General features: G+C 62.9%; 45 protein-coding genes (2 of these 45 running past the window's edge). 20 read left to right on the plus strand and 25 right to left on the minus strand.

Going from position 1 to position 57,671, the window contains the following annotated elements:
* The 8 genes from HX851_RS13500 to HX851_RS13535 form a co-directional block, all read right to left on the minus strand.
* On the minus strand, positions 1–419 hold the 5' end (the start) of the coding sequence (locus tag HX851_RS13500; protein ID WP_177065666.1) for a TonB-dependent receptor plug domain-containing protein. 2,047 nt of this gene lie to the left of the window's left edge; only the first 419 of its 2,466 coding nucleotides appear in the window; it begins with the start codon at positions 417–419; its stop codon lies beyond the left edge, outside the window.
* A 149-nt stretch (positions 420–568) separates the two neighbouring features.
* A complete protein-coding gene (locus HX851_RS13505; protein WP_177065668.1) occupies positions 569–2,833 on the minus strand; it encodes a TonB-dependent receptor in 2,265 nt (754 codons plus the stop codon).
* Between the two features lie 349 nt (positions 2,834–3,182).
* On the minus strand, positions 3,183–4,241 hold the full coding sequence (locus HX851_RS13510; protein ID WP_017128104.1) for an ABC transporter substrate-binding protein: 1,059 nt from the start codon (positions 4,239–4,241) through the stop codon (positions 3,183–3,185).
* Positions 4,242–4,276: 35 nt separating this feature from the next.
* On the minus strand, positions 4,277–5,326 hold the full coding sequence (locus tag HX851_RS13515; RefSeq protein WP_017128105.1) for an ABC transporter substrate-binding protein: 1,050 nt from the start codon (positions 5,324–5,326) through the stop codon (positions 4,277–4,279).
* A 19-nt stretch (positions 5,327–5,345) separates the two neighbouring features.
* The gene (locus HX851_RS13520) at positions 5,346–6,497 is read right to left on the minus strand and encodes an LLM class flavin-dependent oxidoreductase (protein WP_177059962.1); all 1,152 of its coding nucleotides are present in this window, start codon (positions 6,495–6,497) and stop codon (positions 5,346–5,348) included.
* 198 nt (positions 6,498–6,695) lie between these two features.
* The gene (locus tag HX851_RS13525) at positions 6,696–8,540 is read right to left on the minus strand and encodes an ABC transporter ATP-binding protein (RefSeq protein ID WP_177059960.1); all 1,845 of its coding nucleotides are present in this window, start codon (positions 8,538–8,540) and stop codon (positions 6,696–6,698) included.
* Positions 8,533–10,299, minus strand: coding sequence for an ABC transporter ATP-binding protein (locus HX851_RS13530; protein WP_177065670.1), 1,767 nt, complete (start codon positions 10,297–10,299; stop codon positions 8,533–8,535). Before HX851_RS13530 ends, HX851_RS13525 begins: the two co-directional genes overlap by 8 nt.
* A 52-nt stretch (positions 10,300–10,351) precedes the next feature.
* Complete coding sequence (locus tag HX851_RS13535) at positions 10,352–11,584, minus strand: acyl-CoA dehydrogenase family protein (protein WP_177065671.1); 1,233 nt, start codon at positions 11,582–11,584, stop codon at positions 10,352–10,354.
* A 277-nt stretch (positions 11,585–11,861) separates the two neighbouring features.
* On the opposite strand from HX851_RS13535, the gene HX851_RS13540 reads away from it, so the two are divergent.
* The 7 genes from HX851_RS13540 to HX851_RS13570 all read left to right on the plus strand — a co-directional run bounded on the left by HX851_RS13540 (position 11,862) and on the right by HX851_RS13570 (position 20,116).
* Complete coding sequence (locus tag HX851_RS13540) at positions 11,862–12,905, plus strand: ABC transporter substrate-binding protein (RefSeq protein ID WP_177059954.1); 1,044 nt, start codon at positions 11,862–11,864, stop codon at positions 12,903–12,905.
* 15 nt (positions 12,906–12,920) lie between these two features.
* A complete protein-coding gene (locus tag HX851_RS13545) occupies positions 12,921–13,652 on the plus strand; it encodes a class II aldolase/adducin family protein (protein ID WP_017128111.1) in 732 nt (243 codons plus the stop codon).
* A gap of 66 nt (positions 13,653–13,718) precedes the next feature.
* Positions 13,719–14,906, plus strand: coding sequence for an LLM class flavin-dependent oxidoreductase (locus HX851_RS13550; protein ID WP_177059952.1), 1,188 nt, complete (start codon positions 13,719–13,721; stop codon positions 14,904–14,906).
* Positions 14,907–14,909: 3 nt separating this feature from the next.
* On the plus strand, positions 14,910–16,466 hold the full coding sequence (locus HX851_RS13555; RefSeq protein WP_177065673.1) for an ABC transporter substrate-binding protein: 1,557 nt from the start codon (positions 14,910–14,912) through the stop codon (positions 16,464–16,466).
* Positions 16,459–17,517 carry an ABC transporter permease gene (locus HX851_RS13560; RefSeq protein WP_177065674.1) on the plus strand — a complete coding sequence of 353 codons (1,059 nt, stop codon included), beginning with the start codon at positions 16,459–16,461 and terminating at the stop codon, positions 17,515–17,517. The genes HX851_RS13555 and HX851_RS13560 overlap by 8 nt, the downstream gene beginning before the upstream one ends.
* A complete protein-coding gene (locus HX851_RS13565) occupies positions 17,514–18,341 on the plus strand; it encodes an ABC transporter permease (protein WP_177065675.1) in 828 nt (275 codons plus the stop codon). The genes HX851_RS13560 and HX851_RS13565 overlap by 4 nt, the downstream gene beginning before the upstream one ends.
* Positions 18,338–20,116, plus strand: a complete 1,779-nt coding sequence (locus HX851_RS13570) for a dipeptide ABC transporter ATP-binding protein (RefSeq protein WP_177065676.1) — start codon at positions 18,338–18,340, stop codon at positions 20,114–20,116. The genes HX851_RS13565 and HX851_RS13570 overlap by 4 nt, the downstream gene beginning before the upstream one ends.
* Positions 20,117–20,239: 123 nt before the next feature.
* On the opposite strand, the gene HX851_RS13575 is transcribed toward HX851_RS13570, so the two are convergent.
* Genes HX851_RS13575 through HX851_RS13600 form a run of 6 tightly spaced genes read right to left on the minus strand, consistent with a single transcriptional unit; the run spans position 20,240 to position 29,049 of the window.
* Positions 20,240–21,325 (minus strand): LLM class flavin-dependent oxidoreductase, encoded by a 1,086-nt coding sequence (locus tag HX851_RS13575; RefSeq protein WP_177065677.1) that lies wholly within the window; start codon positions 21,323–21,325, stop codon positions 20,240–20,242.
* Positions 21,326–21,344: 19 nt separating this feature from the next.
* Positions 21,345–23,906: a TonB-dependent receptor plug domain-containing protein gene (locus HX851_RS13580; protein WP_177065678.1), complete on the minus strand. Its 2,562-nt coding sequence runs from the start codon at positions 23,904–23,906 to the stop codon at positions 21,345–21,347.
* 45 nt (positions 23,907–23,951) lie between these two features.
* On the minus strand, positions 23,952–25,508 hold the full coding sequence (locus HX851_RS13585) for an ABC transporter substrate-binding protein (RefSeq protein ID WP_177065679.1): 1,557 nt from the start codon (positions 25,506–25,508) through the stop codon (positions 23,952–23,954).
* Positions 25,509–25,512: 4 nt separating this feature from the next.
* Entirely contained in the window at positions 25,513–26,718 is a 1,206-nt protein-coding gene (locus tag HX851_RS13590; RefSeq protein WP_177059943.1) for an LLM class flavin-dependent oxidoreductase, read from the minus strand.
* A 13-nt stretch (positions 26,719–26,731) separates the two neighbouring features.
* A complete protein-coding gene (locus tag HX851_RS13595; RefSeq protein ID WP_177059942.1) occupies positions 26,732–27,958 on the minus strand; it encodes an alpha/beta hydrolase in 1,227 nt (408 codons plus the stop codon).
* A gap of 14 nt (positions 27,959–27,972) precedes the next feature.
* Positions 27,973–29,049, minus strand: coding sequence for an ABC transporter substrate-binding protein (locus HX851_RS13600; RefSeq protein ID WP_177065681.1), 1,077 nt, complete (start codon positions 29,047–29,049; stop codon positions 27,973–27,975).
* Between the two features lie 302 nt (positions 29,050–29,351).
* Here HX851_RS13600 and HX851_RS13605 point away from each other — a divergent pair, with 302 nt between their 5' ends.
* Positions 29,352–30,425 carry a sigma-54 interaction domain-containing protein gene (locus HX851_RS13605; RefSeq protein ID WP_017128122.1) on the plus strand — a complete coding sequence of 358 codons (1,074 nt, stop codon included), beginning with the start codon at positions 29,352–29,354 and terminating at the stop codon, positions 30,423–30,425.
* 144 nt (positions 30,426–30,569) lie between these two features.
* Here HX851_RS13605 and HX851_RS13610 read toward each other — a convergent pair whose 3' ends face one another.
* From HX851_RS13610 to HX851_RS13635, 6 genes are all read right to left on the minus strand, one after another.
* On the minus strand, positions 30,570–31,931 hold the full coding sequence (locus HX851_RS13610) for a DUF1329 domain-containing protein (RefSeq protein WP_017128123.1): 1,362 nt from the start codon (positions 31,929–31,931) through the stop codon (positions 30,570–30,572).
* 15 nt (positions 31,932–31,946) lie between these two features.
* A complete protein-coding gene (locus tag HX851_RS13615) occupies positions 31,947–33,809 on the minus strand; it encodes a DUF1302 domain-containing protein (RefSeq protein WP_177065683.1) in 1,863 nt (620 codons plus the stop codon).
* A gap of 190 nt (positions 33,810–33,999) precedes the next feature.
* On the minus strand, positions 34,000–35,901 hold the full coding sequence (locus HX851_RS13620) for an acyl-CoA synthetase (protein ID WP_177065684.1): 1,902 nt from the start codon (positions 35,899–35,901) through the stop codon (positions 34,000–34,002).
* On the minus strand, positions 35,901–36,854 hold the full coding sequence (locus HX851_RS13625) for a fumarylacetoacetate hydrolase family protein (protein WP_177065685.1): 954 nt from the start codon (positions 36,852–36,854) through the stop codon (positions 35,901–35,903). The genes HX851_RS13620 and HX851_RS13625 overlap by 1 nt, the downstream gene beginning before the upstream one ends.
* An 86-nt stretch (positions 36,855–36,940) precedes the next feature.
* Complete coding sequence (locus HX851_RS13630) at positions 36,941–38,029, minus strand: VOC family protein (protein WP_177065686.1); 1,089 nt, start codon at positions 38,027–38,029, stop codon at positions 36,941–36,943.
* Positions 38,030–38,116: 87 nt separating this feature from the next.
* Positions 38,117–38,731 (minus strand): TetR/AcrR family transcriptional regulator, encoded by a 615-nt coding sequence (locus tag HX851_RS13635; RefSeq protein WP_017128128.1) that lies wholly within the window; start codon positions 38,729–38,731, stop codon positions 38,117–38,119.
* Positions 38,732–39,005: 274 nt separating this feature from the next.
* On the opposite strand from HX851_RS13635, the gene HX851_RS13640 reads away from it, so the two are divergent.
* Positions 39,006–40,079, plus strand: a complete 1,074-nt coding sequence (locus HX851_RS13640) for an amidohydrolase family protein (RefSeq protein WP_177065687.1) — start codon at positions 39,006–39,008, stop codon at positions 40,077–40,079.
* Between the two features lie 61 nt (positions 40,080–40,140).
* Here HX851_RS13640 and HX851_RS13645 read toward each other — a convergent pair whose 3' ends face one another.
* From HX851_RS13645 to HX851_RS13660, 4 genes are all read right to left on the minus strand, one after another.
* A complete protein-coding gene (locus HX851_RS13645; RefSeq protein WP_177065688.1) occupies positions 40,141–40,800 on the minus strand; it encodes a TetR/AcrR family transcriptional regulator in 660 nt (219 codons plus the stop codon).
* A gap of 81 nt (positions 40,801–40,881) precedes the next feature.
* Positions 40,882–42,477: a bifunctional 3-(3-hydroxy-phenyl)propionate/3-hydroxycinnamic acid hydroxylase MhpA gene (mhpA, locus tag HX851_RS13650; protein ID WP_177065689.1), complete on the minus strand. Its 1,596-nt coding sequence runs from the start codon at positions 42,475–42,477 to the stop codon at positions 40,882–40,884.
* A gap of 306 nt (positions 42,478–42,783) precedes the next feature.
* Positions 42,784–44,235: an NADP-dependent succinate-semialdehyde dehydrogenase gene (gene gabD / locus HX851_RS13655; RefSeq protein ID WP_177065691.1), complete on the minus strand. Its 1,452-nt coding sequence runs from the start codon at positions 44,233–44,235 to the stop codon at positions 42,784–42,786.
* 33 nt (positions 44,236–44,268) lie between these two features.
* A complete protein-coding gene (locus HX851_RS13660) occupies positions 44,269–45,006 on the minus strand; it encodes an SDR family NAD(P)-dependent oxidoreductase (protein WP_177065693.1) in 738 nt (245 codons plus the stop codon).
* A gap of 293 nt (positions 45,007–45,299) precedes the next feature.
* Here HX851_RS13660 and HX851_RS13665 point away from each other — a divergent pair, with 293 nt between their 5' ends.
* Genes HX851_RS13665 through HX851_RS13680 form a run of 4 tightly spaced genes read left to right on the plus strand, consistent with a single transcriptional unit; the run spans position 45,300 to position 49,630 of the window.
* Entirely contained in the window at positions 45,300–46,391 is a 1,092-nt protein-coding gene (locus tag HX851_RS13665) for an ABC transporter ATP-binding protein (RefSeq protein ID WP_177059937.1), read from the plus strand.
* 54 nt (positions 46,392–46,445) lie between these two features.
* Positions 46,446–47,474, plus strand: coding sequence for an ABC transporter substrate-binding protein (locus tag HX851_RS13670; RefSeq protein WP_017128135.1), 1,029 nt, complete (start codon positions 46,446–46,448; stop codon positions 47,472–47,474).
* 60 nt (positions 47,475–47,534) lie between these two features.
* The gene (locus HX851_RS13675) at positions 47,535–48,797 is read left to right on the plus strand and encodes an ABC transporter permease (protein ID WP_177065695.1); all 1,263 of its coding nucleotides are present in this window, start codon (positions 47,535–47,537) and stop codon (positions 48,795–48,797) included.
* Positions 48,798–48,802: 5 nt separating this feature from the next.
* Positions 48,803–49,630, plus strand: coding sequence for an ABC transporter permease (locus tag HX851_RS13680; RefSeq protein ID WP_256262475.1), 828 nt, complete (start codon positions 48,803–48,805; stop codon positions 49,628–49,630).
* 75 nt (positions 49,631–49,705) lie between these two features.
* On the opposite strand, the gene HX851_RS13685 is transcribed toward HX851_RS13680, so the two are convergent.
* Positions 49,706–51,076, minus strand: coding sequence for an aspartate aminotransferase family protein (locus HX851_RS13685; protein ID WP_177065697.1), 1,371 nt, complete (start codon positions 51,074–51,076; stop codon positions 49,706–49,708).
* Positions 51,077–51,235: 159 nt separating this feature from the next.
* Between HX851_RS13685 and HX851_RS13690 the strand changes: the two genes are divergently transcribed.
* The 7 genes from HX851_RS13690 to pxpB form a co-directional block, all read left to right on the plus strand.
* Complete coding sequence (locus tag HX851_RS13690; protein ID WP_177065699.1) at positions 51,236–51,901, plus strand: GntR family transcriptional regulator; 666 nt, start codon at positions 51,236–51,238, stop codon at positions 51,899–51,901.
* 354 nt (positions 51,902–52,255) lie between these two features.
* Positions 52,256–53,110: an ABC transporter substrate-binding protein gene (locus HX851_RS13695; RefSeq protein WP_177059930.1), complete on the plus strand. Its 855-nt coding sequence runs from the start codon at positions 52,256–52,258 to the stop codon at positions 53,108–53,110.
* Positions 53,111–53,193: 83 nt separating this feature from the next.
* Positions 53,194–54,702, plus strand: coding sequence for an amino acid ABC transporter permease/ATP-binding protein (locus HX851_RS45295; RefSeq protein ID WP_177059929.1), 1,509 nt, complete (start codon positions 53,194–53,196; stop codon positions 54,700–54,702).
* Positions 54,703–54,719: 17 nt separating this feature from the next.
* Positions 54,720–55,385, plus strand: coding sequence for a GntR family transcriptional regulator (locus tag HX851_RS13705; RefSeq protein WP_017128142.1), 666 nt, complete (start codon positions 54,720–54,722; stop codon positions 55,383–55,385).
* 14 nt (positions 55,386–55,399) lie between these two features.
* A complete protein-coding gene (locus HX851_RS13710; RefSeq protein WP_177065700.1) occupies positions 55,400–56,251 on the plus strand; it encodes an urea carboxylase-associated family protein in 852 nt (283 codons plus the stop codon).
* A gap of 79 nt (positions 56,252–56,330) precedes the next feature.
* Positions 56,331–57,083 (plus strand): 5-oxoprolinase subunit PxpA, encoded by a 753-nt coding sequence (locus HX851_RS13715; RefSeq protein WP_177065702.1) that lies wholly within the window; start codon positions 56,331–56,333, stop codon positions 57,081–57,083.
* A protein-coding gene (gene pxpB, locus HX851_RS13720; protein WP_177059926.1) for a 5-oxoprolinase subunit PxpB crosses the window boundary here: on the plus strand, positions 57,080–57,671 show its 5' portion. It continues 113 nt past the right edge of the window; only the first 592 of its 705 coding nucleotides appear in the window; its start codon is at positions 57,080–57,082; its stop codon lies beyond the right edge, outside the window. The genes HX851_RS13715 and pxpB overlap by 4 nt, the downstream gene beginning before the upstream one ends.

Raw genomic sequence — 57,671 nt, forward strand, 5'->3', positions numbered from 1 at the left:
GCGCCACGACCATTGACCAGGCTCTGGCGGGTGATGTTGGCGCTGCTGTGGCGGCGCTTGCCGTTGACCAGCACCAGCACCTGGTCCGAGGCCAGGCCGCGCAGCGATGCCCCCTGGGCGATGGAGCCGGCAAACGCACCTTGCGGCGACTGCGGGAAGTTGAACGATGGCGACAAGGCGGTCAGGGCGCCGGACAGGTCGGTGGCACCGGTCTGCTGCAACTGCTCGCCGGACAGTACATCCACCGGTGCCGCGCTTTGCAGGGCGGTCAGGTCGCTGCGCCGTGTGCCGAGCACCACCACGGTATCCAGGTGATCGTTTTTCGCGGTGGGCTGGTTGTCATCTGCGGCAAATACAGGCACGGCAAGGCTGCCCATGACCAGCGCGATGGCGCCGGCCAACGGAGTACGTCGGAACATAAAAGAGGTCCTTTCAGGAAATTACCCACCTTGTAGGAGCCCGGCTTGTGTGGGAGCGGGCTTGCCCGCGAAGCTTTTAGCGGCCTCAAGGGCCCTGTCGCCGGCAAGTCGGGCTCCTGCAAGGTGAGGTGGCGTTGTTTGTGGTGGGGTCAGAAGCGACTGGTCACGCTCAGGCCCACGGTGCGCGGGTCGCCATAGGTGATCACGTATTGGCCCAGGCCACCGTTCGGCCTGCCATGGACCTGGTAGCGGCGGTCGGTGAGGTTGTTGACGAAGCCGGTGACGCTGAGTTTTTCGTCGGTGCTGTACCAGGTCAGGCGGCTGTTGGCCAAGGTGTAGTGAGGCTGGCTCAGGTCCTTGTCGGCACTGCTCTGGCGGTCGGCGAGGAAGTACTCCTTGTCGCGAAAGCTCACGTCGGCCCCGGCCACCAGCTTGCCGCCGATTTCCAGCGGGATGGTGTAGTCGCCGCCGAGGGACACCACGTTGCGCGGCGAACGCACGAAGCTGTTGCCGCTGTAGTCACCGGTGACCGCACCGGTGTTGGGGTTGGTGTTCTTGAAATCGGTGTATTCGGTGTCGAGGAAGGAAACCGCCGCGCGCAGGTGCAGGTAGTCGGTGGGCTGGCCTTCCAGCTCCAGCTCGGCGCCCTTGACCTTGCCCTTGGCGCCGTTGGTCAGCGCGGTGGTCAGCACGCCGTTGTTGACCGTGAGCAGGTTCACCTGAATATCCGAATAGTCGTAGTAGAAGATGTTCGCGTTGGCCGTGAGGCGACGGTTGAACCACTCGGACTTCACGCCGAACTCGTAGGCGTCGAGTTGTTCCGGGTCCACCGTGGTCAACTGCGACAGGCTGGTCGACAGCCCGGTGTTGAAGCCGCCGGAACGGAAGCCATGGGCGTAGCGCAAGAACACTCGCACATTGTCGTTGATGCGGTATTCCGGGGTCAGGTCGTAGGTCCAGGCTTCCCAGGTCTTGTCTTCCTGGCGAGTGCCGTTGGTGCCGACACCGGCCAGGGGAATCAGCGGGCCGTTGGCGGTGGCACGGGTCAGCTGGGTAAGGCTGAGGTCGATATCTTTCTTTTCCTGGGTCCAGCGCAGGCCGCCGGTGACGCTGAAATTGTCGGTGAAGTCGTAGGTCAGGTTGCCGAACAGCGCATAGCTGTCGGTCTTGTGGTCGTAGCTCAGGTCACGAAAATCGGTGGCGCCGTTGACCTGGTTGGAGCCGGTGCCGTTGGGTGTCGGCCCGGGGGCGATGAACCGTCCGGCGCTGCTGTCCAGATCCTCGTGGAAATAGTGCGCACCAGCCAGCCAGCGCAGGGTTTCCTGCTGGGGCGAGGCCAGGCGGATTTCCTGGGAGTACTGGGTGTATTTGTTGTCGGCGGTGGCGGTGCCGTTGACCTCGTATGGCGTGTAGTCGGCGTCGCTGCTGGACTGGCCGCGAATGTAGTCATAGGCGCTGATGGACGTCAGGGTGTAGTCGCCCAGGTGCCAGTTGAGGGTCAGTGAGGTGCCGTCGTGGTTGAGCTTGGAATCGTCATCGACGTTCAGGGCGATATTGCGTCCGGCCGGCCGCTGGTAACCCACGTTGTAATAGCGGCCCAGGGTCAACGCGCCGTTGGCGCCGTCGCCCTTGAACTCGCGGCTGTGGATCTTCCACAGCGCATCCAGGTCATCGTTGAGCTGGGCGAAGAATTGCAGGCGCACGGCCTTTTTGTTGACGTCGCCGTAGGTGTGATCGTCTACCAGGTTTTTCTGGAAGCCATCGCGTTCTTCGGAATACAGCGAGATCCGTGCCGCGAGTTTTTCATCCACCAGGGTGCCGCCGAGGGCACCGCTGAGTATGCGTTCGTTCTTGCTGCCAAAGCCGATGGTGCCGAAACCGTCGGTGTCGAAGGTCGGTTTCTTCGAGATGATATTCACCGCGCCTGCCGTGGTGTTCTTGCCGTACAGCGTGCCCTGCGGCCCGCGCAGGATTTCTATGCGCTCCAGGTCCCACAGCGGCCCGCCACCGGCAATCGGTGCATTCAGGTACACGTCATCGGCATAGATACCCACCGGGTACACCGTGGCCGCGCCGGTGTCGCCGGTCCCCAGTCCGCGGATATACCAGCGCGGCCGGCCGTCGCCGTCGGGGTTCTTGGCCGATGCGTTGGGAATGAAGGTCGTGATATCGCCCATCGAGCGCACGCCGTCCTCCACGATATGGGTGCCCTGGACCGCCGATACCGCCACCGGAACCTCTTGAAGGGTTTGCTCGCGGTGCTGTGCGGTGACGGTCACGGTCTTGAGCGATGGCTCGGTTTTGCTGGTGTCGTTTTCAGCGGCGTCGGCGGCCAGCAACTGCTCGCTGGCGGCCCCCCCGGCGAGCAGTAAAGCGAGCCACAGGCCGCTGGTGATCGGATTGATTTTATGCATTGCATTCTCCCCCGGAAAAGTGTCCTTGAAGGGGGTAGAGCAGAGATCGTGCCAAGAGAATTTCAAGACGGATACATGGATGTAAGTGTATGAAAATAAATAGATAATTTATTTATTTTGGGCGCGTCTCACCGAGAAAACCACGGCGCCCGCAGGCTGTGAAAATCACCTGTCGAAGATTCAGCAGAAGTTGCTTGGAGGGTGCTGCTGGAGCAGCAAGGGGAGTGTTGACCTGGCAACACTTCAGGGGCTGATATACCCGGCCCTTGCAGGAGCCCGGCTTGCCGGTGATGGCGTTCTTGAAGACGCTATCGTCGGCAAGCCGGGCTCCTGCAGGTCGTGGGCAGGGTTAAACGGCGACGCGGGAAGTGGAACCGATGACTTTTTCCAGCACACTGAAATCGATCCAGTCGCGCACGTCAAAGCGCCGGGGAATGAAGTCCCAGCGATGCAGGAAGTCGGTGAAATCCTGCAGGGCTTCAATCGAACGCGAATCGAGGGTGGTGCGCAGGCGGCGGTGCGCATCTTCGCCGTAGGCCGCCGTCACCCAGTACTCGCTGGTATTGAGTTCCTTGGCGAGAAAGCGCCGGGTCTCGTCCGGGTTGGCCCAGGCCCATTGCTCGGTGCGCAGCACGGTATCGACGATCTTCACGCTGGCGTCGAAATGTTCCCGCAGCAGGTTGATGTCCACGGTGAGGGTACGCGGCGTGCCGTTGTTGGAACGGATCAGCGGGTCCGGGTGCGAGCCGGTGTCCACCACCACATGCAGGCCGAACTCGTTGGCCAGGTGGACAGCGTGCGCGCCCTTGAGAAAGATCGCGTCGATATCGCCACGCAACAGGCCGATCAGTTCGTTGTTGCGCCGGCTGAAACGGCTGACGCCCAGGCTGACTTCGGGGCCGTAGACATAGGAGGTCTGGTTGTCGCTGTAGGTGCCACCGTAGGGGTAGTCCACCAGTTCCACATCGGCCACGTTCAAGCCTTCCAGCCTGAGTGCGTTTTCCAGGCCGCGCAGGGCCTGGGCGCGGGTGAAGTCGATCTGCACGTTGGCCCATTTCGGCAGGCCGAAGCGCCGGTTCTTCAGGTCGCGCACGCTCTTCACACCGCTTTCGGCGGTGGTCAGGATCAGTTGCACTTCATCGCTCCACGACAGCCCCAGCACGCGGGTTTCGACGCCGCTGGAATAGGCCCAGATCGCCGGGATATTGCCGCCGTGGCGCACCGAGTTCTGCAGGTGATGATCATAGTGGGCTTCGCGAACTTCCCGCTCCGTGGATTCGCGCAACGATTGGATATTGGTGCCATAGGGCAGGAAGGCTTCGGCGAGTCGCCCGGACTGCACCGCAATGCCGAGCCCGGTGGGGACCGGGCTGTGGGTGTACCAGAGAGTATCGAGTGGTTTGCTCATAAGGGTCTTCGTTCGGATCCATGAAGCCTGGCGGGTCAGCCTGCCAGCGCGGTTTTGCCGTTGAGCAGCGCGTTCAACGGTCGTGCATCAATCCATTCACGCACATCGAAGCTTTGCGGGATAAAGCGCCAGCGGTGCAGGAAATGGGTGAAATCCTGCAGGGCGGCAATCGCCTGTTCGTCCAGTTCGGTACGCAGGCGCAGGTGTGCATCGTCGCCATAGGCCGCGGTTACCCAATACTCGCTGCTGTTGGTTTCCCGGGCCAGGTAGCGCCGGGTGTCTTCCGGGTGGGTGTGGGCCCACTGCTCGGCACGCAGTACCGAGTCGAGGATGCCGGTGGCCACGTCGAAATGGTTTTCCAGCAGGTTCAGGTCCACCGCGAGGGTACGCGGAGTGCCGTTGTTGCTGCGGATCAGCGGGTCGGGATGGGAGCCGGTGTCGATCACCGTGTGCAAGCCGAAATCATGGGCGTGCTGCGCCGCGCTGGCGCCCTTGAGGAAGATCGCATCGACCTCGCCGCGCAACAGGCCGATCAGTTCCAGGTTGCGTTCACTCGTGCGTGCATTGACCGGCGTGCCGGCCACGTTGCGCACGGCGTTGTCGCTGAAGGTGCCGCCATACCGGAAGTTCCCGAGCTTCACATCGCCGACCTTCAGGCCTTCCAGCGACAGCGCGTTTTCCAGCCCGCGCAAAGCCTGGGCGCGGGTGAAATCGATCTGCGCGCCGGCCCAGTCCGGCAGGCCGAAGGTGCGACCCTTGAGGTCCTTGACGGTCTTGATGCCGCTGTCCTGGCGGGTCAGGATCAGTTGCACTTCGTCCGCCCAGGACAGGCCGATCACCCGGGTTTCGCGACCCTGGGCGCGGGCCCAGATCGCCGGGATATTGCCGCCATGGCGGACCGAATTCTGCAGGGTATGATCGAAGTGCGACTCGCGCACCGCCTTGTCATTCGATTCGCGCAGCGACTGCACTTCGGTGCCCAGGGCGCCGACGGTGTCCTGCAGCCAGCCTTTCTGCACGGCGATACCCAGGCCGGTGGGCACGGGACAGCGGGTGTACCAGAGGGTGTCGAGAGGTTGTGTCATCGAGGATTCTCCCCAGCGTTCAGGCGCTGGCTTTCAACGGTTGGATGGCCGGGCGTCGGTGCACCAGCGGCAGGACTTCCTGGCCGATGCGCAGGGCTTCTTCGAGGTGCGGGTTGCCGGCGAGGATGAAGGTCGAGAAACCGGCGTCGCGGTATTCCACCAGGCGCTCGGCGATGTTTTCGTGGCTGCCCACCAGGCCGACGGTCGGGCCCGGCTTGGCCTTGGCAAAGCCGGCCCAGAGATTGGGGCCGATGATCAGGTCGTCGAAGCGGTCGACGTTCTGGTGGTAGGCGGTTTGCCGCGCGGCGCCCACCGAATCGGAGCCGCTGGTGAAGCCCTTGGCGACGACGCTGGTCCGGCCTTCAAGCTTGTCGAACTGGCGGCGCAGGTCTTTCCAGGCCAGCTCCTCGGTCTCGCGGGCGAACAGGTCGACCCGCAGGCCGAACCGCACGCTGCGTCCCTGTTTGTCGGCAAGCTCGCGTACGCGATCGATATGCGGCTTGAGCTTGTCGATGGGCTCGGCCCAGTTCAGGTAGACATCGGCGTGCCTGGCGGCGACGCCCAGTGCGGCATCGGAGAACCCGGAGAAATACACCCCCGGTTTGCGCTCGTGCTGCAGGCCGGCGGGCAGGCCGCCTTTTTCCAGCTGGTAGATATCGCCGGCATAGGAGAATTTTTCGTTCTCCCACAGACCCTGGATGATGTCGAGGAACTCGCCGGTGCGCTTGTAGCGCAGGTCATGTTCGAGGAAGTCGCCGTTGGCGCGCTGGCTGGCGGGGTTGCCGCCGGTGATGATGTTCCACTCCAGGCGGCCACGGCTGAGGTTCTGCAGGATCGCCGCTTGCTGCGCGGCGTAGGCGGGCAGGGTCCAGGTGGCCTGGAAGGCGATCAGGAACTTGATGCGCCGGGTTTCCCGGGCCAGCGCGGCGGCGGCAATCCATGGCTCGGGGCCGGTGGGCAGCAGGGCGCCTTCAAAACCGGCGAGCTCGGCGGCCTTGGCCACCTGGGCGATGTAGTCGATGTAGGTGAAGTCGTCGGGTTCGCCGTTGGGCAAGCGTCCCGGAGCGATATGGCCGGGGCGGTAGTCGGGGTTGCCACGGTTGTGTTTGTCGGTGGTCAGCTGCGGGCCGTCGGTGCCCAGCGGCAGGCGCCAGAAAAATTCAGTGCTCATGGATGCTCCTGATTCAGTCGTGCAAGGTGCGTGGACCTGATGGCAGGGGTGGTTGCAACGCCCATGCCATGGGGCGGGGCCCAATGGCTACGGGGGCTTGCGCATGCGGGAAGGAGATGGGTGCTGCTGTAGCAGCACCCGCCCAGCAGTCGATGCTGAGCGTGCAGCAGGCCCTTGCAGGCGCCGGCGAACCGGCTCCTACAGGGATAGGGCGCTCGGCTCGTGGCTGCGCGCGCTGCGCAGGTAGGTCTGGTACAGCGCGGCATACGGTCCGTCCTGGCCCATCAACTGCTGATGCGCGCCAAGCTCCACCACTTGCCCATGGCGTACCACCGCAATCCGGTCGGCATCGCGGATCGTCGCCAGTCGATGCGCGATGATGATCGCCGTACGTCCCTCGCACAGCCGGCGCAACGCCCGCTGGATGCGTCGTTCGGTATGAATGTCCACCGCCGAAGTCGCCTCGTCCAGCACCAGCACCGCCGGGTCCGCCAGGTACGCGCGCACCAGGCATACCAACTGCCGCTGGCCGTGGCTCAGATGCGCGCCCAGCGGGCCAACCTCCGTGTGGTACTGGTGAGGCAGGCGCTCCAGCACTTCATCGGCGCCCAGTTCGCGGGCGGCGGCGATCAGGGTGGCATCGTCGGCTTCGGGGGCGGCGAGGCGCAGGTTGTCGAGAATGCTGCCGCTGAACAGCACGTTGTCCTGCAACACCACGCCGACATGGCGACGCAGGGTATGTTGCGCCAGCTCGCGTACGTCGATGCCGTCGAGACGGACTGCACCGGTCTGCACTTCGTAGAAGCGCGTCAGCAATTGCACCAGGGTGCTCTTGCCATGGCCGGACGGGCCCACGATCGCCAGCACTTCACCCGCCGGGATATGCAGGTTCAGGCCGTTGATGACCGGGGCCTGCCCGTAGCTGAACAGCACCTGGTCAAAATGCACTTCGCCACGCGCCCGTTCCAGGGGCCGGGGGCCGGTGCTGTCGACGATCTGCGGCGAGGTATCGAGCAGCAGGAAAATCCGCTGCGCCGACGCCGAGCCCGTGGCGTAACGCTCAAACAGGTCCGACAGCTCCTGCAACGGTCCCAGGAACAAAAACACATAGAACAGGCTTTCCGCGACCTGGCCGACACTGACCTCGCCCGCCGCCAGGCCATACGCGCCCACCAGCAGCAACAGCGCGATTCCCGCCGAACTGAGCAGCGCGGTAAACGGTGCGAACCACGATGAGCGCAAGCTGCCGCGAATCAGTGCCTGGTTGAAATCCTCCAGCAACTGGCGATAGCGCCGCAGGTTCGGTGCCTCGTGGGCACACTGTTGCAGCAGGCGCGCACCACTGACGCTTTCCACCAGGTGCGCGGTAAAGCGGCTGCGGTTTTCCGCGACCCTGGCCCAGTTGCGCTGGGAGATGCGCTTGAAACTCCAGGTGGCGAGCACCAGCAAAGGCACCGTGGCCGCCAGGCTGAGGAAGAACCGCGGGTCGATGCGCCACAGCATCACCGAGGCCAGGCCACAGCGCAGCAGGGCGCCCAGCAGTTCCGGCGGGCCCTGGATCACCAGCGGTTCGAGGGCGTCGACATCGCGGTCGACCCGGGAAATGATGCGCCCGGCGCGGGTCTGGTCGAAGTAACTGACGCTCAGGCCCTGGACATGGGCGAATACCTGCACCCGCAACGCGTTCAGCACACGGATCGCCGCGCCGCCGGCGACAAATTGCGAGACCCCGGCCAGCAGGAAACGCATCAGCCAGCTGGCCGCCAGGCCGAGTCCCAGCCACAGCACCAGGCGCTCGTCCAGCAGCCAGTGATCGGCCTGTTGGATCAATCCACGGTCGAGCAGTTCACGCACAAACCACGGCCGCAGAAAGACGCTGATCACCAGCAGTATCTCGATGCCGATCACCGCGACAATCTGCCGGCGGATCGGCCTGAGCAGTGGCAGCAAGCGCTTGAACATGCTGCGATCCAACGCCTTCTTCGCCAGCATTTCTTCGATTTCGATATCGCTCAAGGCTTTGCCTGGCAGCGGGTTAGCCATGATCGATCCCCAGCAGGTCGCGGTATTGCGCATGGGTTGATTGCAGGTCGGCGTGACGGCCCTGCGCGGTGATCCTGCCGTCGGCCAGCATCAGCACGCGGTCGGCCAGCAGAATGGTCGAGAGCTTGCTGGAGATCACCAGCACCGTGGTGCCGCGCAGTTGCCGCAGGTTGTGCAGTACCTGGCGTTCGCTGATGGCGTCGAGGGCGCTGGTGGCGTCGTCCAGGCACAGGATGTCCGGCTTGCCCAGCAACGCGCGGGCCAGGCACAGGCGTTGGCGCTGGCCTCCGGACAAGGTCACGCCGCGATCGCCAAGGGGCGTTTCCAGGCCTTGGGGCAGGCGCTGCAGGACGTCTTCGGCGGCGGCGAGGTGCAGGGCCTCGCGCAGTTGTTCGTCGCTGGCCTCCGGGGCGGCAAGGCGCAGATTGGCCGCCAGGCTACCGGCGAACAGGAAACTTTCCTGCGGCGCGACATGCACGCGCTGGCGCAGTGGACCGAGTTGCAGGTCACGGATGTCCTGCCAGCCGCTGCTGTCCGAGCCGAGCAACAGGCGCCCGGCCGTTACATCGCTCAGGCGTGGCAACAGGCTGGCCAGCAAGCTCTTGCCGGTGCCGGTGGCGCCGACCAGCGCGACGATCTCTCCAGGCTGCAAGGTCAGCGAACAGTCATGCAGGATGTCGCGGCCCCCACCGGGGGCGGTGACGCTGACCTGTTCCAGCTTGAGCCCCAGCGGGCTGGCGGGCAGGCTGGCGGCACCGCCGCGGATCGCCACCGGTGCATCCAGCAACTGCCAGATGCGCTCGGCGCTGGCGCGGGCATCGGCGAAGGTCTGCATCACCCGGCCGATGCCTTCGATACGGAATACCAGGGTGGTGGCGATCAGCAGCGAGGTCACCAGTTCGCCGATCCCGAGTTGACCGGCGGCCACCAGGTGGGCGCCGTACACCAGAATCCACACATGCCCCAGCGCCACCACGGCCTGGGGCAGTGGAATGCGCGAGCTGGAATAGGCCAGGGCCTGGCGCGCCAATGCGGCGAACACCGCGACCTGATCGGCGAAGCTCTGGATACGCCGTTGCTCCAGGCCGAACGACTTGATCACCCGCACGCCGCCAATCCCTTCGCTCAGGTCCTGGTTGACCCGGTCATAGGCGCTGCCGACCGCCCGGTCCAGGCTCACCAGGCGCCCGGTCTGGCGCACGAAGATCCACAGCCCGGTGACTGTGAGCAACAGCGGCACCAGGCCCAGCAGCGGGTCGTACCAGCCCAGCAGGCCGACGGTGGCCAGCACCACCAGCGGCGTTTCCACCAGCTGACGCCAGAAGGTGATCAGCGCATCGCGCACCTTGTCGGCATCGCGGGTGGTGCGAGTGATCATCTCGCCCATGCCGTGTTGCCAGTGATAACCCAGGTGCAGGCTCTGCACCTGGGCCAGGATGCGTTCGCGCAGGCGCGTCAGCAGTTCCTGGCTGATCACCAGCGACAACACGCTGGCGAGGTATTGCAGCAGGCCGCGGCCGAACGCCACGGCGAACATCAGCCCGAGCCAGTACCAACCGAGGCTGGCGTCCAGGCTGCCGTCAGGATGGTGGACGACGGCGCGTCCGGCGCTGACGTCGTTCACCGCATGGCCGATCAGCCATTGTTGACAGACCAGCCCCAGGTTGATGGCCACGTACAGCGCCGCCACCAGGGTGAATCGCCAGGGCATTTCCCGGTAGATCGCCAGGCTGCGTAGAAGGGGGTGTTGTTCGATCATGAAAAGCTCGTCAGCCATACACGGGGAATGGGCCGCGCACGGCCCGTATTGCTTATTTGCGGGTGGCACCCTGGGTTTCCCGGGCGTTGAGAATCGCGGTGTACTCGCCCGGGTCCACGCCGTTGAGGTAGTAGTTGCCCACGTGGTGCAGGCGCCAGCGGATCGGATCGTGGGTGGTATGCACCCGGGCATTGCGCCAGAAGCGATCCAGGTTCCACTTGCTCAACGATGAACTGGCCCCCAGCAGCGAGAAAATATCGCTGGAGATCTTCAGCGAGGCGCTGTCGGAATGCGCACGGGCGGTCGCCACCGAGAGGATCAACTCGTCCTGCAGTTCCTTGTTGTCGGGGTCTTGCTTATGGGCATCGAACACCCGCGCCGCGTCGCGCAACAGCGATTCGGCGGCGCGCAGGCTCACGGCGTATTCGCCGATCTGCTTGATGATGTGCGGCTCTTCATTGGCGTGGTCGACCCCGCTTTCCACCCATGGCCGCGCGTTGTGCTTGAGGTAATCCACCGCGGCCGACAACGCGCCGGCGGCGATACCGGTATCGATGGCCGCGTGAAGAATCTGCGGGAAGGTTAGTCCGGTGCGTTTCATCGGGCCTTTGCGCCATGAAACGAAGTCTTCATCCAGGACGACATTGTCGAAAATCACTGTGCCGCTGACCGAGTTTTTCTGGCCGAAGGCTTCCCAGTCATCCACCAGCGTCAGGCCCGGTGTATTGCGATTGAGCAGCACGCCCGCGCCGCCGTCGTCCGAGGCGGCCGTGAGCGAGATCCATTCGGCGAGGTAGGAACCGGTGGAGTAGAACTTGCTGCCATTGAGTACCAGGGCGCCGTCTTCACGACGTTCGACGCGGGTCTTCAGCGCGAACTTGTTCTTGCCCCCGACCTCGGCCAGGGCGTTGCCGAAACGCTTGCCGGCCAGTACGTCGCTGACCAGTCGATCACGCACCGCGTCCGGGTAACCGTTGAAAATCCCCCGCAGCATCACGTTATGAATCTGCAGCAACTGTCCGACGCCGCCATCGGCCTCCGAGATCAGGCGTACGGTTTCGACGATGGTCTGCACCGACGCGCCGAGCCCGCCGAAGGCCTTGGGCACGCCGATGGCGGTCAGGCCGCTTTCCGATAACAGCTGAGCCTGGCGCCAGGGCAACTGGCCGTTCTGCTGGCTGTCGGCGGCGATGCTGGCGATCTCCACGGCGATTTCCCTGGCGGCGGCGATGGCCTCGGCCTCGCTCGGTAGATGGCGTACGGGCGCCTGTTCGAATGTAGTCATGGTTCAGTCCTTGGTTTGCGTAAGGCAGTGAAAAGGGCCTTGAGCAAGTTCTGCGCCAACGCCAAAACCCCCGCTGCACAGGGCTCTCGGTGAGCGGGGTGCTGCTGGGGAAGCAGTGCTCGCCGGGGACTGCTGAAGGAGCAGCAGTGCTGCTGGCAGGCCAGCAGCCGTGTTCCGGGTGTTGACTCGAAACCCTTGTAAACCGGGGCTTCTGGCGATTGGCACGGCCTCTGCAATACCCCCATGGACTGCCTTGCCCAATTCAATGGAGCTGACCATGACCCTTTCCGCTGTCCTGCCCACGCCTGAGCTTGAGCAGATCTGGTTTACCCGGTGCCCGGTGCCGACCGCCTCCGGCATCGCCTACAAGCTGGGGTGGTTGACCGATGAGTTCGCCCCCGACGGCCTGCCGGTATCCACCCTCCAGGAGGCCCGCCAGCTCGGTCGTCATCATTACGATCACGACCTGCCGGGGCTGTTTCGCGAGGGCGGTAATGTGCCGGCCCTGGCCGCCCGCGCCGCCGGTGCGCCGAGCCGCCTGATCGGTCTGACCTGGATCGAGGAATGGCAGACCATTCTGGTCCGGCCGGACTCCGGCATCACCCGTCCCGAAGACTTGCGAGGCAAGCGCCTGGCCTTGCCGGCCTGGGGCGACAACCGTCCCGGCAGCATCGCCCGGGCCATGAGCCTGCACGGCTACAAGGGCGCGCTGAGCCTGGCCGGCCTGGGCTTTGATGATGTGGAACTGGTGGAAGTGGCGTTGCAGGACCAGGAACTGGCGGCCGATCCGCGCCAGGGCTTGCAGCGCCTGTGGTCCGGCCTGGATTACCTGGTGCGTGGCGAGGTCGACGCGGTGTACGTCAAGGGCGCCTCGGCAGCCGACGCGGCACGGCGCCTGGGGCTGGTGGTGGGCATTGACCTGGACCTGATCGCCGAGCCGCGCTACCGCATCAACAACGGCACGCCGCGGCCGATCACCGTCCACCAGAGCCTGCTGGATAACCACTTCGACCTGGTGGTGCGCTTTCTCGCGCAGACCCTCAACGCCGCCGACTGGGCGGCGAACAATCGCGACGGCCTGAACGCGATTCTCGAAGAAGAAACCCGTGCCGGCAGTACCGGCGTGGCCGAGGCCTATCGCGGCGATTTTCACACCACCCTGGCGCCGGACCTGTCGGCCCAGCGCCTGGACTTCCTTGGTGTGCAGAAGGATTTCCTCTACCTGCACGGCTTCCTGGAACGTGATTTTGCCATCGCCGACTGGGTCGATCCGCGTCCCCTGCAAGCTGCCCATGAACTGCTGGCCAAGCGCCGCGCCTGAACCTGGAGAACCCCCATGACTGCCATTGTCCACGCCCAACCGATCAGCCAAGAACTGCAGGCCTTTGTCGACAAGGTGCTGCTGGAAGCCGAAGAGGCCTTCACCGTATTCCGCGAAACCAACACCATCACCGCCAATGGCACCGTCGGCTTTATCGAGCGGGTGCCGGGTCAGGAACTACTGGTATCGGTCAACTACGGCGGCCCGTGGAATTACCGCAAGCCGCTGCAAGCCACTGTCACCGACTTTGCCGGCAATGTCATTCTCGGCAAGGGCAAGGGCGGCCTGGGACGCTACACCAAGCTGTTCCAGCAGCACGCGGATGTGACCACCGTGTCCCACGTGCATTCGCCATACCTTGGCGCCTGGGCCCAGACCCACCGCACCTTGCCATTCCACTACGTACCGGTGCAACGCTACCAGCTGGCCCGGGAACTGCCGGTGTACATCGACCGCCGCCAGCAGGAGGTGGATTTCATCCTCGACAAGATCGCCGAAAACCCCTTCAACCTGGCGATCCTCGAAGCCAACGGCGGCTCCACCGTGTGGGGCAAGCAAGGGCTGCGGGCCACCGCGGAATTCATCCTGTTGCTGGAGGAGGGCGCACAGTTGCAATTGCTCGCGGATGCCCTCGGTGGTTCCCGCCCTTATGGTCCGGGCGTGTTGACCCAGCAGTGGAAAATGAGCGGCCTGTTCGAGCAAGCCACGGAGTTGGGCCTGGTGCCGGCTATCGACCGGCGCAACTAGTTCCGCCTGCGGGGGTCGGTCAACCGGCTCCCACGGGGGTATCGGCTTACTTCAAGGACGTTTCTCATGGCTGTGAAAATTCTCTGGTACCTCACTACGCCCGACGGCCCCTATCCATGGGAACCGGAAGGACGCTGGAAAACCGATTTCCAGCATCTCAAGCAGCTTGCTGTCGCCAGCGATCGCCTGGGTTACTACGGTTCGCTGCTCGGCTCCAGCCCCAATGAGAGCCTGGCGGTGGCGGCTTCGCTGATCGACGCGACCCAGCGCCTGCGCTTTCTCGTGGCCCAGCACCCGGGCGAGCTGTCGCCGGCGGTCCTGGCCAAATGGGCACTGACCTTTGACCAGTTCTCCAACGGTCGCCTGCTGTTCAATGTGGTCAACGGCAACGATGCCGGCCTGGCGACGCTGGGCGTGCACTATCCCCATGACGAGCGTTATGCGTTCAGCCTGGAATACTGGCGGGCGTTCCAGGGGTTCTATGCCGGCGACACCCGCGGTTATGACGGCCAGTACGTCAAGCTCGCGCCACGTGCGCCGGGCGCGGCCGGCCATCCCCTGGGAGGGTGGCATCCGCCTTGCCAGAAACCCGGCATCCCACTGTGGGGCGCCGGTACGTCGGGGCCGGGCGTGGAACATTCGGTGCAATTGCTCGACGTGTACCTGAGTTTCGCCAATACGCCACCGAAGCTGGGGGACAAGTTCCGCAAGGTCGCCGCCGAAGCGGCGAAGATCGGTCGTGAACTGACCTTCGGTACCCGCCTGCAAATCATCGTGCGCGAGACCGAGGAAGAGGCCTGGGCCCACGCCGAAAAACTGCTGCAACGCACTTCGCTGCAAACCGCGCGCAATGCCATCGAGCGCCAGTTGCCACCCGGCGTGAGCTTCGACGACTTCCACAGCGACGACCCGCAGACCCAGCGCAACGTCGAGACCATCCGCGCCGGGCGCCTGCCGACCGCGCGTGAGCTGGAGATCTACCCCAACGTCTGGCTCGGCCCCAGCCTGTTCGGTTTCAACATCCTCGGCCCCGCCGCCGGCACCTACCTGGTGGGCAGCGCCGAACAGGTCGCCGAACGCATTCGCGAGTATGAGGCCCAGGGCACCTCGGCATTTATCCTGTCCGGTTTCCCGCTGATCGATGAAGCCCACCGCGTGGCCGATCTGTTGTTCCCGTTGCTGGAACTGGACCATGGCTTCGATGTGCCGCGTCTGGGCGTGACGCAGAAGACCACGCAGCGCGAAGAGGCATGAATGATGAGTGACGGATTTTCCCGCCGGGCGTTTCTCGGCCACGGCCTGGCCATCGGCGGCGGTCTGCTGCTCGGTGGCTGCGATAGCGGCGCGGCCACCCAGGGCGCTTCGGTGCTGGCCGGCAAGCCCGTCAGTGGCGGGCGCCTGCGCGTCGGCATTATCGATGGCGACCAATCCGGCAACCTTGATGCCCATAAACCGGTAGGCGGCGGGATCATTCGTGGCTGGGCCCTGTACAGCAAGTTCTGGGAATGGAACACCGACGTCAGCACGCGCCTGGCCCTGGCCGAGTTCGCCGAGCCGAATGCCGACGCCAGCGCCTGGACCATTCGCCTCAAGCCGGGCCTGGAATTCCATCATGGCAAGAGCATCGGCGCCGATGACATGCTGTTTTCGTTGTTGCGCCTGACCGATCCCAAGCTGGCCTCACCCTTTGCCGGCCTGGTCGGCGCCATCGACCGCAATGCCTTGCGCAAGCTGGACGAGCGCACCATCGAAATCCGTTTCCAGCAGGGCCAGAGCTTTTTTCCGCTGGATGAAACCCTGATCAGCTTTGGTGGCATCGTCCCCACCGACTACGATCCGGTCAGCAATCCGGTGGGCGCCGGCCCTTACAGGCTCAAGCGCTTCGTACCCGGCCAGCGCTCGCTGTACACGCGTTTCGAGAATTACTACAAGCCCGGCCAACCCTATGCCGATGAACTGGAAATCATCGAGTTCAAGGACCAGGTGTCCCGCGTGGCCGCGTTGCGCGCCGGGCAGATCGATGTTGCCAGCGGCGTGCAGGCCGAGCACAGCGCCTTGCTCAAGGCCGATTCGCGCCTGTCGCTGTGTGTGTCGCCGAGCACCTCGTTTACCGGTTTCAACCTGAACCTGGCCAAGCCGCCGTTCGACGATGTGCGGGTGCGCCAGGCGTTTCGCCTGCTGGCGGATCGGCAGGAACTGGTGGACCGTGGCCTCAACGGCTTCGGGCGCATCGCCAACGACCTGTATTCGCCCCACGATCCGACCTACAACCACGCGATTGTGCAACGTCCCCATGACCCGGAGCAGGCGCGTTCGCTGCTGCGCCAGGCCGGGCAGACGGATTTGCGGGTGGAGCTGACCACCACGCCCGGGCCCGGGGTCAACGCCGCGCTGGTGTTTGCCCAGCAGGCGAAAAAGGCCGGGGTCGAGGTGCGTGTCCGCCAAGTCGATGGCGCCGTATTCAATGGTCCGCAACGCGAGCAATGGCAAGTGTCGCCAGGCTCGACACCGGCACGGGGCTTTCTCGCTTCGGCGCTGCACAACGACGCGCCGCTGGCGATCTACAACCGCAGCAATTTCCATGATCCACGCTTTGCCAGCTTGTACCGCCAGGCGCTGGCCCAACCCGACCTGGAACTGCGCAAAGGCCTGGTTCATGAGGCCCAGCAGATCCAGCACGAGCGCGGTGGTCTGCTGATCTGGGGATTCAACGATGTGCTCGACGCGGCCTCGGTGAAGGTGGGGGGCCTCGGGCCCGAGCAGACCACCTTCGCGTCCTGGCGTTTTGACGAGTTGTGGTTGAACCATGTCTGAGCCCTCGTGCAACTCCCCACGCACCCCGGCATGGCTGGCGTGGTTTATCGGACGCCTGGGCTATGGCCTGCTCACGGCCTGGGTCATCAGCCTGGTGGTGTTTATCGCCACCCAGGCGCTGCCCTCGGACCCGGCGCGGGTGATCCTCGGCCCGGATGCGCCGTTGGCAAGCATCCTGACCCTGCAACGCCAACTGGGGCTGGACCAGCCGATCCTGTGGCAATACCTGCGCTGGCTCGGCGCCGCGTTGAGCGGCGACCTTGGCGTGTCACTGGATTCCGGCGCTCCGGTCGGCCGCATCCTGTGGGGGCGTTTTGGCTATACCCTGGCCCTGTTGGCCGGAGTGATCGCCGTAGTGGTGCCGGCGGCGCTGGCACTCGGTGTGGCGCTGGCGCTGCGCCGGGACAGTCGGCTGGATCGCTGGAGCCTGTCGTTGCTGATCTTTCTCAAGGCCACCCCGGGATTCCTGTTGGCGATTGGCCTGGTGTTGCTGTTTTCCATGCCGCACATGGATTTCTTGCCCGCGGTGTCGATCCTCGATCCCGACCAGGCGCTGCTGCGTCAGCTCAAGTTTCTGATACTGCCGGTATCGGCCCTGAGCCTCGGCGCATTGCCTTACCTCACGCGTATGGTGCGCGCGGCGATGATCGAGGCCCTGGAGTCCGATTATGTGATTGCCGCGCGGCTGCGCGGCATTCCCCATCGACGCATCGTGTGGGGCCACACCTTGCCCAACGCGCTGGTACCGGCAATCCAGGGCGTGGCGCTGACCTTGCGCACGCTGATCGGCGGCGCGGTACTGGCCGAAGTGATCTTCAGCTACCCCGGTATCGGCACGGCCCTTCACGCGGCGATCCAGATGCGCGACCTGCCGATGATCCAGGCGATCGTGCTGGTGATCACCCTGGCGGTGGTGCTGATCAACCTGCTGGCCGACCTGTTCACCGTGCTGCTCACACCCAAATTGCGTACCGCGCGCCGGGTCACGATGATTCAACGCAACCGGCGGGGTATCACCCCGTGGTGGCGCCGCTCCCGAGGTGATGCATGAGTGCCCGTCGATGGTTGGCTGAACCGCAAACCCGCAAGGGCGGCTGGATTACCTTACTGGTGATTGCCTTTGCCCTGCTGGGGCCGTGGCTGGCGCCCCATGGCTCGACGGACATGGTCGGCCCGGTCTATGGCGCCCCCGCGGACGGCGCGTGGCTGGGTCATGATTTCCTGGGGCATGACGTGCTGTCACGGCTGCTCAGCGGCGGCTTGTCGGTGCTGTGGATGTCGGTGGCGGCGGCCAGCATCGCCCTGGCCGTGGGCAGCACGCTGGGCTTGCTGGCGGGGTTGTCGCGGCGCCGGCTGGACCAGCTGATCACCTGGTCGGCGGATGTGTCGCTGGCGTTTCCCGACCTGATCCTGGTGCTGCTGATCGTCTCCATGCTGGGGCGCGCGCCGTGGCTGATCGTGTTGACCGTCTCCATCGCGTTCATCCCCGGCGTGATCCGTCTGGCGCGGGCCAGTGCGGTAGCGGTGGCGGGGCAGGAGTTCGTCGAGGCGGCGCAGATGATGGGGTATTCGCGGCGACGCATTCTGTTCAAGGAGATCCTGCCGAACATCCTCACGCCGCTGCTGGTGCACTTCGGCAACATGCTGACCTGGGGTGTCGGAATGCTCTCCGGCCTGAGTTTTCTCGGCTACGGCGTGGCGCCGCCCACGGCGGACTGGGGCCTGATGATCAATGAAAACCAGGCCGGCCTGCTGGTGCAGCCGTGGGCCGTATTGGCGCCGGCGGTACTGATCGGCGTGTTTGCCTACGGCACCAATATCCTCGCCGAAGGCATCGGCCGCAGCAGTGCACGGATGGGAGAAAAACAGCCATGAACGCCATCACTGAAATCGATACCGGAGTGCTGGAGGTCCGTGACCTGCGCGTGGAGTTGGCGGGGCAGGTGGATGTGCTATCCGGTATCTCGTTCAACCTGCGGGCCGGGGAAATCCTTGGCCTGGTCGGAGAGTCGGGCTCGGGCAAGACCACCCTCGCGACGGCGCTGCTGGCCCACGCCCGGCGCGGTGCACGGATTGTCGGTGGTCAGGTGCGGGTGGGGGGCGAGGCGCTGTTGAGCCTCGAAGGTGAAGCCTTGCGCCGCGCCCGTGGCAGCCTGATCGGCTATGTCGCCCAGGATCCGGCCACGGCGTTGAACCCTGCGCTGCGCATCGGCATCCTGTTGCGTGAAACCCTGGCGGTGCACTCGTTGCGAGGCGGGTATGCGGCGCAACAGCAGCGGATCGATGACACCTTGCGCGATGTCGGTTTGCCCCATGACCGCGAGTTCCTGCGACGCTTTCCCCATCAGCTGTCCGGCGGGCAGCAGCAGCGGGTGATGCTGGCGCTGGCCTTTGTGCTGCGTCCGCGCCTGATCGTGCTGGACGAGCCGACCACCGCCCTCGACGTGAGCACCCAGGCGCATATCCTCGCCACCCTGCGTCGCCTGTGCAAAAGCCAGGGGGTGGCGGCGGTGTACGTGTCCCATGACCTGGCGGTGATCAAGGACCTGGTGGACCGGGTGATGGTGATGTATGCCGGGCGTATCGTTGAAACCGCGACACGGGATGCCCTGTTCAGCCGACCCTCCCATCCCTATACCCGCGGGCTGCTGGCGGCGATTCCCGACGTCGCGGGGCGACGGGAACTGAAGGCGATTGCGGGGCATGCGCCAGCGCCGGGGCAGCGACCGCGGGGGTGTGGTTTCGGGCCGCGCTGTGAGCGGTTCGCCTCGGGTTGCTCAGCTGTCGAACCGCCATTGCATGCAATCGCCACGGGCCATGAAGTGGCGTGTTTCGCGCCCCACGACCAGCCACTACAGGCCATTGCCCTGACGCCGATTGCGCCCCTGGTCACGCAGACCGAGCCACCCCTGCTGTCCATCGATGGCTTGAACGTCGCCTACGATCGACAGGTGTTGTTCGACATCGCGTTGCAGGTACGCCCGGGCGAGTGCCTGGCGCTGGTGGGCGAGTCCGGGTCGGGCAAGACCAGCCTGGCACGCGCCGTCGCCGGTCTTGGGGAAAATGCCGAAGGCGAGTTGAGCTACGCCGGACGCCCTTTGCCGCTGCGGGCCCGCCAGCGTGATGCGAGTGCGCGCCACCAGATCCAGTACATCTTCCAGAACCCCTATCGGGCGTTGAACCCACGGCAAACGGTGTACCAGACGCTGAGTGCACCGCTGGAGCACTTCTTCGCGGTGAAAGGCGCGGCAGCGCGGGAGCGGGTCGAGGCCGTGCTCGCGCGCGTGGCGCTGCCGGCGTCGCTGGCCGATCTGTATCCCCACAGCCTGTCGGGTGGCGAACGCCAGCGCGTGGCCATCGCCCGTGCGCTGTTGTGCGAGCCGGGCTTGTTGATCTGCGATGAAATCACCTCGGCCCTGGATGTGTCGGTACAGGCGTCGATCCTGGATCTGTTGCGCCAGTTGCAACGCGAAGGATTGACGTTGTTGTTCGTCACCCACGACCTGGGCGTGGTCCGGGCAATTGCCGACCGGGTGCTGGTGCTGAAGGCGGGCAGGGTAGTGGAGCAGGGGGCGGTGGACAGGGTGCTCGATCAGCCTCAGGCCGCGTACACGCGCACGCTGTTGGAGCATTCGCCATCGTTGGCGTGAGTCGCAGCGTTGCGCGGTGAGCGCCGGCAAGCCGGCTCCTGCAGAGGTAGCGTCATGCAAATGAATTGCGGTTCACGCATGCCACTGTAGGAGTCGGCTTGCCGGCGATGGCGTCAGATGATGCTAGGCAACTCGCGCCTGGCGCCGCCGCGCCTCCTCCCGCACCGCCGGAATGATCCAGCGTCCGTAATCCACGGTGTCATACAGTGGGTCATACCCCCGGTTCAAGAACGTCGTTACGCCCAGGTCCACATAATCCAGCAGCGCCTGGGCCACGGTGTCCGGGGTGCCGACCAGGGCCGTGGTGTCGCCGTAGGCGCCCACGGCGGTGGCGGTGGGCATCCACAGCGCACGGTCATGCCGATCGCCCAGGGCCGCGGCAGCCAGCAGACGTTCCGAACCGGTGCCCTTGATCCGCTTCTGCCACGGACTGCCCGCCGCAAACTGCGGGTTGGCCTTGATCTGTTGCAGAATCTGCTCGGCGCGCTGCCAGGCCAGCTCCTCGGTGGCTCCGAGAATCAAGCGCACCGACAGGCTCACCCGTGGCGCTTGCACACCCGCCGCGGCGGCGGCCGCCTTGAGCTTGGCAATCTGCTCGGCCACGCCACTCAACGGCTCGCCCCACAATGCATACAGATCCGCATGCCTGACCGCGATCTGATAGGCGATATCCGAGGAACCGCCAAACGAGATCGGGATATGCGGTTGCTGCAAAGGCTTGACCGGCGAAAACGCGCCCTTGATCTGGAAGTACTTGCCCTCGAAATCGAACGGTTCTTCGGCCGTCCAGGTGCGTCGCACGATTTCCAGGTATTCATCGGTGCGCCGGTAGCGCTCGGTCTTGTCCAGCAGGAAGTCGCCTTCCTGGGGCTCGGCGGTGATGCCGGTGATCGCGTGCAGGCGGATGCGTCCGCCACCGGTGGTGTGATCCAGCGTGGCGAAAGAGCGCGCAGCCACCGTCGGTGGAGTAAGGCCCGGGCGATGGGCGATCATGAAGCCCAACCGCTCGGTGTGGGCTGCCGCATAAGCGGCGATCTGCAGGCTGTCGGCGCTGCCGGGGCCACTGGCGATCAGCACGCGGTCGAAGCCGGCGTGCTCGTGGGCGCGGGCGTGGTGGCGGATAAAGTCGAGGTCGAAATCCGGGCTGCGAACGCCACGGGTTTCCGACCACTGGCGAGGGAAAATCATGCCGACAAATTCAATGGACATGGAGCGCTCCTGCTGCGGATCAGAATTGATAATCGACCTGGGCCAGCAAGGTGCGGCCAGGCATGGGTTGCAAAAAGGTGTTGGTGGAGCCGGCCAGGCCGCTGACGAAGTTCAGCTCGTTGGTCAGGTTCAGGACCCGCAGCGTGGTGCTCCACTGCGGCTGGCGGTAGTACAGGGCGAGGTCGAGGTTGTATTCATTGGGGATCTTTACCGTCTTGCTCAGGTTCAGGTACCAGTTGCTGGTCCACCAGCCTGAAAGCTCGGCGCCAAAGCCGGAATCGAAGCGGTAGTCGACATAGCCGCTGGCGGTGTACTCGGGAATCTGCACCGCGTCGTAGCGCCCGGACGGTCGCTGGTTGAGGCTGTTGTTATCGCCAAATACCGTGCCGTTGTCGGGGATGAATCCCGCCGAGGCAAACCCGGCCTGGGAAGTGAATTCGTTGTAGGCACTGAGCTTGGACAGGTTGAGGCCGCTGCGCAGGTGGTCATCGGGTTGATAACGCACGGTGGCTTCCACGCCCTTGATCAGCAGGCGCGCAATGTTGTTATTGCTGTCGGGTGCCTGGTCGCGGGCCTGCTTGAATGCCGCCAGGGTCATGAACAGCTGGTTGGGCACGGCCTCGACCTTGACCCCCACTTCATGCAGCACGCTGAGGCTCTGGAATGCCAGCGGGTTGAGCTGGTTGGCGCCACTGCCGCTGCCCCAGCCCAGGCCGTTGGAAAAGAACCCGGTATTGACCGCCAGCGAGCGGTCGAAGGTGTAATACAGGGTGGTGTTTTCGCTGGGTTTCACATAGGGGCTGACCTGGAAGGCGAACAGCCGGTAGTTGTCACTGTCCTTGCGTGGATTGCCGCCGGCGAGCACGAACGGATTGTCGATCTCGGCCTCGATCCAGCTGCGGCTGGCGCCGATGTTCAGGCCGAAATAGTCGCCGTACTTGAGGTTGTGCTGGCTGAACAGGGTCTTGGTGGTCCAGGTGCTTTCAGCGGTGTAGGGCGCCACCGACTCGGCATACAGGCCATGCCCGGCGGCATACATCGGCGGCAGGTTGAGCCAGCCGTAGTAATTGGAGTATTGCGGCACGCCCGGTTGGCCGATCCACGCCCCATTGCCGCCGGCGGGGTTGGACCCGTCCAGGCCCAGCAGGTCGCCGGGGTTCTTGCCCGAGGGATTCTGGGTCAGGTCATAGGCGTTGATGGTCGAGCCGAAACTGTTGTTGGCGGCAATCGACTGATTGAACTCGCGGCGGTAGATCAGGCCGGTGTTGCTGTCGTCCCGCAGGGTCCAGCCTCCCAATTGGGCCTGGTTGCGTGAGTGGAACTCGAAACGGTTGTCGAAGATGTTGTCTTTCGATTGCACCTGGAACGCGCCCACGGCATCGGTGATGTCCCTGGAGCGCTGGTAGAACGTGCTGTTGGCCAGCGTGATGGTCGGCGACAGGTCGACTTCGACGTGCAATTGCGTGGTAAAGCGCCGCGAACTGCTTTCATCTTCCTTGCGCTGTCCGGTCTGCGACGACAGCGACTGTTCGCCGTTGCCCGCCAGCGTCGGGTCATACACCCAGCCGCGCAGGCTGCCGGGGCTGGCCTGGGTGTTGGGCGAGGCGGTCTGGAAGCTGCCGTCGACCACCGTGTATTGGCCCTGGGCATTGCGCTGGCGTTGCACCCAGCCGAGGGTCGGCGCATCGGCGGCGCCCGAGGCCAGCACTGGCGACCACAGAGTGTTGCCGTTCTGGATGATCGGCGTGGCCCGTCCGGCGTAGTACTTGCCGTGGTCCACCAGGTCCTGGGTGGCGCGGTTCCAGCCGTGGGTGATGTTGTAGTCGTAGTAGTCGTCGTAGCTGGCGTTCCAGTCGACCCGCACATTGTCGTTGCGCCAGGCCAGGGCGCCGTAGAACGCGTCGAAATTGTTGTCGACGTTGTCGTAGAAGTCCTGCTGGCGCTGCTTGGTGATGCTCAGCCGGTAGGCCAGGTTGTCAGTCAGCGGGCCCGTGTTGTCGATGCTGAACTTGTTGGAACTGCGCGAGGTGCCGTCCGGGACCCACGAGCCCAGTTCGCCACTGAGCCTGGTCTTGAACTCGTTGAAATTGGGCTTTTTGCTCAGGTAGTTGACGTAGCCGCCGCTGCCGGACACCGAGCCGTAGGTCACCGAGGACGGGCCGGCAACGATATCGGCACCCTCGTAGGCGTTGAAGTTCGCCGGGTGGCGCACGCCATAGGCGCGTTGGCCATCCTGGAATATCTCGGAGCCCTGGGCGCGAAACTGTGGCGCGATGCCGGCGTTCTGGCCGCCACCGCGGGTGATGCCCGGTGCGTACTTGACCAGATCGTCGGCGCTGTGGATCGAGCCGTTGGCCAGTTGTTCGGCGTTGACCTGCACCACCGACCGCGGAGTGTCGAGCACCTTGACCTCGGTGCCGCCGTACACCGAAGTCGGCGGGCGCGTGGGCAGGGCGTCGTCATCCGACTCGCCGCTGCTTGCTTGCACCGTCACGGTTTGCAGTTGGGTATCGGCGGCAAAGGCCTGCAACGGCAGGCTGGCGGCCAGCAGCAGGGGTAAACGCAAGGCGATAGCGCGCATGGCAGAAGCGACTCCTGTCAGGAAAGTGGAGATAAAACGGTGGGATCAGGCCGGGTCTTTGAGCCAGAGCTTCTCGAAGCGCCAGGTGCTGAACAGCGACTCTTCGGCCTGGGCTCCACCCACGCGGGTGGAAACGCCGTCGAGCAAGTTGGCGTAGCCCCAGATCAGCATGCCGCCGCGTTCGTACTGGATCTGCTGGACCTGGTGCACCAGGGCCTTGCGTTTTTCCAGGTCGGGCTGGGCCATGGCGGCGAGGAACAGTTCGCTGAATTGCGGGTCGTTGAAATGGGTCTTGTTCGAGACCGCGAACGGTGCGTCGGTGTGAATGGCGCTGGCCAGGAACGGTGCGCCAATGCTGCCGCCGGTGCTCAGGGGCCAGTCGTTTTTCAGCGGGCCCTGGAACGTGGCCAGGTCCACCTGCCTGACCTTGAGGGTCACGCCAATGCGCCTGGCCTGTTCCGCCAACACCAGCGCTGAACTCAAGCCCGGGCCCGGGGTGGTGATCAGCTCCACCTCGAGATTCTCCTGGCCGGCGTCCTTGAGCAGTTGCGCGGCACGCACCGGGTCATGGGGACGCGGGCCGAGATCGTGGTTGAAGGTCGGGTCGCCGGGGGCATACAAGTCATTGGCCACGCGGCCCTGGCCGTTGAGGGCGCGGCGCACCAGCTCGTCGCGGTCGGCCATCAGGCGGAACGCCTCGCGCACCCGTGGGTCATTGAACGGTGGCTTGTCCAGGTTCATGTCGAACGACAGCCAGTTGCCGGTGACCGATGTGATCACCTGGAGCCGTGGGTCCTTCTGCAGGATCGGCAACTGCTCGGTGGGCAGCACATTGGCCATGTCGATCTGTCCGGAGCGCAATGCGGCGAGGCGCGAGACCTGGTCCTTGAAGTCGATGATTTCCAGCTCATCGGCGTAGGGCTTGCCCTCCTTGTAGTAGTTCTCGAAGCGGGTGAACAGCGAGCGCTGGCCCGGGGTGAAACTCTTCAACTTGTAGGGACCGGCACCCACCGGGTTGCTGACCGGATGGTAGTCCACCGGCACGATGCCGCCGAAATTGACCCAGGTTTCCGCCAGCGGCATATAGCTGCGGCCGTCGCGAAAGCTCAGGCGCACGGTACGGTTGTCGAGCTTGACCAGGTTGTCGCGGTCCACCCAGTGCAACAGGGCCGCGTAGGGCGAGGCCAGTTGCGGATCGGTGAGGCGGCGGATCGAGAAGATCAGGTCATCGGCGTCGATGGTCTTGCCGTTGTGGAACTCCAGGCCCGGGCGCAGGCGCAGGGTCCAGGCACTCGCGTCGGCATTCGGCTCGGCCAGCTCGGCCAGGGCCAGGCGCGGCTGCATCTGCTCGTCCCATTCCCACAACTTGCTGTACAACGCAAAGCCGCGAACGATGCCGCTGCCCACCGGTTTATGCGCATCCAGGTTGCCGCTCTGGTTGCCGTCGAGGATGCCCAGGCGCAGGCGGCCGCCATAACGCGGTTGGTCGCTGGTGGCGGTTCCCGCCGGGGTATCGTTCGGGCCGCAACCGGTCAGCAACAGGCCGCCGCCGACGGTCACGCCGTAGCCGAGAAAGTCCCGGCGGCTCAGCAGTATAGTCATGGCATCAGGCTCCGCCGTTGGCCGAGTGCAGCTCCCGCACGGGCTCGTGGGGGCGGCTCAGGTCGGCCCGTTCGCTGCGAAAGTGCGGCAGGATGTGCTCGCCCAGGCGATAGGCTTCTTCCAGGTGCGGGTAGCCGGCGAGGAAAAACAGGTCGATGCCGATGCTGTTGTACTCGCGAATCCGCGCCACCACGTTTTCGTAGCTGCCCACCAGCGCGCAGCCCGGCGGGATGCCGATATAGCCGAAACCGGTCCATACATTCGGGTGGATAAAGAAATCGTCGAAGCCCTGGTCTTCGCTCTTCTGCGCAAACCCGTGCTCGTAGCTCAGCTTGCGCGCGGTGCGCAGCCCGGCGTGGGCCGCCACGGCCTTGACCGCGCCACGGGCGATGCCTTCATCGAAGAAACGCTTGGCTTCGGCGCGCGCCAGCTCTTCGGTCTCGCGGGTGATCACGTCAATCGACAGGCCGAAGCGAATATCGGTACGCCCCCATTTCAACGCGCGTTGGCGCAGGTCGGCGATCAGCGCGGCGATCTCGTCGGGGTGTTCGGCACGCATCAGGTAGAAGTCGGCGTGCTTGGCGGCAAACTCCCGCGCGGCAATCGACGAACCCGCGGTGCAGATCAACGGCAACCGGGCTTTTTTCAATGGCCCGCGCAGGCCACCACCGTCGGTCTGGTAGAATTTGCCTGCGTAATGGAAGGTCTCGTTGTGCCAATAGCCCTTGACCACGTCCATGAACTCGGTGGCGCGCTCGTAGCGTTCATCGTGGTCGCTGTAGTCGCCGACCTGGCGTTGAATCGCATCCGAGCCGCCGTTGATGATGTTCCACACCAGGCGGTTGCCGGTGGCACGCTGGTAGGTGGCCGCCTGCTGCACCGCCACCCACGGGGTGTAGTGGTAGGGCTGGAACGCCGTGACGAACTGCAGGGTGCGGGTCTCGCGGGCCAGCAGCGAGCAGACGGTCCAGGGCTCTTCGCCGGTGGGCGCGTTGACCATCAGCGCGCCGCCGAAGTGGTTGATCTCGGCCGCCTTGGCGATCTGGCCCAGGTAGTCGATGTAGGTGAAGTGGTCGCCCACGCTGAACCCGGAAACCGCGCCGGTGCTGTTGGCGCCGCCGCGATGCCAGTCGCCACGATTGCGGGGATCGCCCGGCAGGAACTGGGTTTCGCCATGCAATGGCAGACGGGTGAAGAATTCGATGCTCATGCAAGCCTCCTGCTTATTGCGCGGTCGGGGCGCAGATCGGGGTGATCGGTTGGTCGTTGATGACCTTGTGGGCAAACGGGATCGAGTCCTTGAGCGAAGCGTTGACCGTGGCGCTGTGGCCAAGACCCTTGTACAGGTGGCCTTCGACGATGGAGCCGGCGTTGCAGGCGTCCTGCATCAGCTTGACCTGGGTCGCGGCGGCGGGCGTGGTGTCTTCGGCGCCGGTGCCGATGAAGATCGGCCTGGAAGTTTTCAAGGTCGGGTATGACACTTGTGCGAGCCACGGCGCCAGTTGCTTGCCCTTGTAGTCTTTCTTGGTGTTGGCGATGCTCAGGCCGAGGCCTTCCACGTCGCCTTCCAGGGCGAACAGGCAACTGGTACGGGCCTGCTCGAATATCGGCAGGGCCTTGTCGGTGTAGAAGTCGGCGGGGTTGATGCTCGGATCATATTGCTGGGCGGCGAGCAGGGTGTAGAAACCGTAGGCCAGGGTCGGGTCGACTTTGTTGCGCACCTCCTCGCTGGGGTTCTTCGCGTAGTCGAGGGTGTAGATCACCCCGGTACCGATACTGCCCCTGACGCCCAGGTCGGGGGCGTAGGTCGCGGCATAGGCCGCGGCGGCAAAGGCGCCGGCTCCCCCCTGGGACTGGCCGACGATCAAGACCTTGTCGGCCAGTCCGGGTACCCCGGCGACCACCGCCCTGGCGGCGTCGAGAATGCCGTAGGCTGCCATGCGACTGTTGAGCAAAGGATGGCCGCCGGGCACGCCCAACCCTTGATAGTCGGTGGCGACCACGGCAAAACCTTCCGCCAGCCAACGATTGAGGTAGGCCACGTCGCGGTACGAGCGACCTTGCCAGGACGGCGCGCACACGTCCGCCACGCCGACGGTGCCGTGGCCCCAGCTCACTACGGGCCAGCCGCCGGCAGGTGGCGTGCCCCTGGGCAGGAACAGCGCACCGGACACCGCAATCGGGGTCTTGTCATCGATGCCATCGGTGGAGGTGTAGAGAATCCGTTGGGCGCTGGCGGCGTTCGCCAGGCTCAGGGTCTTGTCCAGCGGCTCGCTGCGCAGCAGTTTGCCGGGGACGGCCGGAATCGCCTTTTCCCAGGTGTAGAACGCCGAGACGCGGCCGTCGCCTTGCAGCGGATCGGGCTTGGGCGCGTAGGCGTCGGCGGCGAAGGCGCTCATGGACAGGGCCAGGACACTGAGGCCGAAGACGAAGGAGTGCGGCAGTTTCATTGGCAATTTCCCTATCAAGGATTGGTGCTGACCTGGCCGCGCAGGGCCGGCCAGTAGTCGGTGAGTTTCAGGTCGATCAGGGCCTGGTTGGTAAAGCCGGTGGCCAGCGAGGGGCCGATGTCATAGGTGTCGCGAATCAGATGGTTGGCCAGGGCGTAGGCGGTGAGGGCCTGGTAGTGGGCCTTGAGTTGCGCATCGCTTTTGGGGGCCCAGCGGTCTTTCCAGGCCACCGGGTCGTTCTGGTCATCGCGGCGCAGCACGCTTTCGGCAGTGCCGGCGCGGGAGGAGAGCTGGTAGTAGGCGTCCTGGTTCTGCGGTTGCGAAATCCACCACGCGGCCTTGACCCAGGCGGTGGCGAGCAGCTGGGTGATGTCCGGGTGTTGCCGCACAAAGGCTTCGGTGCCCCACAGGTCGGACACCAGGCGCCAGTCGTTGCTGCCTTGCTTGGTGGACCAGATGATCTTGCCCACGCCCTTGTCTTCCAGGGCATAGGCTTCGCTGAGCAGCACGGCCGCATCGACCTTGCCGGCCGACACGGCTGCCGCGCCGACCTGCGGGTTGAGGTTGGCGATCTTGAAGTCGTCGAGTTTCAGGCCCTTGCTCGCGAGGAAATTGCTGAACGCGAACTCCCATGGACGGCCCCGATGCAGGGCCAGGCGCTTGCCCTTGAGGTCTTCGATGCGCGTGGCACCGGAGCCTTCGGGCACCACCAGGTAGATGTTGTTGCCGCTGCCGCCGGGCACGATCAGCTTGCCCGGTACGCCGCCGGCCCCGGCGATCACCGAAGGCAGGTCGCCCCGTACGGCAAAGTCCAGGCTGTTGTTGCTGAACCCTTCGTTGATCTGCGGGCCGGCGCCGGCGTGGGGCAGGGCGATCCATTCCAGTTTGACTCCGCGCTCACGCAGTTGCGCTTCCAGCCAACCGTCTTCGATCACCCGTCCGGCAATGCCACCGAACACCGGTTTGCCGCCCTGGGTGTAGGCGACGATGGCGATCTTCACCGAGGCCGGGGCGGCCGGTTCGGCGAGTGCGGCGGTGCTGGTCAGGACGCCGAACAGGGTGGCAATGCTGTTGCGCCAGAAGTTTTTCATGGGAGGTTCCCTGCCTGTGGTGAGGTATGGGAAGGCAGAGAGCAGATTGCATGCCAGTAGCCGAGAAAACCGCTCTGGCCCTTGTATTTCCTGAGCTGTAGCAGATCGACCGGGGCTGTCTCGCGAGGTCTGCTGCTGATGTGCAGACACGCGAGTGCTGGCCGATTGCTGCTCCAGCAGCAGCGAGCACGGAGGGTGTTGGCATATTCTTTAGTGGAATATATAAATATTAATTAATAATTAAATGGTCTAGAAAACTTCATGCACTATTGAGCACGCGCTTTTACTGCCAGGAATGCATCATGTCGCTGATCACCCATCCCAACGCCCGTGAATTGACCAAGTCGGTGCGTGCCACCGTGCTGGTCTTCAAGGACCCGCGCTCCCAGGAATTGCTCGCGCGTATCGAGCGTCTGGCCCCCAGTGAAGCCAACACCTTGATCATTGGCGAGACGGGCACGGGCAAGGAATTGGTGGCGCGGCACATCCACCATCTGAGCCGTCGCGGTCGCGAGCCTTTCGTGGCGGTGAACTGCGGTGCGTTTGCCGAAACCCTGGTGGAAAGCGAATTGTTCGGCCATGAAAAAGGCGCTTTTACCGGCGCCACCACGCACAAGGCCGGGTGGTTCGAGGCGGCTAACGGCGGCACGCTGTTCCTGGACGAAATCGGCGATCTGCCGCTGAACATGCAGGTGAAGTTGCTGCGGGTGCTGCAGGAGCGTGAAGTGGTGCGCCTGGGGTCGCGCACGCCGATTCCGATCAATGTACGGCTGGTGGCGGCCACCAACGTCAACCTGGCCGACGCGGTGGTGGCCGGGCATTTCCGGGAGGACCTGTTCTACCGCCTGCACGTCGCGACCATCCGCCTGCCGCCACTGCGCGAACGTCCGGGCGATATCCTGCCGCTGGCCGAATTCTTCCTGGAAGAACACTGCCAGCGCCTGGGCTACAACCGCGCCAGCCTGAGTATCGAAGCCGAGCGCAAAATGCTCGAGCACAGCTGGCCGGGGAATATCCGCGAGCTGGAAAACGCCATTCACCACGCCTTGCTGGTATGCCGCAATCAGCTGGTGCAACCGGCGGACCTGCACCTGGTGGACATGCGCTCCTCGGGTATTCGTCAGGATGAAGCCCATCAGGCGCCACCCGCCCTCAGCGGTCCGGTGGACCTGGAAAGCGCGCTGAATGCATTGTTCGAACAGAACATTCCCGACTTGTATGAGCACATCGAAGAAACCATCTTCCGGGCGGCCTATCGCTACTGCCACGGCAACCAGCTACAGACCGGGCGTCTGCTCAATATCAGCCGTAATATCGTGCGTGCCCGGCTGGAAAAGATCGGTGAGCTCAACAAGTCCTTGCTGGTGCCGGATTGAAAGATCCGGGATATCAGAAAGCCCGAAGGGCAGTGGCCAGAACAAAAGCTGTTCGATCAGCCGGGGCTCTGTCCTGATTGAAAAGGCCGCCAGTCGTGCTGGCGGCCGACGCTCGGATTCAATCTCGAATGCAGCGACGCCGCCTCAGCGAATACCGTCGTTGCGCAAGGCTATCGGCGTGTATTCGGCCGCTACGCTCTTGAAGCCGATTTCCATGCCGTCCTTCTCTTCGTTACGCATCCCGGAGACCAGGTAGCGGCCGTTGATCAGGTCATACAAGGCCTCGACGCCCATCCACGGAATCTTCTTGTCGTACAGCGGGGTCATGAAGCCTTCCGCCGTGCGCCACAAGGTGTTGCGGGCATCGTAGTGGTCGGCCAGGGCGATCTGCCAGGTGTCCTCGTCGACGTACAGCACGCGCTTGGCGTAGATATGCCGCTGGTCAGGCTTGAGGCTGGCTTCCACCACCCACACCCGGTGCAGTTCATAGCGGGTAATATCGGAGTTGATGTGGCCCGGCTTGATCACGTCGGTGTATTTCAGTGCGGGTGATTCCAGCTGGAAGCTGTTGTAGGGGATGTAGATTTCCTTTTTGCCGAGCAGCTTCCAGTCATAGCGATCCGGCGCGCCGTTGAACATGTCCAGGTTGTCTGCCACCCGTTGTCCGTCCGAAGCAGGGTACGGACCATCGTAGGCAATCTGTGGTGCCCGGCGCACGCGGCGCTGACCTGCACTGTAGATCCAGGCCATGCGGGGTTCCTTGACCTGGTCGAGGGTTTCGTGGACCAGCACCACGTCTCCGGCCAGGCGGGCGGGGGCCGTCACCAATTGCTTGTAGTAGAACAGCACATTGCCCGGATTCTGCGGATCGAAGTCTTTCAACTGGTCGCGATAGGTGAATTGCTGCTTGAAATACACCGGGTTGAAGGTGCCGTCGGCCAGCGGCGTTGCCTGGACGTGAGTACGCCGGACACTGCCGCCGCGGTAGCGGGTGATGTGGTTCCAGATCACCTCGAGCCCGTTCTGGGGAATGGGAAAGGGCGTGGCGATTTCAAAGTCCGACAGGCCGTTGCCACCGGAGACCAGCATCGATTTCAGTGCGTTCCTGGCGATGGCCTGGTTCACGCTATCGGGCAGGGCGGCGCTGCGATGGCTGGGGAAAACCCGCATATGGAAGCTGTCCGGGTAGCGCTTGAACAAGGCCTGTTGGCCCGGCGTCAGCTTGTCCTGGTACTGGGCGACATTCTGCGGGGTGATGGTGAACAGCGGTTTCTCGCCAGCGAATGGGTCGCTGAGGTTGCCTGTGGGGCTCGCACTGCCGGCATTCTCGGGCAGGCCGCCGGTCCAGGGCGGAATGCTGCCATCGGCGTTGCCGGCTTTTTCCGCGCCGACCGGTGTCAGGCTGTTGCCCAGCTTCGCCGCCTCACTCGCCGGCACTGCCGCCTGGGTCAGGGTAGTGGCTGCCAGCAGGGTGCAGGTGGTGGCAAACAGGATCAGGTTTTTCATGGTTTTTGCTTCCACTTAGAAGGACATGCCGAAGCTCAGGGCAACGAAGTCACGGTCAATATTCACGTTGTAGGCGCCGCCGAAAAAATCGGTGTAGGAGAGGCTGGCGGTGTAGGTATTGAGGTAGTTGGCGTCGAGCCCCAGGCTCAGCGACTTGGAGCCTTCATTGAAGCCGGGCTCGGGGCCGTAGCCCTTGACGTCGTGAGACCAGGCAACGTTGGGGTGCAGTTCCACGCCGGGAATCACCCCGTTGTAGTCCCAGATGGCGCGCACGCGGTAGCCCCAGGAAGTGCTGGTGGCGAAGCCGTCGTTGTTGCAGTTGGAGGGCGTCTGCACGTTGGTGGTGTGGGTACAGAGGCTGTTGTCCGGGTACAGCTGGCCTTGTCCGTAGGCGGTGCTGCGGCCATAGCGCAATCCGCCTTTGCCTTCCAGGCCGCCGATATGGGTGAGCCCCACTTCACCGATCAGGGTCAGGCGCTCGGCATTCATGACCTGGTCGAAGAAATGCGTGGCGGTGATCTGGGCCTGGGTGACTTCCTTGCGTCGATAGCCGGAGACATCCTGGCCATTGCCCAATGAAGCCGCACCGGACGACAGTACCGGCGTCAGCGCTGGCACACCGATGCCGGCGCTGATCAGGTCCACCGGGCTGATCTGCAGCGGCATGTTGGGCCGGTAGCTGATCTCGCCGGCCAGGGTCGTACCGCTGGGCAGGCTGGTACTGAAACTCAGGCCGTAGAGGCGGATGTCTTCCGGGTAGTCGATGTAGTACTGCGAGGTGCCGAGTCGGTAGGCCTGCGCCAGGCTCTGGCCGGTGGGGCTGGCGAGAAAGCCGCCGCAGGCGCCGGCCGGCACGCCAAGGTTGCCACACAGTTGCGGGGCAAACCCCAGGTCGGCGGCATGGGCGCTGCTGATGGCGCTGACGTAGGGTTGGCGGCTGTGGTAGTTGATGAAGTAGCCGGCAAACTCGCTGTTCAGCTCTGGCGCGAACCAGCGCAACGCCGCGCCCCACTGACCGCCGTCACGGGCATCGCGGTCGCGGGCACGGGGAATCACGACGCCTTCGTTGGACAGTTGCACGCCAAAGGGCGAAAGCCCCGCCCGCGCGGCCGCATTCTGGTCGAGTATCGGTCCCACCGGCAGGCCGTTGCAGCCGTCTGCGATCACGTCCGTCTGGGAGAAGAAAGTGCCGCAGTTGTCGATCGCGGTTTTCTGCCATTGCAGTTGGTAGAAACCTTCCGCCGAGAGGTTGTCGGTGAGGTTCTGCGACAGGTAGAACATGTTGACCGGAATCAGGCCTTCCTTGATCTCCGAACCGGGACGGCGAAAGGCCGTCACGTCTACCGGGTTGATGCTGTTGATGCCGCCCTGGATAAAGGTGCTTTCGCCCCAGCTCACCACTTGCTTGCCCAGGCGGACGGTGCCGGGCAGGTCGCCGATCAGGTAGTTGTGGTAGATGAAGGCATCGAGAAACTCGGCGCCGGAGGCCTTCGCACCTTCCTCGCGACCGTGGTCGTCGATGTCCTTGAACCGCTGGTGCTCGTCCTTGAGGGCGAAGTCATACCAGTACTTGCCGCGCACGAACACGCCGCTGTCGCCGTATTTGAGTTCAAGGTCGTGCACACCCTTGAACACCCGGCTGAAGGCGTCGCCCTTCTTGAAGTTGAGCCGGCCGTCGTCGGCGCTGTGGCTGCTGAGCAGTTCCTTTTCCGGGTTGTTCAAGGACCAGCTGGAGCCCACCGAGAGGCTGGAGTCGAATTGTCCGTGAAGCTCGCCGATGTCGAAATCGATCGCCAAGGCCGGTGTGCTGGCCAACGCTGCCAGACCCAGCGCGAGGGGAAGGCGAGCCTGTTGCCATGGGGGTTGTTTACGAGTCATTGCGTTCACTACCTCTTGTTGTTTTTGTGGTGCGTTACGCGTCCCTGTACGGTTTTCAAGGCGCAGCAGGTCTCCGCAGGCCATGGCAGGGACATGGCCGGTTCTCGGTGCTCAGTGGGTGGTGCTCAAAGGTCAGGTTGCGGGTGGCAGTAATCGCCTCTTCGAGTCGGCGGGCAGCGGTGGGCCCGGCTTAGCCGAGCCATTCGATCTGAAAGCTGTAGCGTCCCAGCAGGGGCATCAGCCGTTCGCGATGGGCGCCGGCGGCAATGTGCGCCACCAGCCCGCGACGCGGGTCTTGCAGCACGTTCACGCTGACGTCCTGCACTCCGGCGTTGCTCGCCTCCTGGCGTACGACCCTGGCGATCTCCAGTTGCTGCAAGGCCGGTTTGAAGATCTTGCCGACCGGGGTGACCGGCAGTGCCTCGAGGATCTCGATGCGCTTGGGCACGGCCGAGCGTTCGCAAATGGCCTGTCCGGCAAACGCCAGCAAGGTCGCGGCCGTGCAGCGCTGGCCAGGCTTGAGCTGGACGTAGGCGACAGGGACTTCGCCGGAATAGGCATCGGGGCAACCGACGGCTGCAACCAGGGCGACGGCCGGATGTGCCTGCAATGCTTCTTCAATCTGTTTCGGGTCGATGTTGTGGCCGCCGCGGATGATCAGTTCCTTCTTGCGTCCGGTCAGCCAGAAATAGCCATCGGCATCCTGGCGTCCCAGGTCGCCGGTGTTCAGCCAGCGCTGACCGTCAATCTCGATCCACAAACCCTGGTTGTGCTCGGCCTGCAGATAGCCGATAAACACGTTGGGACCATGAATGGCGATCACCCCGACTTCGTCGCTCATCGCATCGCGCAGGTAGCCACCGTGTTCATCCAGTATCACCGCGCGCATGTCCTGATAGGGCAGGCGTAGGCCGATGGAGCCGATTTTCCGTTCGCCGCCCGCGGGGTTGCACGACGACACACAGGCGCCCTCGGTAAGGCCATAGCCTTCGAGGATCGGCACGCCGATTTGTGTTTCGAAATCCTTGAACAGCTCTACCGGCATCGGTGCCGCGCCACACAAGGCGCTTTGCAGGCTGCCGAGATCGTGTCCTTTCACCGGTTGTTGCAACAGCGCGGAATACACGGTGGGAACACCGGAGAAAAAGTTGATCCTGAAGTGCTCGACCATCGCCCAGAAGCCCGGGATGACCCCGGCGCCGCGGTACCCTTGAGGTGTGCCGATAACCACTTGATCGCCTTGGGTCCAAGGCATCAGGCCGGTGACCAGTTGGCCGTTGACATGGAACAGGGGCAAACCGCAGAAAATCACCAGGCCGGGTTCCCGGGGTTCCATATTGCGGGCCATGGCCCATGCATTGAAGACTTCGGAGCCGTGGCTGCGCACGGCAATTTTCGGCAGACCCGTGGTCCCACCCGTGCAGAAGTAGGAAGACGGATCTTCGGCGCGAATCTGTCTGCCGCTGTTCAAGCTCCGATGTGGCTGTTTCTTCATCAGGCCGCGCAGGTCGGCGATCGCCAGATGGCGGTAGCGGGCCTTTTCCCGGCGGGCCATCCAGCGCAACGCCAGGCCCTTCAACGTGCCCACATAGGGCGCCATGCTGACCCAGATCACTTGCTTGACGCTGGGTAGCTGCTCCAGTTGCGCCGCGAGCCTGGGCCACAGATCGCTGCCGGGCGTCGGTGCCAGGGTGACCACGACCCTGGCCTTGGCGGCGCGCAGCAGGTCGCCCATCTGCGAGGCTTCCAGCAGTGGATTGACCGCCATGACGATGCCTGTCGCCTCGCCGCCCCAGATGATGAAATGGGTTTCCGGCAAGTTGGGCAGAATGAAGGCGATGACGTCATCGGGGCCCAGTCCGAGCCCGTGAAACGCATTGGCGGCACGGGTAATGTCGTTGAACAGCTCGGCGTAGCTCCAGTCGTGGGTCTGCTGGAAATGCCGTGCATCGAGAAAGAAGCGCAAGGCGGGCGCATCGGGACGATCCCTGGCACACCTCGCCAAGGCCTCATAGGTACTCGCCGCCAGTCCCTGACGATTGAGTGGGGTGCGTTCCAGCGCCTGTATATCGGCCAGGTTGGTCATCGCCATCAGGCTTGCTCCACCACGAGATTACGCTGGGTGCCCAGGTCGATCTGGCCATCGCTGCTGCGAATGCTGGCCTCGACGACATCGCCGGCCTTGAGGTACTGCGTGCGGCCTTCCTGGGCTTTCAGAAACAGTTTCCACTTCACGGCCTCCGGGAGCAGGGCGCCGATTCGCTGTTTCGCGGGCGAAGGCACGGTGAGCGCGCAACCGGCGGGGGTGCCGGTGGCAATCAGGTCGCCGGCGTTGAAGTCCTGGAGACCGGACAGCTCGCTGAGGGTTTCCGCCGGTCCGTACACCAGGTTGGCAGTGCTGTCGTTTTGTCGAACCTGTCCATTGACCGTGAGGCGCAGTTGCAGGTTTTTCAGGTGATGCATGTCGTGCGCTTCCAGCAGGCACAGGTAAGGCCCGACCGGGCCGAAGGTGCGGAAGCTTTTGCCCTTGTAGAACTGCATTTGCGGAATCTGGATATCGCGGGCCGAATAGTCATTGACCACCACCACGCCGGCGACGAATTCGTGCAGGTTCTGGTCGGTGACGGTGACCTTGCCCGTGATGGCGCGTTTGAGCACCAGGCCCAACTCGATTTCATAATCGAGAAAGCGCACGTTGCGGGGTTTGATCAGTTCACTGTCGGCGGCGACGATGCAACTGGTGGCTTTGGTGAAGATCATGTTGAAGTGCTTGGCGTCGGGGTCCATGCCTGATTCGATCATGTGCTGACGGTAGTTGGCGCCCTGGCAGACAAACTGTTGGTCGCGGGTGACTGGCGAAAGCAGCTTGACGGCGGTCAGGGGCAGATCGCCCTGGTTCATCCGGGCCAGTTCGGTGACGTTGGTGTTGTTGATGAATTCGCCGGTACTGGCGTAGTCACCGGCGATCACGGTGATCCTGGCGGCGTGAATCACGCCCCATTGCACGCGATTCTGGTATTCGAAGCGGATTACATGCACTGCCATGACAGGGGCTCCCGAGGCGTCGATCGGCTGATGCTGCATGGCATCAGATTGTTGTTGTGCTGCGTTTGAAATCGTTGCCAACGGCCTCAGCCGAACAGGCGCGCCAGGGTGACCAGCTTGCGAAAGGTCAGGTCCGGGCTGTGCCTGAGGTTGTGAATCAATGCGCGGATGGCGCGCAGGGTCATCTTCGGCTTGGTGAAGCTGCGGGGCATGCGCTCGCCCCACTGCGCCATGGCCTGGGCACTGATGCGGTGCAACTCGGTTGGCTGCTCCTGGGTGAACAGATCGCCATCGCAGTAGTGCTCATGTTTGTCGCCCCAGGGATCTTGCCAGTAGTCGAAAATCTGGCTGCCGAGAATGTGCCGGCCGATACCCCAGGCGTGCACCCAGCCCCGCTCGCGCAGGATGCGTTGACCCATGCCGACCGCGTCCGCGTCGACCACTTCATAGGCACTGTGGCTGTAGGCGGGCATGAAGCCTTGCGCCAGGGCCAGGGTGTGATGGTCTGCCGGGGTATCGCCGAGGTCCAGGCGCATGAAGGTCACCGCCGGTGAGCCGTCAGGCAGCACCTGCACATCGCTGGGAATCAATCCGAAATGTTCCGTGTACCAGGCGCACGTCGCCTGGTAGTCGGCCACTTCCAGCACCACATGCCCCAGCTTGAGAATCTCCGGAGCGCTGGTCGGGGGGCGTTGGGTGGCGTTGATGCGCGGGAGTTGTTCGGCCACGTTGAAGGGCAGGGGAGCCCGGTGCTGCAAGGGCTTGACCGGCACTTGCCCGTGGATGGCCTCCACCACGAACCCCGACGGATCACGCAGGCGCACCCGCTCGCCGCCGCCCGGTTGGGGCTGCTCCTCAACCCCTGAAGCACCGGGCAGGCGCGCCAGTCTGAGCAGGTCTTCCCGTGTCGCGACGGCCAGTGCGAAGCCGACAAAGCGCGCTTCGTCAGCCTTCTCGATGCGGTAGCAATAAGCGGCACTGTCGGTGCCGCGCAGATACAGCGTATCGGTCGCCCGATGGCTGACGGTGAGGCCGAAATCGCGCAGGAACCGTTCCGCCTTGACCAGATCCGGGCGCTGGAAAATCAGGTAGGCAAGCCGCTGGGCCTTTACCGTCGGGTGCGGGTGGCGCGCCGGCTGCGGGGTGGCAAGGGTCAGGGTCTGGCGATTGCTCATTCTTGTTCTCCAAAGCTTTTTTCAGGCAAAAGCTGCCCGTCGCCCCTGAAAGCACAGGGGGCGGGCCCATCGGGACTCAATCGTGAATCAGCCGGAAGGCGGCAGCGGCGGCAGCTCCACGGTGGCCAGCACACGGGCGTCTTCAATGCTCACGCCCAACGCCCGCAATATCAGTTCGGCCGTATCGGTGCCGGCATCCCGCCAGGTCTTCAGGCCTTCCAGCACCAGGAACATCGAACCGAGGACGCTGCTGGCAATAAACGAAATGATCGTGACCATCTGTTCCTGGCGAAAGTGGTAGCGGCCGATGCCCAAACCGTGGATCAGGTCGGGGACGGCCTGGCTGGAGAACATTTCCCGCAGAGCCAGGTTGCTCAGCGCGAAGCGACTCATGAAGGCGCCCCAGTGTGGCTCTTCATGGGTGCGACGGATAAACAGGCGGATGCCGTTGGCCAGGCGCTGCGCGGGGTCTTCAAGGCTATCGATGCTCTTTTTGACGCGCTGGTGCATGTCTGCGCTGAGCTGGCTGGCGACCTGCTCGAACAGTTTGTCCATCGTCTCGACGTTGTTGTAGATGGTGCCGCGCGCCACGCCCGCTTCCTGGGCAAGGTCGCTGATGTTGACCTGACTGATGCCTTTCTCGGCAAACAGGCGCAAGGCCGCCTGATGGATGCGTCGCTGCACCGGGTTCAATGACTCCACAAGCTCTCTCCACCATTCGAATCTGAAGCTATTGAACGTCACTGTTCAGTTTGAGTCAATCGTGTATTTCGAGGTGGAATCCTGTTTTTAACGAAGTTTCTCACGTAATCCTTGATTTAGAGCGGTTATGGCTTTTTATCCTGATTTTAACCTGGGTGTTTAAGTGACAGGTTCGATTGACGAATATGAACACTGGTGTTCATTATGTTGCTTGAGTGTTTTATCGTGGGCTACCACGGCCAGGTTGCGACTGTTCTCGCCAGGAATAACAACAATGCCCCTCAAGCAAGGCCTTATCGACGTACACCATCACATCATTCCCCCCGCGTTCCGCGATGCCATCCACGAGCGGGGCATGGAGCGCCACGCCGGTGCGCTCCTGCCCGGATGGACGCCCGAACAGTCGATCGATGTCATGGACATGAATGGTATCCAGCGTGCCATTACCTCCATCTCCACACCCGGTGTGCATCTGGGCGACGGGGTGGAGCAGGCGCGGCAGCTGGCGCGGGACTGCAACGAATACGCGGCGAAGATGCGCGATGATTTCCCGGAGCGCTTCGGCAACTTTGCGGTGCTGCCCATGCCGTTCACCGAAGCCGCTTGTGGCGAAGCGATCTATGCGCTGGACGTGCTCAAGGCCGAGGGCATCGTGCTATTCGGCAGCACCGATGGGGTGTTTCTGGGCGACCCGCGTCTTGACGAGCTGATGAGTGAGCTGGATCGTCGCGGCACGGTAGTGTTCGTTCACCCCAACCTGCACAGGAGCAGTGAGCAACTGGGTTTCAAGACCCCCGGTTTCCTGATCGAGTTTCTCTGCGATACCACTCGCGGGGCGGTCAATCTGATCCTGACCGGGACAATGGAAAAATACCCTCGTATTCGCTGGATCCTTGCCCACGGCGGTGGCTTCCTTCCCTATGTCGCCTGGCGTGTTTCCCTGGCCAACGCCATGCCGCAATTTCAGCAGCTGGCTCCCCAGGGCATTCTCACCTACATCCGCCGTTTCTACTTCGATACAGCGCTGTCGCCGTCGCGTCACTCGATGGCCGCGCTCAAGGAGCTGGTCGAGCCCGATCACATTCTCTTTGGCAGCGATTTTCCGTTTGCCCCGGCTCCCGCCACCAGCCTGCAATGCCAGACCCTGGAAGCAAACACCCTGTGGTCCGCCGACGAGCATTACGGAATCAATCGTGGGCATGCGCTGCGTCTGTTTCCCCAATACCGGCAGCCGGGGGAAGTCGTGCAGGCAGCGCCCATCTATGCTGGCGAATCTTTTTCCAGCCGGCTCAAACGCCGCCTGACCAGGCCGGTTGGCGCGTTGGCCGAGCGCATGCGTAATCGTTGACGGCGGCGCTTGGGGTCAGTCAACCATCCTGATAACCAGCCGAGTGCCGAGGTCGGCGCGCTTACTCGTCAGCCCGCGGCAAAGGCTGGGTGGCGAGTCTTCGGGCCTTGGCCGGGGTGGCGCCCAGGGCTTTAAGCACCATCTCGGCGACTTTCTCATCATGTTGCTCGACTGCACGGCCCTCGATCGCACTGCGCATGCCTCCTGTGGCACAGGCAATGACCAGGTCCAGGGCCACGCTTTCGTCGGCAAATGACAGGTGCCCCTGTTCTGCGCCACTGCGAAGATCCGCCTGGACGTGCATCGCGAGCTTTGAGCGCAGACCTTTATCAAAGTGCACGATCCGCACCAGCGCACTGGCCCAGTCCGGGTCGGCAATCGCGCGCAGGATAAACATGCGCACACCGATCGCAACGCGCTGGGCGCCGTTATCAATACCCGCGCTCAAGCGGGAAATGTCTTCGGAGAACTCGCTGGCCATGGCGATCCCCACGGCCTCCGCGACCTCTTCGCGGGTACGGAAGTAGTTATAGATGGTGCCGGTGGATACCTGCGCTTCTTCAGCCAGTTCCAGCAGGCCCGTTTCAAGCACGTCCTTGCGGGCGAATACCCGCAGCGCGGCATCCAGCAGGCCCTGGCGCGTGCGCTCCTTTTTCTTGTGGCCTCGGGTCAGGGGGGCCAGGGTATCGGTGGACTGTTCTGCGTCGGCTTTTTTGCTCATTGGAATGCCTGGAGATTTATTGCGCGGCTGGATGAAAGATCAGTGATAGTAATCAGATTACCGTCAATATTGCTGATCTTTTCAATTACCCAGCAGGGCCATGCAGGCTTTTGCCAGGTCATTTGCCTGGCCCGCTGCGCCGCTATGCATCACGATCCGGTCGGGGCGAACGATCAGCAGCGAATGAGCCGGCAGGCATTTCAGCAGCTCGCCGCTCAAGTCCTCGACCCAATGAGTGTCTGAATGACCCCGTTGGCCACGCTGGACGATCTGCAGATACCCGCCACCATGAGCCTGCCATTGTTCATGGGTGGCGGGTTCAAGTTGTTGGCGCGGGTCGGTGCCGAAACCGATCAGGGTCATTTGATCGCCCAGTACATCGTCACTCAAGACGATTCCGTGGCGCGAATCGCGTACCAGGCATTGGCTCAACAGGCCGCCGACAGGAAGGGACTTCGTCCTGCGCTGTTGGCTGAACAGTCCCTTCCTGAAACGGTTCTTCGGTTTGATGTCCAGCTCTTCGAACAGCCGGCGTGTGGGCGGGAACAGCGTCAGTGATTTCATCACCCCATGGATCAACAAGGCGACCAGGGCATTGCGCGGCATCACCGCACGCCCCATCAGTTTCGCCAGATCGATCATCTCCTTGGCATGGGGACGGCGTTCCTGATCATAGCTGTCGAGTATGCCGGGGGCTGCGCGGTTGTCGAGAACCCAGGCCAGTTTCCAGGCCAGGTTGCACGCGTCCCTCAGCCCGGCCACCAATCCCTGGCCGACAAAGGGCGGCGTAATGTGCGCCGCGTCGCCAATCAGAAATACCCGATCCTTTTGAAAACTTTCACAGCATCGCGCGTGGAAGCGGTACACCGCCGTGCGTTCGATACTCAAGTCGGCAGCCTTTACCCAGGGGGCCAACAGCTGCGCGATGCGATGCGGCTGCTCCATTTCCTCTCGCGTTTCCCCGGGCTGCAGCATGAACTCCCAGCGTTCCCGGCCGCCGGGCGCGGGCATGTGAGGGGTAGGGCGACGATGATCACAAAGAAACTCGACATGGTCGATCGCCTGCTCTTCGCGGCCATTGGCATCCACGATCAACCAGTCTTCGGCATAGGTCTGCCCGCTGAAATCCTGGCCAATCAGGTTGCGTACCCGTGACCCCGCACCGTCTGCGCCGATCAGGTATCTGGCGTTGACGGTAAATGTCTGGCCATCCTGATCCAGCACAAAGGCTTCCACGTGCTCGCCATGCTGCTGGACATCGAGCAACTCGTAACCCGTGCACGTGGTGATGCCGGGGTATTGCAGCAACCGGCTGCGCAACGCGTTTTCCAGGTCGGGTTGGTAAAAGGTCACCAGTTTGGGATGGCCGTCGATGCAGCCGCTGGTATTGGCGCGGCTGAACTGGCCCACCAGTGGACAGTGCATTTTGACTTCGGGAATAACCTGTTTATCGAAGGCGTCTTCAGGCAGGCCGATCAACTGCAGCATGCGCAAGGCTTCGTTATCCAGGGCAATAGCTCGTGGCATACGCAGTATCTCGTGCTGCCTGTCGATCACCAGGGCATTGACCTGATAACGCCCGAGCAGGGCCGCCAGCGCAGCACCCACCGGACCGAAGCCGACAATCAGTACGTCAGTCGAGATTGGCAGCGGGGTATTTTTATTGTTGTTTTCCATGGGAGACCGTGTGATTTCAGCGTCGTTGTGCGAGTTGCCACGATGGGCTCGTCAATTTCATGGGACAATATTCAATATTGAATAATAATTCAATATTGGATTTATTCTCATAAAATTGCGAGTGCGTGGGTTGCCCACGACCACACTGATCGGCACGGTGCCAAGGGTGTCTGTTCTTGCGGCTTTTGCATCGGTGCAGGGTTAGCACCAGGAATGTCAGGGGAGGGCTTCGCCGATGATCACCATCGGGCTTCGAGGCTTCCAGGCGGGCAGCGGATACCCGCCTGGAAAACCCCGGCTCGATCCTCAGATGCCGCCCAGGCACATGTATTTGATTTCCAGATAGTCTTCGATCCCGTACCTGGAGCCTTCACGACCCAGCCCGGAAGATTTCATGCCGCCGAAAGGTGCTGTTTCGGTGGAAATGATGCCGGTGTTGACCCCGATGATTCCGTACTCCAGGGCTTCGGCCACACGGAACACCCGGGACAGGTCGCGGGCGAAGAAATAGGCCGCCAGGCCGAATTCGGTGTCGTTGGCCTGGGCCACCACGTCCGCTTCGTCGCTGAAGCGGAACAACGGGGCCAGTGGGCCAAAGGTTTCTTCCCGGGCAACCAGGGCGTCCCTGGGGACGTCCACCAGAATGGTCGGTTCGAAGTAGGTGCCACCGAGCGCGTGGGGTTGGCCGCCGGCAACTATCCGGGCGCCTTTGCCGACGGCGTCGGCGATGTGTTCCTGGACTTTCAGGACCGCGTTTTCATCAATCAGCGGGCCGGTGGTCGTGCCTTCATCCAGGCCATTGCCCAGGCGCAGCCTGGCGACGGCGGCCTTCAGCTTGTCGGCGAACTCGTCGTAGACGCTGTCGTGGATATACAGGCGGTTGGCGCAGACGCAGGTCTGGCCGGCATTGCGGTATTTGGACATCAGGGCGCCTTCGACAGCGGCATCCAGGTCGGCGTCTTCGAACACGATAAACGGTGAGTTGCCACCGAGTTCGAGAGACACTTTCTTGATGTCCCTGGCGCATTCGGCCATCAATTGGCGGCCGATTTCAGTCGAACCGGTGAACGACAATTTGCGCACGATCGGGTTGCCGGTCAGTTCCGCGCCAATCTGTACCGCGGAGCCGGTGACGACGCTGAGCACGCCTTCGGGAATGCCCGCACGCGTGGCCAGCTCCGCCAGCGCCAAGGCCGAAAATGGCGTCTGGCTGGCCGGCTTGATCACCATGGTGCAACCGGCGGCCAGGGCCGGGCCGACCTTGCGGGTAATCATCGCGCAAGGGAAATTCCACGGCGTGATGGCGGCTGTCACGCCAATGGGTTGTTTGATCACCAGGAGTCGTTTGTCCGGCTGATGACCCGGAATGATATCGCCATAGACGCGTTTGCCTTCTTCGGCGAACCATTCGATAAAAGAGGCGGCGTAGGCGATTTCGCCCCGTGCTTCAGCCAGCGGCTTGCCCTGTTCGAGGGTCATCAGGCGGGCGAGGTCCTCCTGGTTCGCCATGATCAACTCGAACCAGCGACGCAATACCGTCGAGCGGTCCTTGGCCGTCCGGGCGCGCCAGGCGGGCAGGGCTTTCTCGGCGGCTGCAATGGCGCGGCGGGTTTCCGCGGCGCCCATTTTCGGCACAGCGCCCAGGATCTCGCCTGTCGCCGGGTTGTTCACCTTGATCTGTTGGCCATTGTCCGCATCGCTCCAGGCACCGGCGATATAGGCTTGTTGGCGGAACAGACTGCTATCTTGCAAATTCATACAGGACTCCAGTGGGGGCAGGTAGGGGACGACTCAAACGTGCTGGCCGCCGTTGACTTCGATTTCGGCACCGTTGATGTAGGAAGCACCGCTGGTACACAGGAAGTGAATGAGCGACGCCACCTCTTCGGGCTTGCCGAGCCGGTGCATCGGGATATTGCGTTCGACGATGTCCTGGGTACCCGGGGAAAGGATCGACGTATCGATTTCCCCCGGTGCGATGGCGTTCACCCGGATGCCGTGCTGGCCGTAGTCATAGGCCATTTCCCGGGTCAAGGCGGACAAGGCGGCTTTTGACGTGGCATAGGCGACGCCGGCAAAGGGATGAACCCTGGAGCCGGCAATTGAGGTGACGTTGATGATGGTGCCTCGCGCGGCTTTCAGTTCTTCGAACAGGCCGCGGGCGAGCAGGGCGGTGGAAAACAGATTGACGTTGAAGACGCGCATCCAGGTCGCATAGTCGGTTTCCAGGACGCCCAGTCGGCCGCCTTCGGGTCCTTTCGGACTGATCCCCGCATTATCGACAAACGCATGCAGCTTGCCGTCACCCAGTTTTTCCTTGATCAAGCCGATACTGGCCTCGATGCTGCCGATGTCTTCCAGATCCAGATGGATGTGGTTTTCCTGGCCGTCCGCCCAAGGACATTCTGCTCCCCAGCTCTGGCGGGAAGCGGTGAATACACGCCAGCCCGCGGCATTGAAGTATTTGACAGTGGCGTGCCCGATGCCTCGACTGGCACCTGTCAGCAGCAACGTTTTTTTCTCGCTCATGGATCGGATCCTCGATACATCGTTGTTTTGATGCTTGATGCATCATGTTTCTAACGATGTTCGCTGTCAACCCATTCTTCCTGCCTTGCGCTCGTCTCCCGCGCCTTTCTGGTGCGCTCATTTTGCTCGGGTTTCATCACACCTGTTCTATGCACGGTGGGGTCTGCAATTGGCATGTATTGTGCTGCAATCATGAAGTATAAAACATGATGCATCATGCTTCGAGGTGTGGTTAAAATGAAAACGTGCAAACCCGAGCTGCAATTTCAGAACAACAAAAAACAGGTGAAGCCATGAATACAGCCTCTCCTTATGTCCGCTTCCGAGGCGTGCAGAAGAGCTATGACGGCGAACAGTTGGTGGTCAAGAAACTCGATCTGGATATCCAGCGCGGTGAGTTCCTCACGTTGCTCGGCCCTTCGGGGTCGGGGAAAACCACCAGCCTGATGATGCTGGCGGGTTTTGAAACGCCAACCGAGGGCGAGATCCTGCTCGATGGACAGCCACTGCATACGGTGGCGCCGCATAAGCGCGGGATCGGGATGGTGTTTCAGAATTACGCGTTGTTCCCGCACATGACCGTTGCCCGCAACCTGGCGTTTCCATTGCGGGTCAGGCGCCTGGGCAACGCCGATATCGAGCTGAAAGTGAAGCGTGCCCTGGACATGGTCCAGCTCGGGCATCTGGCTGATCGTTACCCGGCCCAGCTTTCCGGAGGGCAGCAGCAACGTATCGCGCTGGCGCGTGCGCTGGTATTCGAGCCGAGCCTGGTGCTGATGGACGAACCCCTGGGCGCCCTGGACAAACAGCTGCGTGAGCAGATGCAACTGGAGATCCGACGCTTGCATCGCCAGTTGGGTCTGACTGTGGTGTTCGTCACCCATGATCAGGCCGAGGCATTGACCTTGTCCGATCGCGTTGCGGTATTCAACGATGGCGTGATCCAGCAGATCGATACCCCGAAAGCGCTTTACGAGCACCCCGGCAATTCTTTCGTCGCCCATTTCATCGGTGAAAACAACGCGCTGCCGGGCACCGTCATTTCCGTGTCAGGGCCCGAGTGCCGGGTTCGCCTGGCCGACGGTTCCGAGGTCGGCGCCCGCGCCACGACCGCCTTGCCGGTGGGGGCATCGACTTCGTTGTCCATCCGCCCGGAACGTGTCGGGCTCGACAAGCCGTCGGCGAACAGTCTTCCCGGTCGCATCGAGGAACTGATCTACCTGGGCGATCACGTGCGGGTCAGGCTCAACGTCGCCGGGCAGAAAGAGTTCACCGCGAAAATCCCCATCGCCGAAATGCAGGACGGCTGGTCCACCGGCATTTCGCTCCCAGTCAGTTGGTTCAGTCACGACGCCAGCGCGCTTGATCCATTGGTCGTTCATTAACGTCGGTCCTTCATAAAAAAGCATTGCCCCAAAACACTGCAGAGGAGCGTTTCCATGTTCAAGAAAATAGCGGTATTGGTGCTGATGGCTGGCGTGGCGAGCCAGGTACAGGCCCAGCAACTGACAGTGGTGTCCTTCGGTGGACTCAACAAGCAGGCCCAGGAGAAGGCGTTTTACCAACCCTTCTCCAAAGCGAACAAGGTCGACATCGAGGCCGGTGAGTTCAACGGCGAAATGGCCAAGATCAAGGCCATGGTGGAAACCGGCCAGGTGGGCTGGGATGTCGTCGAAGTGGAAAGTCCCGAGTTGGTGCGCGGTTGTAGCGAAGGCCTTTTCGAACCGCTGGACTGGTCCAGGCTGGGCGATAAGAAACAGTTTGTCGATTCGGCGGTAAACGAGTGCGGAGCGGGGATTTTCATCTGGTCCACGGTACTGGCCTACGATGCGAAAAAACTGGCCAGGGCCCCCACGGGCTGGGCGGATTTCTGGGACGTGAAAACCTGGCCGGGCAAGCGCGCCCTGCGTAAATCCGCGAAGTTCACCCTGGAAATTGCCTTGCTCGCCGACGGGGTGTCGCCGGGGCAACTGTACAACGTGCTGGCGACTCCGGAAGGTGTCGACCGGGCGTTCAAGAAGCTCGATCAGATCAAGCCGAATATCCAGTGGTGGGAAGCCGGCGCGCAACCCATGCAATGGCTGGTTTCCGGTGATGTGGTCATGACCTCGGCCTACAACGGGCGGGTGACGGCGGCGCAGAAAGAAGGCCATCCGTTCTCGATCGTCTGGAATGGCAGCCTTTACGATCTGGACAGTTGGGCGATCGTCAAGGGTTCGAAGAACAAGGCCCTGGCCGAACAGTTCATTGCCTTTGCCGGTCGTCCCGAGAACCAGAAAGTGTTCGCCGAGACCATCCCCTATGGCCCGACCAACACCCTGGCCATCGCGCAGATCGACGCCAAGGTACGCCCCGATCTGCCCACCGCTCCGGAAAACCTCAAGGGTGCACGCGGTGTGGATACCGAGTTCTGGATCGAGCACGGTGAAGAGTTGGAACAACGATTCAACGCCTGGGCGGCGAACTAATCAGTATCTACCGGCTTCGGTTTTCCTGAAGCCGGTTCAGCCTCACATCTGGAGACCAGCATGTCAGAAGTCAGCCTGACGGCTATCGATCACCCCACTGAAAAGTCCTCCTCGCTCAAGCAGCGCCTGCTGCATGCCGAAAGTGCTTATCGCAAACGCTCGATTCTGTTGATCGCGCCGCTGCTGCTTTTTCTACTGATCAGCTTTGTTTTTCCCATTGGCAACATTCTCTGGAAGAGCCTGGATAATCCGGAGGTCGGCAAGGCCCTGCCGAATACGCTTCAGGCATTGCAACACTGGGATGGCAAGGGACTGCCGGAAGAGAAGGTCTTCGCCGCCTTGCTCGGTGATCTGTCCGAAGCCAGGGCCCAGGGTCAGATCCCCGGCCTGACCAAGCGGCTCGGGTATGAGGACGGCCGCTATCGGACACTGCTCTCGTTGACGTTGCGCAAGTTGCCCGATCCCGGCGCCGAGTCCATCAGCCGGGCCTTGATCGCGCAATCGACCATGTGGGCGGAGCCCGGCACCTGGCGCAGTATCCAGCGTGCGGGGCGTCCGCTGACCGCCTACTACCTGTTGGCGGCGTTCGATCGCCAGGTGGATGTGCAGACCGGCAGCATTGTCGAGTTGCCGAAAGGGCAGGCTCTGTACCTGTCGGTGCTGTTGCGCACGTTGTGGATGGCCAGCGTCGTCACGCTGTTCTGTGTGTTGCTGGGCTATCCGGTGGCGTACTGGCTGGCCAGGCAACCGAGCAGTCGCGCCAACCTGCTGCTGATTATGGTGTTGTTGCCGTTCTGGACCTCGTTGCTGGTGCGCACGGCGGGTTGGATCGTCCTGCTGCAGAACGGTGGATTGATCAATAGCTCGCTGATCGGGCTCGGTTTGATCGAGCAACCGCTGCAACTGGTGTTCAACCGGGTCGGCGTGTACATCTCGATGACCCACATTCTCCTGCCATTCGTGATCCTGCCGTTGTACGCCGTGATGAAGGGCATCTCGCCCAACTATGTGCGCGCCGCCATTTCTCTGGGCGCCCATCCCTTCAGGGCGTTCTGGTCGGTCTACGTGCCACAGACCTTTGCGGGTGTGACAGCGGGTGCGCTCCTGGTGTTCATCATGGCGATCGGTTACTACATCACGCCCGCCTTGCTGGGTGGTCCGGGCGATCAGATGCTCAGCTACTTCGTCGCCTTCTACACCAATACGACGATCAACTGGGGCATGGCGGCCGCCTTGGGCAGCCAGTTGCTGACCATCGTCCTGCTGCTCTATTGGGTGTACTCGCGCATCACTCGTCCAGCCAACCCCGCCCAGCGTGCATGAGGTGTTTGATGAACCATCATTCCACATTGATCGAGCGCCTCTGGGCGCCGGTCTTCAGCGTCTTCAGTTTCAGCCTGCTGATCTTCCTGGTGGTGCCGATCCTGGTGATCGTGCCCCTGTCTTTCAACGAGGGTTCGTTCCTCAGTTATCCGTTGAGCGGGTTTTCCCTGCGCTGGTACCAGGAGTTCCTCGGTTCCCAGGAGTGGATGCGGGCACTGCGCAACAGCCTGGTGATCGCGCCGGCCGCGACCTTGCTGGCGACCGCACTGGGAACCCTGGCGGCGGTCGGCCTGGCGCGTGGGGAGTTTCGCGGCAAGGGCCTGATCATGGCGATTCTGATTTCGCCGATGATCGCGCCCGTGGTGATCATCGCTGTCGCGCTGTATTTCTTTTTTGCCCAACTGAACCTGCTCAACAGCTACCTGGGATTGGTGCTGGCCCATGCCGCGCTTGGCGTGCCGTTTGTGGTGATAACGGTCGCGGCCACATTGCAGGGCTATGACCGCAATTTCTCACGTGCCGCGGCAAGCCTGGGGGCGCCCCCGTTCATGGCGTTTCGCAAGGTGATGCTGCCGCTGATCGCGCCCGGGGTGATCAGTGGCGCCCTGTTCGCGTTCGCCACATCCTTCGATGAGGTGGTGGTCACGCTGTTCCTGGCCAGCCCCGCGCAGCGCACCCTGCCGATGCAGATGTTCGGCGGCATTCGCGAGAACCTCAATCCGACGATTGCGGCGGCCGCGACCCTGATGGTGGCGGCTTCCGCGATCCTGCTGTTGCTGATGGAGTGGCTGCGTCGACGTAATGAAAGGCTGCGCGGGAGCAGTGCCCTCTGAGTCGTTGCTATCGCTGAATGGCAGCCACAAAAAAAGGCCTGGTTCATACCAGGCCTTTTTTGTTGCCTCTTGCTATCAGCCGTTGACCCATTTGCGGGTATCGTCCAGGGCCATGCCGAATCGATCGAGCAGTGAGCGGACTTCGTTTTCCGAAATGATCAGGGGAGGGCAGAAGGCGATGGCATCGCCCATATTGCGGGTGATCATGCCATGCTCCTGGGCGCGTCCCGCGAGGAAGCGTCCGAGGGTTCCTGGCGCTTCCAGAGGGGCCTTGGTGGCACGATCGGCAACCAACTCGACAGCGGCGATCAGGCCGGCGCCACGTACTTCACCGACCAGCGGGTGATCGCTGAAGTCCTGCAGGCCACGACGGAGGATTTCGCCCATGTGCGCAGCGTGGGCGACGAGGTTTTCCTCATCGATGATCTTCAGGTTTTCCAGCGCGACAGCGGCCGCGACCGGGTGGCCGCCGCCGGTAAAGCCGTGACCCAGGGCGCCGAATGCCTTGGTCTGGTCGGCGATGCCCTGGTACACCCGATCATTGATCAGAATGGCCGAGATCGGTTGATAGGACGAAGAGAGCTGTTTGGACAGGATCATGATGTCCGGGTTGATGTCGTAGGTCTGGCTGCCGAACATGTTCCCGGTACGACCAAAACCGCAGATCACCTCGTCCGCGACAACCAGGATGTCGTGCTTGCGGCACACCTTCTGGATTTTCTCCCAGTAGGTACGCGGCGGCACGATCACACCGCCCGCGCCCATCAACGGCTCGCCGACGAACGCGGCAATGGTCTCCGGGCCTTCGTGGACGATCAAGGCATCGAGTTCGGCCGCCAGGCGATCGGCAAACTGTTCTTCGGTTTCACCTGGCAGGGCGTTGCGGTAATGGTGTGGGTTGCCCACATGCAGGAAGCCGGGGAGCGGCACATCGAAGCCGCGCTGGTTGGCCGACAGGCCGGTCAGGCTGGCGCTGGCCAGGGTGATGCCGTGATAGCCGCCGATGCGGCTGATGAACTTCTTGCGCGCCGGCTTGCCCTGGGCATTGTTGAGATACCAGACCAGCTTGATCACGGTGTCGTTGGCTTCCGAGCCGGAGTTGGTGAAGAACACCTTGCTCATGGGCACCGGTGCCATGTCGATCAGTTTCTCGGCCAGCTGGATGCTCGGCGAATGCGATTTGTGGCCGAACAGGTGGTAGAACGGCAGTGTCGACATCTGCTTTTCGGCAGCGGCGACCAGGCGCTTGTTGCTGAACCCCAGCGCCGCGCTCCAAAGCCCCGCCATGGCCTCGATGTAAGGCTTGCCGTCCTCGTCAAAGACGAAAACCCCTTCACCCCGTTCAATGATCAGTGGGCCGACTTCCTGGTGGGCCCTGGCATTGGTGTAGGGGTGCAGGTGGTGGAGCATATCTTTCTGGGCCAAGGTGGAGCGTGTCTTGTTCATGGTCTTCTCGCTGGTTGGGGGAACGACACATGAATCATAATGCATGATGCATCATGTTGTGTAGCTGGTTTTTTCTCCGTGAAACCGCGATGATGTGGCCTGCTGCGGTCAGGTTGTCCCCAACCTGCCAAATAGAGCCTTCCTTCACTCGGATCTGATATGAGCTATCCAATCGGCGAAATTAAACACGCGTATCTAGGCACCAGCGTTTATTCCTCGCTGCGAGAAGCCTTGGTCACCGGCAGGCTCAAACCAGACGACAAACTGCGGATTCGCGACCTGGCTACCCAGCTGGGTACCAGCGTTACACCTGTGCGCGACGCCATCCTGCAACTCGCCAAGGAACAGGCGCTGGTCATGCGGACCCCGAAAGACATCCGCGTGCCTTCCCTGACTCGCCAGCAATACCTGGAAATCCGTTTGGTACGCCTGGCCCTGGAAGGGTTGGCCGCCGAATCGGCTGCCGCGATGGTGACCGATGAAGACCTGCAGCGGATCGAAGACAACATCCGGGCAAATGTCGACGCCATCCAGCGCGAGGACATGGCCGAGGCGCTGAAGCTCAACCAGGCGTTTCACTTCTTCTTTGCCGACATCGCCCAGATGCCGCTGCTGCGTGGCTTTCTCGACAGCCTGTGGATGCGCACGGGCCCGCTGCTGGCCCTGGCCTACGACCACTTTTCGGAGCGGGTCGCGATCGAACACCACTGGGAGGTGCTGGCGGCGCTCAAGGCGCGCAATGGAGCTGCCGCCAGGCAGGCCATTTGCACGGATATTCTCGACGGCAACGAGATGATGCTCGAATTTATCGAGTCGCAGGTGTGAGGCGAAAAGGTTGTGAACCGCTACCGAGGGCGGCTTTAGGACCGTAGGCCGGGCACCAAGTCGTCACGGCTGCTGCCGCCATTTCCGGTGGCAGGCCGTTTCCATTCGTAGCATCCCCCCGATAACGCCCACCCTCCAGCCGTCCCCGCCAAAACCACTTCCCATAATGTGGCATCCGGTAACGACTCGCACCGTCCGGGTGCGATTGTTGGTCCGAAAATCGGCATTTTCCAGACAATAAAATTCAAACGAAGACGATAAATCGTATCGTGGCACGGTATTAGCTTACTGGTTAAATCATGATTGTTGAACAATCGTGAATTCCATCTGGCTGTACCCACCGAGGATACGAACATGCAAAAAGCACTGACCGGCAAGAAAACCACGCGCCACCTGGTGGGGGCGCTGGCCCTGGCTTGCGTGGCCCCGCTGCTGTCCGCGGCGGAAATCAAGGGCACGCTCAAGCAGGGCGAGCTGTCGGTCGGTTCCGACCTGACCTATCCGCCCTATACCTACCTCGAGCAAAAGCAGCCCGCCGGTTTCGACCCCGAGTTCATGCAGTTGATAGGCAAGCAACTGGGGCTGACGCCGCGCTTTCTCGACACTCGTTTTGCCAACCTGATTCTCGGCGTCAATGCCCAGCGTTTCGACGTGGTCGCCTCGGCGTTGTATGTCACCCCGGAACGCGCCAAGCAGGTGGATTTTCTCAGCTACCTGAAGACCGGTTCTTCACTGATGGTGCTCACTTCCAGCGACTTGCGCCCGCAACGTCCGGAAGATCTCTGCGGCAAGCGCGTGGGCTCGATCAAGGGCGCGTCCTGGGTGCCCAAGCTCGCCAAGGTTTCCGCCGAGTACTGCCTGCCCGCGGGCAAGCCGGCGATCGACTCGCGTGAATTCCCGACCTCGCCGGAAGTGGCCCAGGCCCTGTTGGCCAAAGCGGTCGACGTGCAGATGGAAGACCCCGCGGTCGCCAAGATCACCGTGCAGAAGCTGCAGGGCAAAACGCTGATCAGCTCCAGCGAACTGATCTATCCGGTGGTCATCGGCCTGGCCGTGCGCAAGGACAACCCGGCACTGCTGCAAGAGCTGACCACGGCACTCGCGCAGATCAAGCAGAACGGCAGCTACGGTCAGTTGCTGGCCCGTTACAACCTGGACGAACCGACTGCCGGGGAAATCAGCGCGGCGCTGGGTACCACTGCGCCTTGAGACAGTGCGCCGAGCGCAAACGGTAGCGGATTCATCGATGCTTTCCAGCTTGTGGAAAGCTCACGGTAACGCGGAGTAAGTACATGCAATTCGATTGGCACTACACCTTGGGTCTGTTGTGGAGCGGTGACTTCTGGCGCGCGGTAGCGACGGTGGTCGAGCTGAGTCTGGAAACCTGGCTGCTGGGTATCGTCCTCGGCTTCTTCCTCGCCCTGGCGCGACAGTCACAACGACGTTTGCTGCGGGATGCGGCCGGCCTGTACATCTGGTTTTTCCGCAGCTTGCCGCTGCTGGTCCTGCTGATCTTCGTCTACAACCTGCCCCAGGTGTTCCCGTCCACCAGCGTGCTGCTGTCCAACCCGTATTCGGCGGGCCTGATCGCCCTGGTCCTCAGTGAGGCGGCGTATATCGCGGAGATCCATCGCGGTGGCCTGCTGGCCGTGGCCAAGGGGCAACTGGAGGCGGGCAAGGCCCTGGGCGTCGGCTATCGTGGTGTACAGCGCCTGATCGTGGTGCCCCAGGCATTGCGTGTTGCCCTGCCGACCCTGGCCAACGAGTACATCACCATCGTCAAGCTGACGTCGTTGGTCTCGGTGATTTCGTTATCGGAAATCCTCCTGGTGGGGCAACAGCTCTATACCCAGAACTTCCTGGTGATGGAGACCATGTTCGCCGTGGCCTTCTACTACGTGCTGATCGTCACGGTGTTCAGTCGCCTGCTGCGGGTACTGGAAAACCATCTGGACGTGACCCGGCGCAAACCGAAGGGCATCGCCGCCGCCGAACTCGGGCAGGTGGCGACGAGCCGTGCTGCCGGCCAGGCCGAGCGGGGCGAGTTTGCCCTGGAGGCGCGGGGGGTACGCAAGTCCTATGGCGAGCTGGAGGTGCTCAAGGGCGTCGAGCTGAAGGTACGTTGGGGCGAGGTGGTGTCGATCATCGGGCCGTCGGGCTCGGGCAAGACCACGTTGATCCGCACCATGAACGGTCTGGAAAGCCTGGACCGTGGCGAGATCGTCCTGCAGGGCCAGCCCTTCCTGCGGGGTACCAAGGAGGCGGAGGGTGCGTTGGGTGACAAGGTGCATATGCGCGGTATCGTGCATGTCGGCATGGTCTTTCAGGGGTTCAACCTGTTCCCGCACAAGACCGCGCTGGAGAACGTCATGCTCGCGCCGGTCTATCACGCCCATGGTGGCGGCGATGAGTTGCGCCTGTTGAGCCTGGCGTTGTTGCGCAAGGTGGGCATGCTCGAACATGCCGGCAAGTACCCGCACCAGCTTTCCGGTGGGCAGCAGCAGCGCGTGGCGATTGCCCGGGCATTGGCCATGCGACCTTCGGTCATGCTGTTCGACGAGCCGACGTCGGCCCTGGACCCCGAGCTGGTGGGCGATGTCCTGGCAGTGATCGAGGACCTGGCCCGCGAAGGCATGACGATGGTGATCGTGACCCATGAAATGAACTTCGCCTTCAAACTCTCGGACCGGGTGGTGTTCATGGAAGGCGGCGAGATCATCCAGAACGCCGCACCGCGGGAAATGCTGGAACAGCGCAGCGAACGCATGACCAAGTTCCTCAAAGACGTACAACTGGCGTGAGCCGAGGGAGTGCAACCGTGAGTCAATCCAAGGAAAAAAGCCTGTCGCTACCGGACCAGGTCGCCATCGAGCTGCGTGAAGACATCATCGGCGGGCGTCTGCTGCCGGGCATGCCGCTGGTGGAAAGCGAGCTGGTCAATGCCTACAACGCCTCGCGCAACACGGTACGCGAGGCCCTGCACCAGTTGGGCCGCGAGGGCCTGACCAGTTATGTGCGCAACAAGGGCGTGATGGTGCGCCGGCTGGGTGTCGATGAAGTGCGCGACATTTTCAAGGTGCGCCGCACCCTCGAATTGCAGGCCATCGCCATGAGCAAGCCGCTGCGCGAGTACCAGTCCGACCTGATGCTCGAAGCCATCGAGGCGGCGCAACTGGCACAGGACCGTGAGAACTGGCAGGCCTTCGGTACCCACAGCCTGCGTTTTCACCAACATATCGTCGGGCTGATGCGCAGCCCGCTGTTCGACGAATTCTTCACCCATGTGGCGGCGCAGATGCGCCTGGTGTTTTCCAACGCGCCCAGCGAGGAAACCTTCCAGAAACCCTGGCTGGAACGTGACCGGCACATTCACGACCTGCTGGGCGATGGCCGCAAGAAGGAAGCCGAAGAAGCCATGAGCAGCTACCTCAACGACTCCGAACTGGTGCTGCTGGACATCCTCAGCAGCATCCCCAAACACTGAAGAGAGGAACCACCATGTACAAGGATTATCCAGCGGCCTATCAGGTCAGCAAAGGCGCCGCCCTGCAGGTCGACAAAGCCTTTTATGAACGTGTGCGGGACAGCCGGGAAGGGCGCAAGCTGGTCGAGCAATTCGAAGTGCCGATTCGCACCGGCCGCGCCTGGAAGGTCAAGGCCGGTCAGGTGTTTCGCGTGACGACCCCGGTCGGCCCACAGGTCGGCGACTTCAACGTGTGGAACGCCAACGATCCCCGTGAACGCATGTGGGCCGCCCGTACCCGCCAACTGCAGGGCGCCCACGTCACCACCCATGACCGCCTGTGGTCGAACCTGCCGTTCCTGCGGCCGATGGTCACCATCACCGATGACAGCCTGGCCGACTACGGCATCGACGAACATGGTGGCCGCCTCCACGACCTGCTGGGCACCCGCTGCGATCCCTACGTCAACAAGATGCTCACCGGCGAGGACTTCCATCATCACTGTCACTCCAACCTGACCCGCGCCGTGCTGCCCCATGGCCTGACCGAGTTCGACGTGCACGATGTGCTGAATATCTTCCAGTGCACCGGCCTCAATCACGATGACATGTACTTCATGAAAGCCTGCCCGGCGAAGCAGGGCGACTACCTGGAGTTCTTCGCCGAAATCGATCTGCTGTGCGCGCTGTCCACCTGCCCGGGTGGCGACCTGTCGTTGCCGATGTGGGGTCCCGATGCCGAAGACCCGCTAAAGGTCTGCCGCCCGCTGGGCGTGGAAATCTACAGTCTCGACGAGTCGCTGCTGGAAGGCTGGAAGCAGCCTGAACGCGCCAGCTACAACGGCAACCATGGCCTGCTGATCCCCAAGGCCGAGTGGGAAAAGTAACGGCAGGGCACCTCTCCACCCGGGGCTCACCGGCCCCGGGGGTTTTGCAGTTTGGCTGTACAGCCAGGAATCCATAACAATGACGATACCCTTACTCAATTGCGATATCGGTGAAAGCTTCGGCGCCTGGACCATGGGCTGCGACGCCGACATCATGCCCTTTATCGATTGCGCCAACATTGCCTGCGGTTTCCACGCCTCCGACCCCAGCATCATGCGCAAGACCGTGACCCTGGCACTGGCCCACGAAGTTCGCATCGGTGCCCATCCGGCCTACCCGGACCTGGTCGGTTTCGGTCGCCGCTCGATGAGCTGCTCACCGCAGGAAGTCGAAGATCTGATGCTCTACCAGATCGGTGCGCTGGACGGTATCTGTCGCGCCCAGGGCGGCAAGGTGCAGTACGTCAAGCCCCACGGTGCGCTGTACAACGACATGATGCGCAATGCCCAGCAACTGCGTGCGGTGTTCAAGGCCGTGGCCGCCTATGAGGGTGAATTGCGGCTGATGCTGATGGCTCAGCGTGACAACGGCACGGCCCTGGCCCTGAGCGAGGAGTTCGGCGTACCGCTGTGGTTCGAGGCCTTTGCCGATCGCGCCTACGATCCGAGCGGGCATCTGGTCTCTCGAAGCGTGCGCGGCGCGGTTCATCATGATCCGGAACGGGTGATCAACCAGGCCGTGACCCTGGCCCGTGGCGAAGACCTGGTCGCCAGTGATGGCAGTGCCCTGAACCTGCAGGTCGATACGATCTGCGTGCATGGCGACAACGAGAGTTCTATCGCCGCCGTGCAGCGTATTCGCCTGGCCCTCGGGGAGCTGCGGTCGGTATGAGGATTCGCATTGAAATCGTTGCCATTGACTGCCTGATGGTGCGGTTGTTCGACGCCATCGATGAGGCCAATATGCCGTGGATGCTGGCGGCCTCGCTGCGTCTGCGCGAGCGTTTCGGTCGTGGTCTGATTGACCTGGTACCGTCCTACACCACGCTGATGGTGCACTACGACCTGCGCCAGTTGCTGGCGGCGCAGGCCCGGCAGTTGATCGCCGAGGCGCTCGACGGCTTGCAGCCGGATGTCGGTAGCAGTGGTCGCAGTCACAGCCTGCCGACCTGGTATGACCTCAAGGTGGGGCCCGAACTCCAGCGGCTGGCGCAGCGCAGCGGGTTGTCGGTCAATGAGGTGATCGAGCGTCACAGCCGCCACGAGTATCAGGTTTTTGCCCTGGGTTTTGTCCCCGGTTTTGCCTTTATGGGCCTGGTCGAGGAAAGCCTCGCCAGCCCGCGACTGAGCACACCGCGCAAGCGTGTGGCGGCCGGTAGCGTCGGTATCGCCGAGCGCCAGACCGCCGCCTACCCGCAAGTTTCTCCCGGTGGCTGGAACCTGATCGGGCGCACGCCGGTGAAGCTGTTCGATCATTCGC

This window comes from Pseudomonas gingeri (assembly GCF_013385635.1).
In the GTDB taxonomy this organism is placed as follows: domain Bacteria; phylum Pseudomonadota; class Gammaproteobacteria; order Pseudomonadales; family Pseudomonadaceae; genus Aquipseudomonas; species Aquipseudomonas gingeri_A.

What these genes read in the sequence shown, in the direction of transcription:
- HX851_RS13505 (WP_177065668.1), bottom strand. Translation starts at nt 2,833, where the DNA reads ATGCATAAAATCAATCCGATCACCAGCGGCCTGTGGCTCGCTTTACTG.
- HX851_RS13510 (WP_017128104.1), bottom strand. Translation starts at nt 4,241, where the DNA reads ATGAGCAAACCACTCGATACTCTCTGGTACACCCACAGCCCGGTCCCC.
- HX851_RS13515 (WP_017128105.1), bottom strand. Translation starts at nt 5,326, where the DNA reads ATGACACAACCTCTCGACACCCTCTGGTACACCCGCTGTCCCGTGCCC.
- HX851_RS13520 (WP_177059962.1), bottom strand. Translation starts at nt 6,497, where the DNA reads ATGAGCACTGAATTTTTCTGGCGCCTGCCGCTGGGCACCGACGGCCCG.
- HX851_RS13525 (WP_177059960.1), bottom strand. Translation starts at nt 8,540, where the DNA reads ATGGCTAACCCGCTGCCAGGCAAAGCCTTGAGCGATATCGAAATCGAA.
- HX851_RS13530 (WP_177065670.1), bottom strand. Translation starts at nt 10,299, where the DNA reads ATGATCGAACAACACCCCCTTCTACGCAGCCTGGCGATCTACCGGGAA.
- HX851_RS13535 (WP_177065671.1), bottom strand. Translation starts at nt 11,584, where the DNA reads ATGACTACATTCGAACAGGCGCCCGTACGCCATCTACCGAGCGAGGCC.
- HX851_RS13540 (WP_177059954.1), top strand. Translation starts at nt 11,862, where the DNA reads ATGACCCTTTCCGCTGTCCTGCCCACGCCTGAGCTTGAGCAGATCTGG.
- HX851_RS13545 (WP_017128111.1), top strand. Translation starts at nt 12,921, where the DNA reads ATGACTGCCATTGTCCACGCCCAACCGATCAGCCAAGAACTGCAGGCC.
- HX851_RS13550 (WP_177059952.1), top strand. Translation starts at nt 13,719, where the DNA reads ATGGCTGTGAAAATTCTCTGGTACCTCACTACGCCCGACGGCCCCTAT.
- HX851_RS13555 (WP_177065673.1), top strand. Translation starts at nt 14,910, where the DNA reads ATGAGTGACGGATTTTCCCGCCGGGCGTTTCTCGGCCACGGCCTGGCC.
- HX851_RS13560 (WP_177065674.1), top strand. Translation starts at nt 16,459, where the DNA reads ATGTCTGAGCCCTCGTGCAACTCCCCACGCACCCCGGCATGGCTGGCG.
- HX851_RS13565 (WP_177065675.1), top strand. Translation starts at nt 17,514, where the DNA reads ATGAGTGCCCGTCGATGGTTGGCTGAACCGCAAACCCGCAAGGGCGGC.
- HX851_RS13570 (WP_177065676.1), top strand. Translation starts at nt 18,338, where the DNA reads ATGAACGCCATCACTGAAATCGATACCGGAGTGCTGGAGGTCCGTGAC.
- HX851_RS13575 (WP_177065677.1), bottom strand. Translation starts at nt 21,325, where the DNA reads ATGTCCATTGAATTTGTCGGCATGATTTTCCCTCGCCAGTGGTCGGAA.
- HX851_RS13580 (WP_177065678.1), bottom strand. Translation starts at nt 23,906, where the DNA reads ATGCGCGCTATCGCCTTGCGTTTACCCCTGCTGCTGGCCGCCAGCCTG.
- HX851_RS13585 (WP_177065679.1), bottom strand. Translation starts at nt 25,508, where the DNA reads ATGACTATACTGCTGAGCCGCCGGGACTTTCTCGGCTACGGCGTGACC.
- HX851_RS13590 (WP_177059943.1), bottom strand. Translation starts at nt 26,718, where the DNA reads ATGAGCATCGAATTCTTCACCCGTCTGCCATTGCATGGCGAAACCCAG.
- HX851_RS13595 (WP_177059942.1), bottom strand. Translation starts at nt 27,958, where the DNA reads ATGAAACTGCCGCACTCCTTCGTCTTCGGCCTCAGTGTCCTGGCCCTG.
- HX851_RS13600 (WP_177065681.1), bottom strand. Translation starts at nt 29,049, where the DNA reads ATGAAAAACTTCTGGCGCAACAGCATTGCCACCCTGTTCGGCGTCCTG.
- HX851_RS13605 (WP_017128122.1), top strand. Translation starts at nt 29,352, where the DNA reads ATGTCGCTGATCACCCATCCCAACGCCCGTGAATTGACCAAGTCGGTG.
- HX851_RS13610 (WP_017128123.1), bottom strand. Translation starts at nt 31,931, where the DNA reads ATGAAAAACCTGATCCTGTTTGCCACCACCTGCACCCTGCTGGCAGCC.
- HX851_RS13615 (WP_177065683.1), bottom strand. Translation starts at nt 33,809, where the DNA reads ATGACTCGTAAACAACCCCCATGGCAACAGGCTCGCCTTCCCCTCGCG.
- HX851_RS13620 (WP_177065684.1), bottom strand. Translation starts at nt 35,901, where the DNA reads ATGGCGATGACCAACCTGGCCGATATACAGGCGCTGGAACGCACCCCA.
- HX851_RS13625 (WP_177065685.1), bottom strand. Translation starts at nt 36,854, where the DNA reads ATGGCAGTGCATGTAATCCGCTTCGAATACCAGAATCGCGTGCAATGG.
- HX851_RS13630 (WP_177065686.1), bottom strand. Translation starts at nt 38,029, where the DNA reads ATGAGCAATCGCCAGACCCTGACCCTTGCCACCCCGCAGCCGGCGCGC.
- HX851_RS13640 (WP_177065687.1), top strand. Translation starts at nt 39,006, where the DNA reads ATGCCCCTCAAGCAAGGCCTTATCGACGTACACCATCACATCATTCCC.
- HX851_RS13645 (WP_177065688.1), bottom strand. Translation starts at nt 40,800, where the DNA reads ATGAGCAAAAAAGCCGACGCAGAACAGTCCACCGATACCCTGGCCCCC.
- mhpA (WP_177065689.1), bottom strand. Translation starts at nt 42,477, where the DNA reads ATGGAAAACAACAATAAAAATACCCCGCTGCCAATCTCGACTGACGTA.
- gabD (WP_177065691.1), bottom strand. Translation starts at nt 44,235, where the DNA reads ATGAATTTGCAAGATAGCAGTCTGTTCCGCCAACAAGCCTATATCGCC.
- HX851_RS13660 (WP_177065693.1), bottom strand. Translation starts at nt 45,006, where the DNA reads ATGAGCGAGAAAAAAACGTTGCTGCTGACAGGTGCCAGTCGAGGCATC.
- HX851_RS13665 (WP_177059937.1), top strand. Translation starts at nt 45,300, where the DNA reads ATGAATACAGCCTCTCCTTATGTCCGCTTCCGAGGCGTGCAGAAGAGC.
- HX851_RS13670 (WP_017128135.1), top strand. Translation starts at nt 46,446, where the DNA reads ATGTTCAAGAAAATAGCGGTATTGGTGCTGATGGCTGGCGTGGCGAGC.
- HX851_RS13675 (WP_177065695.1), top strand. Translation starts at nt 47,535, where the DNA reads ATGTCAGAAGTCAGCCTGACGGCTATCGATCACCCCACTGAAAAGTCC.
- HX851_RS13685 (WP_177065697.1), bottom strand. Translation starts at nt 51,076, where the DNA reads ATGAACAAGACACGCTCCACCTTGGCCCAGAAAGATATGCTCCACCAC.
- HX851_RS13690 (WP_177065699.1), top strand. Translation starts at nt 51,236, where the DNA reads ATGAGCTATCCAATCGGCGAAATTAAACACGCGTATCTAGGCACCAGC.
- HX851_RS13695 (WP_177059930.1), top strand. Translation starts at nt 52,256, where the DNA reads ATGCAAAAAGCACTGACCGGCAAGAAAACCACGCGCCACCTGGTGGGG.
- HX851_RS45295 (WP_177059929.1), top strand. Translation starts at nt 53,194, where the DNA reads ATGCAATTCGATTGGCACTACACCTTGGGTCTGTTGTGGAGCGGTGAC.
- HX851_RS13710 (WP_177065700.1), top strand. Translation starts at nt 55,400, where the DNA reads ATGTACAAGGATTATCCAGCGGCCTATCAGGTCAGCAAAGGCGCCGCC.
- HX851_RS13715 (WP_177065702.1), top strand. Translation starts at nt 56,331, where the DNA reads ATGACGATACCCTTACTCAATTGCGATATCGGTGAAAGCTTCGGCGCC.